The 56470-nt window shown below is 60.6% G+C and carries 56 protein-coding genes and 2 tRNA genes (1 of these 58 running past the window's edge); 29 read left to right on the plus strand and 29 right to left on the minus strand.

Features of this window, described 5'->3' with window-relative positions:
* A protein-coding gene (locus PQG80_RS19000) for a class I SAM-dependent methyltransferase (protein WP_271753013.1) crosses the window boundary here: on the minus strand, window positions 1-307 show its beginning. Its footprint begins 464 nt before the window's first position; the window shows 307 of its 771 coding nt (coding positions 1-307); the start codon lies at window positions 305-307; its stop codon lies off the left edge, out of view.
* A 218-nt stretch (window positions 308-525) separates the two neighbouring features.
* Between PQG80_RS19000 and PQG80_RS19005 the strand changes: the two genes are divergently transcribed.
* Genes PQG80_RS19005 through PQG80_RS19015 form a run of 3 tightly spaced genes read left to right on the plus strand, consistent with a single transcriptional unit; the run spans window position 526 to window position 1904 of the window.
* Window positions 526-972 carry a hypothetical protein gene (locus tag PQG80_RS19005; protein WP_271753014.1) on the plus strand — a complete coding sequence of 149 codons (447 nt, stop codon included), beginning with the start codon at window positions 526-528 and terminating at the stop codon, window positions 970-972.
* Between the two features lies 1 nt (window position 973).
* Window positions 974-1189 carry a helix-turn-helix transcriptional regulator gene (locus tag PQG80_RS19010; protein ID WP_271753017.1) on the plus strand — a complete coding sequence of 72 codons (216 nt, stop codon included), beginning with the start codon at window positions 974-976 and terminating at the stop codon, window positions 1187-1189.
* On the plus strand, window positions 1176-1904 hold the full coding sequence (locus PQG80_RS19015; RefSeq protein WP_271753019.1) for a DUF4386 domain-containing protein: 729 nt from the start codon (window positions 1176-1178) through the stop codon (window positions 1902-1904). The genes PQG80_RS19010 and PQG80_RS19015 overlap by 14 nt, the downstream gene beginning before the upstream one ends.
* Window positions 1905-2018: 114 nt before the next feature.
* Here PQG80_RS19015 and PQG80_RS19020 read toward each other — a convergent pair whose 3' ends face one another.
* Both PQG80_RS19020 and PQG80_RS19025 read right to left on the minus strand, forming a co-directional pair.
* A complete protein-coding gene (locus tag PQG80_RS19020) occupies window positions 2019-2885 on the minus strand; it encodes a sulfurtransferase (protein ID WP_271753020.1) in 867 nt (288 codons plus the stop codon).
* Window positions 2886-2997: 112 nt separating this feature from the next.
* On the minus strand, window positions 2998-4215 hold the full coding sequence (locus PQG80_RS19025; RefSeq protein WP_271753022.1) for an MFS transporter: 1218 nt from the start codon (window positions 4213-4215) through the stop codon (window positions 2998-3000).
* A 234-nt stretch (window positions 4216-4449) separates the two neighbouring features.
* Between PQG80_RS19025 and PQG80_RS19030 the strand changes: the two genes are divergently transcribed.
* Window positions 4450-4929: a GNAT family N-acetyltransferase gene (locus PQG80_RS19030; RefSeq protein ID WP_271753024.1), complete on the plus strand. Its 480-nt coding sequence runs from the start codon at window positions 4450-4452 to the stop codon at window positions 4927-4929.
* Window positions 4930-5009: 80 nt separating this feature from the next.
* Here the strand turns inward: PQG80_RS19030 and PQG80_RS19035 are convergent, their stop codons facing one another.
* A complete protein-coding gene (locus PQG80_RS19035; RefSeq protein WP_271753026.1) occupies window positions 5010-5360 on the minus strand; it encodes a TFIIB-type zinc ribbon-containing protein in 351 nt (116 codons plus the stop codon).
* 215 nt (window positions 5361-5575) lie between these two features.
* Between PQG80_RS19035 and motA the strand changes: the two genes are divergently transcribed.
* Together motA and PQG80_RS19045 are read left to right on the plus strand one after the other, a co-directional pair.
* A complete protein-coding gene (motA, locus tag PQG80_RS19040) occupies window positions 5576-6385 on the plus strand; it encodes a flagellar motor stator protein MotA (RefSeq protein WP_271753027.1) in 810 nt (269 codons plus the stop codon).
* Window positions 6363-7223: a flagellar motor protein MotB gene (locus PQG80_RS19045; protein WP_271753029.1), complete on the plus strand. Its 861-nt coding sequence runs from the start codon at window positions 6363-6365 to the stop codon at window positions 7221-7223. Before motA ends, PQG80_RS19045 begins: the two co-directional genes overlap by 23 nt.
* Window positions 7224-7565: 342 nt before the next feature.
* On the opposite strand, the gene PQG80_RS19050 is transcribed toward PQG80_RS19045, so the two are convergent.
* Window positions 7566-8522 (minus strand): hypothetical protein, encoded by a 957-nt coding sequence (locus PQG80_RS19050; RefSeq protein WP_271753030.1) that lies wholly within the window; start codon window positions 8520-8522, stop codon window positions 7566-7568.
* Window positions 8523-8762: 240 nt separating this feature from the next.
* On the opposite strand from PQG80_RS19050, the gene tadA reads away from it, so the two are divergent.
* Window positions 8763-9221 (plus strand): tRNA adenosine(34) deaminase TadA, encoded by a 459-nt coding sequence (gene tadA / locus PQG80_RS19055; RefSeq protein WP_271753032.1) that lies wholly within the window; start codon window positions 8763-8765, stop codon window positions 9219-9221.
* Here the strand turns inward: tadA and PQG80_RS19060 are convergent.
* Window positions 9210-9434 (minus strand): aspartyl-phosphate phosphatase Spo0E family protein, encoded by a 225-nt coding sequence (locus PQG80_RS19060; RefSeq protein ID WP_271753033.1) that lies wholly within the window; start codon window positions 9432-9434, stop codon window positions 9210-9212. The two genes, tadA and PQG80_RS19060, sit on opposite strands and share 12 nt — an antisense overlap.
* Before the next feature lie 199 nt (window positions 9435-9633).
* Here PQG80_RS19060 and PQG80_RS19065 point away from each other — a divergent pair, with 199 nt between their 5' ends.
* The 4 genes from PQG80_RS19065 to PQG80_RS19080 all read left to right on the plus strand — a co-directional run bounded on the left by PQG80_RS19065 (window position 9634) and on the right by PQG80_RS19080 (window position 15009).
* Window positions 9634-10323: a response regulator transcription factor gene (locus PQG80_RS19065; protein ID WP_271753034.1), complete on the plus strand. Its 690-nt coding sequence runs from the start codon at window positions 9634-9636 to the stop codon at window positions 10321-10323.
* Window positions 10311-11645 carry a sensor histidine kinase gene (locus PQG80_RS19070; protein WP_271753035.1) on the plus strand — a complete coding sequence of 445 codons (1335 nt, stop codon included), beginning with the start codon at window positions 10311-10313 and terminating at the stop codon, window positions 11643-11645. Before PQG80_RS19065 ends, PQG80_RS19070 begins: the two co-directional genes overlap by 13 nt.
* A gap of 122 nt (window positions 11646-11767) precedes the next feature.
* Complete coding sequence (locus PQG80_RS19075) at window positions 11768-12457, plus strand: ABC transporter ATP-binding protein (RefSeq protein WP_271753037.1); 690 nt, start codon at window positions 11768-11770, stop codon at window positions 12455-12457.
* Window positions 12454-15009 carry an FtsX-like permease family protein gene (locus PQG80_RS19080; RefSeq protein WP_271753039.1) on the plus strand — a complete coding sequence of 852 codons (2556 nt, stop codon included), beginning with the start codon at window positions 12454-12456 and terminating at the stop codon, window positions 15007-15009. The genes PQG80_RS19075 and PQG80_RS19080 overlap by 4 nt, the downstream gene beginning before the upstream one ends.
* Window positions 15010-15498: 489 nt before the next feature.
* On the opposite strand, the gene PQG80_RS19085 is transcribed toward PQG80_RS19080, so the two are convergent.
* Window positions 15499-16512: a LacI family DNA-binding transcriptional regulator gene (locus tag PQG80_RS19085; RefSeq protein ID WP_271753041.1), complete on the minus strand. Its 1014-nt coding sequence runs from the start codon at window positions 16510-16512 to the stop codon at window positions 15499-15501.
* 171 nt (window positions 16513-16683) lie between these two features.
* On the opposite strand from PQG80_RS19085, the gene PQG80_RS19090 reads away from it, so the two are divergent.
* The 3 genes from PQG80_RS19090 to PQG80_RS19100 all read left to right on the plus strand — a co-directional run bounded on the left by PQG80_RS19090 (window position 16684) and on the right by PQG80_RS19100 (window position 18380).
* Window positions 16684-16759: transfer RNA gene (locus PQG80_RS19090), tRNA-Arg, on the plus strand.
* 109 nt (window positions 16760-16868) lie between these two features.
* On the plus strand, window positions 16869-17678 hold the full coding sequence (locus PQG80_RS19095; protein WP_271753043.1) for a phosphotransferase family protein: 810 nt from the start codon (window positions 16869-16871) through the stop codon (window positions 17676-17678).
* A gap of 279 nt (window positions 17679-17957) precedes the next feature.
* The gene (locus PQG80_RS19100; RefSeq protein WP_271753045.1) at window positions 17958-18380 is read left to right on the plus strand and encodes a hypothetical protein; all 423 of its coding nucleotides are present in this window, start codon (window positions 17958-17960) and stop codon (window positions 18378-18380) included.
* Between the two features lie 285 nt (window positions 18381-18665).
* Here PQG80_RS19100 and PQG80_RS19105 read toward each other — a convergent pair whose 3' ends face one another.
* The 4 genes from PQG80_RS19105 to PQG80_RS19120 all read right to left on the minus strand — a co-directional run bounded on the left by PQG80_RS19105 (window position 18666) and on the right by PQG80_RS19120 (window position 24457).
* On the minus strand, window positions 18666-19946 hold the full coding sequence (locus PQG80_RS19105) for an ArsB/NhaD family transporter (protein WP_271753046.1): 1281 nt from the start codon (window positions 19944-19946) through the stop codon (window positions 18666-18668).
* Between the two features lie 48 nt (window positions 19947-19994).
* Complete coding sequence (locus PQG80_RS19110; RefSeq protein WP_271753047.1) at window positions 19995-20285, minus strand: hypothetical protein; 291 nt, start codon at window positions 20283-20285, stop codon at window positions 19995-19997.
* Window positions 20286-20304: 19 nt separating this feature from the next.
* Complete coding sequence (locus tag PQG80_RS19115) at window positions 20305-21585, minus strand: ArsB/NhaD family transporter (protein WP_271753048.1); 1281 nt, start codon at window positions 21583-21585, stop codon at window positions 20305-20307.
* Window positions 21586-21778: 193 nt separating this feature from the next.
* Window positions 21779-24457 carry an NPCBM/NEW2 domain-containing protein gene (locus PQG80_RS19120; protein ID WP_271753049.1) on the minus strand — a complete coding sequence of 893 codons (2679 nt, stop codon included), beginning with the start codon at window positions 24455-24457 and terminating at the stop codon, window positions 21779-21781.
* Between the two features lie 265 nt (window positions 24458-24722).
* Here PQG80_RS19120 and PQG80_RS19125 point away from each other — a divergent pair, with 265 nt between their 5' ends.
* The 4 genes from PQG80_RS19125 to PQG80_RS19140 are packed head-to-tail and all read left to right on the plus strand — an operon-like array spanning window position 24723 to window position 26796.
* Window positions 24723-25406, plus strand: a complete 684-nt coding sequence (locus PQG80_RS19125) for a hypothetical protein (RefSeq protein WP_271753050.1) — start codon at window positions 24723-24725, stop codon at window positions 25404-25406.
* Between the two features lie 22 nt (window positions 25407-25428).
* Window positions 25429-25890 carry a signal peptidase I gene (lepB, locus tag PQG80_RS19130; protein WP_271753052.1) on the plus strand — a complete coding sequence of 154 codons (462 nt, stop codon included), beginning with the start codon at window positions 25429-25431 and terminating at the stop codon, window positions 25888-25890.
* Between the two features lie 16 nt (window positions 25891-25906).
* Entirely contained in the window at window positions 25907-26233 is a 327-nt protein-coding gene (locus PQG80_RS19135) for a low molecular weight protein tyrosine phosphatase family protein (protein WP_271753054.1), read from the plus strand.
* Window positions 26234-26262: 29 nt separating this feature from the next.
* Window positions 26263-26796 (plus strand): GNAT family N-acetyltransferase, encoded by a 534-nt coding sequence (locus PQG80_RS19140; protein ID WP_271753056.1) that lies wholly within the window; start codon window positions 26263-26265, stop codon window positions 26794-26796.
* Here the strand turns inward: PQG80_RS19140 and PQG80_RS19145 are convergent.
* Window positions 26793-27281, minus strand: a complete 489-nt coding sequence (locus tag PQG80_RS19145) for a DinB family protein (RefSeq protein WP_271753058.1) — start codon at window positions 27279-27281, stop codon at window positions 26793-26795. The two genes, PQG80_RS19140 and PQG80_RS19145, sit on opposite strands and share 4 nt — an antisense overlap.
* Window positions 27282-27365: 84 nt before the next feature.
* Between PQG80_RS19145 and PQG80_RS19150 the strand changes: the two genes are divergently transcribed.
* Together PQG80_RS19150 and PQG80_RS28865 are read left to right on the plus strand one after the other, a co-directional pair.
* A complete protein-coding gene (locus PQG80_RS19150) occupies window positions 27366-28169 on the plus strand; it encodes an inositol monophosphatase family protein (protein ID WP_271753059.1) in 804 nt (267 codons plus the stop codon).
* A gap of 149 nt (window positions 28170-28318) precedes the next feature.
* Window positions 28319-29167, plus strand: coding sequence for a cupin domain-containing protein (locus PQG80_RS28865; protein WP_334219831.1), 849 nt, complete (start codon window positions 28319-28321; stop codon window positions 29165-29167).
* 96 nt (window positions 29168-29263) lie between these two features.
* Here the strand turns inward: PQG80_RS28865 and PQG80_RS19160 are convergent, their stop codons facing one another.
* From PQG80_RS19160 to PQG80_RS19170, 3 genes are all read right to left on the minus strand, one after another.
* The gene (locus PQG80_RS19160) at window positions 29264-30292 is read right to left on the minus strand and encodes an alpha/beta hydrolase family protein (RefSeq protein ID WP_271753061.1); all 1029 of its coding nucleotides are present in this window, start codon (window positions 30290-30292) and stop codon (window positions 29264-29266) included.
* Window positions 30293-30384: 92 nt separating this feature from the next.
* Window positions 30385-31521, minus strand: coding sequence for a LacI family DNA-binding transcriptional regulator (locus PQG80_RS19165; RefSeq protein WP_432432775.1), 1137 nt, complete (start codon window positions 31519-31521; stop codon window positions 30385-30387).
* Window positions 31440-32207 carry a 6-phosphogluconolactonase gene (locus tag PQG80_RS19170; RefSeq protein ID WP_271753062.1) on the minus strand — a complete coding sequence of 256 codons (768 nt, stop codon included), beginning with the start codon at window positions 32205-32207 and terminating at the stop codon, window positions 31440-31442. The genes PQG80_RS19165 and PQG80_RS19170 overlap by 82 nt, the downstream gene beginning before the upstream one ends.
* 239 nt (window positions 32208-32446) lie before the next feature.
* Here PQG80_RS19170 and PQG80_RS19175 point away from each other — a divergent pair, with 239 nt between their 5' ends.
* On the plus strand, window positions 32447-33178 hold the full coding sequence (locus PQG80_RS19175; RefSeq protein WP_271753064.1) for a L,D-transpeptidase family protein: 732 nt from the start codon (window positions 32447-32449) through the stop codon (window positions 33176-33178).
* Window positions 33179-33194: 16 nt separating this feature from the next.
* Here PQG80_RS19175 and PQG80_RS19180 read toward each other — a convergent pair whose 3' ends face one another.
* On the minus strand, window positions 33195-34310 hold the full coding sequence (locus tag PQG80_RS19180; protein ID WP_271753066.1) for a DUF1648 domain-containing protein: 1116 nt from the start codon (window positions 34308-34310) through the stop codon (window positions 33195-33197).
* Window positions 34307-34705, minus strand: a complete 399-nt coding sequence (locus tag PQG80_RS19185) for a GntR family transcriptional regulator (RefSeq protein WP_271753067.1) — start codon at window positions 34703-34705, stop codon at window positions 34307-34309. The genes PQG80_RS19180 and PQG80_RS19185 overlap by 4 nt, the downstream gene beginning before the upstream one ends.
* A gap of 152 nt (window positions 34706-34857) precedes the next feature.
* Here PQG80_RS19185 and PQG80_RS19190 point away from each other — a divergent pair.
* Together PQG80_RS19190 and PQG80_RS19195 are read left to right on the plus strand one after the other, a co-directional pair.
* A tRNA-Pro gene (locus PQG80_RS19190) sits at window positions 34858-34934 on the plus strand.
* Window positions 34935-35034: 100 nt separating this feature from the next.
* Window positions 35035-35865 carry an imm11 family protein gene (locus PQG80_RS19195; RefSeq protein WP_271753068.1) on the plus strand — a complete coding sequence of 277 codons (831 nt, stop codon included), beginning with the start codon at window positions 35035-35037 and terminating at the stop codon, window positions 35863-35865.
* A 279-nt stretch (window positions 35866-36144) separates the two neighbouring features.
* Here PQG80_RS19195 and PQG80_RS19200 read toward each other — a convergent pair whose 3' ends face one another.
* From PQG80_RS19200 to PQG80_RS19225, 6 genes are all read right to left on the minus strand, one after another.
* On the minus strand, window positions 36145-36969 hold the full coding sequence (locus tag PQG80_RS19200) for a carbohydrate ABC transporter permease (RefSeq protein WP_432432771.1): 825 nt from the start codon (window positions 36967-36969) through the stop codon (window positions 36145-36147).
* The gene (locus PQG80_RS19205) at window positions 36966-37802 is read right to left on the minus strand and encodes a carbohydrate ABC transporter permease (RefSeq protein WP_432432776.1); all 837 of its coding nucleotides are present in this window, start codon (window positions 37800-37802) and stop codon (window positions 36966-36968) included. Before PQG80_RS19205 ends, PQG80_RS19200 begins: the two co-directional genes overlap by 4 nt.
* 136 nt (window positions 37803-37938) lie before the next feature.
* On the minus strand, window positions 37939-39273 hold the full coding sequence (locus PQG80_RS19210; RefSeq protein ID WP_271753071.1) for an ABC transporter substrate-binding protein: 1335 nt from the start codon (window positions 39271-39273) through the stop codon (window positions 37939-37941).
* Between the two features lie 122 nt (window positions 39274-39395).
* A complete protein-coding gene (locus tag PQG80_RS19215; protein ID WP_271753073.1) occupies window positions 39396-40466 on the minus strand; it encodes a response regulator transcription factor in 1071 nt (356 codons plus the stop codon).
* Window positions 40463-42202, minus strand: coding sequence for a cache domain-containing sensor histidine kinase (locus tag PQG80_RS19220; RefSeq protein ID WP_271753074.1), 1740 nt, complete (start codon window positions 42200-42202; stop codon window positions 40463-40465). Before PQG80_RS19220 ends, PQG80_RS19215 begins: the two co-directional genes overlap by 4 nt.
* Window positions 42203-42431: 229 nt before the next feature.
* A complete protein-coding gene (locus PQG80_RS19225) occupies window positions 42432-43280 on the minus strand; it encodes an alpha/beta fold hydrolase (protein WP_271753126.1) in 849 nt (282 codons plus the stop codon).
* A gap of 140 nt (window positions 43281-43420) precedes the next feature.
* Between PQG80_RS19225 and PQG80_RS19230 the strand changes: the two genes are divergently transcribed.
* Window positions 43421-43969 carry a TetR/AcrR family transcriptional regulator gene (locus PQG80_RS19230; protein WP_271753076.1) on the plus strand — a complete coding sequence of 183 codons (549 nt, stop codon included), beginning with the start codon at window positions 43421-43423 and terminating at the stop codon, window positions 43967-43969.
* A gap of 61 nt (window positions 43970-44030) precedes the next feature.
* On the opposite strand, the gene PQG80_RS19235 is transcribed toward PQG80_RS19230, so the two are convergent.
* The 6 genes from PQG80_RS19235 to PQG80_RS19260 form a co-directional block, all read right to left on the minus strand.
* Window positions 44031-44516 carry a quercetin 2,3-dioxygenase gene (locus PQG80_RS19235; protein ID WP_271753078.1) on the minus strand — a complete coding sequence of 162 codons (486 nt, stop codon included), beginning with the start codon at window positions 44514-44516 and terminating at the stop codon, window positions 44031-44033.
* Between the two features lie 169 nt (window positions 44517-44685).
* The gene (locus tag PQG80_RS19240) at window positions 44686-45366 is read right to left on the minus strand and encodes a GntR family transcriptional regulator (protein ID WP_271753080.1); all 681 of its coding nucleotides are present in this window, start codon (window positions 45364-45366) and stop codon (window positions 44686-44688) included.
* 43 nt (window positions 45367-45409) lie between these two features.
* Complete coding sequence (locus PQG80_RS19245; protein ID WP_271753128.1) at window positions 45410-46426, minus strand: sugar kinase; 1017 nt, start codon at window positions 46424-46426, stop codon at window positions 45410-45412.
* The gene (gene dagF / locus PQG80_RS19250; protein WP_271753081.1) at window positions 46419-47180 is read right to left on the minus strand and encodes a 2-dehydro-3-deoxy-phosphogluconate aldolase; all 762 of its coding nucleotides are present in this window, start codon (window positions 47178-47180) and stop codon (window positions 46419-46421) included. Before dagF ends, PQG80_RS19245 begins: the two co-directional genes overlap by 8 nt.
* 1 nt (window position 47181) lies before the next feature.
* A complete protein-coding gene (locus PQG80_RS19255) occupies window positions 47182-48285 on the minus strand; it encodes a DgaE family pyridoxal phosphate-dependent ammonia lyase (protein WP_271753082.1) in 1104 nt (367 codons plus the stop codon).
* Window positions 48251-49411, minus strand: a complete 1161-nt coding sequence (locus tag PQG80_RS19260; protein ID WP_271753083.1) for an amidohydrolase/deacetylase family metallohydrolase — start codon at window positions 49409-49411, stop codon at window positions 48251-48253. Before PQG80_RS19260 ends, PQG80_RS19255 begins: the two co-directional genes overlap by 35 nt.
* Before the next feature lie 126 nt (window positions 49412-49537).
* On the opposite strand from PQG80_RS19260, the gene PQG80_RS19265 reads away from it, so the two are divergent.
* The 5 genes from PQG80_RS19265 to PQG80_RS19285 all read left to right on the plus strand — a co-directional run bounded on the left by PQG80_RS19265 (window position 49538) and on the right by PQG80_RS19285 (window position 56344).
* A complete protein-coding gene (locus tag PQG80_RS19265) occupies window positions 49538-51319 on the plus strand; it encodes a cache domain-containing sensor histidine kinase (RefSeq protein WP_271753085.1) in 1782 nt (593 codons plus the stop codon).
* Window positions 51316-52878, plus strand: coding sequence for a response regulator (locus PQG80_RS19270; RefSeq protein WP_271753087.1), 1563 nt, complete (start codon window positions 51316-51318; stop codon window positions 52876-52878). The genes PQG80_RS19265 and PQG80_RS19270 overlap by 4 nt, the downstream gene beginning before the upstream one ends.
* 199 nt (window positions 52879-53077) lie before the next feature.
* Window positions 53078-54397 (plus strand): extracellular solute-binding protein, encoded by a 1320-nt coding sequence (locus tag PQG80_RS19275; RefSeq protein ID WP_432432777.1) that lies wholly within the window; start codon window positions 53078-53080, stop codon window positions 54395-54397.
* A 146-nt stretch (window positions 54398-54543) separates the two neighbouring features.
* Window positions 54544-55413, plus strand: a complete 870-nt coding sequence (locus PQG80_RS19280; RefSeq protein WP_271753090.1) for a carbohydrate ABC transporter permease — start codon at window positions 54544-54546, stop codon at window positions 55411-55413.
* Window positions 55414-55459: 46 nt separating this feature from the next.
* Complete coding sequence (locus tag PQG80_RS19285) at window positions 55460-56344, plus strand: carbohydrate ABC transporter permease (RefSeq protein WP_271753091.1); 885 nt, start codon at window positions 55460-55462, stop codon at window positions 56342-56344.
* Window positions 56345-56470: the final 126 nt, after the last annotated feature.

Genomic DNA, 56470 nt, shown 5'->3' on the forward strand with positions numbered 1-56470 from the left:
CTGCGTTGGAAAAAACGGCATCATACTTGGAATCTACAGTGAAATATTCGCCGTCGCCGACGAAAAACGGGATTTGGGGATATTTGCGCCGCGCCTCCCCGATCATCTCCTTAGAGAAATCCATCCCTGTCACATGTGCGCCGGCTTGATTGATTTCATACGCCAAGTCTCCGGTCCCGCATCCCAGATCCAAGATATGCTCGTCCTTGACCGGATTCAAGAGCCGAACCACGTCCTTGCCCAATTCCGATACAAATCCGAGCTTGCGGTCATAATGATCCGATTGCCAAACTTGATTGGAGCTCATGGAACCATCCCCCAACTTTGATGTTAAAGACAGTATGGCGCAGATACGCCTATAATTTAAATATATAAATTCTATTATTATTATAGATTACGACTATATATAAATATCAAGCGATTTGTTTATATGTAAAGTTAACTTGACATTATGTATCTAATGACTTACATTGTGTATAACAAACCAATCACAAAGTCAAAAATAACCGACAGGAAGTGACGGCCATGACTTATCAAGAAAAGAAAAGCATCGTATCGATTCTCAGCACGATTCTCATCACTGCAGGCTATTGGGCTTATATGTACCCACAACGTCCCGGAGGCGGCCTGGAGTCGGCGGAGACTTTCCGCTACTGGGGCTCTTTCGTCCTGGTGCTGACGGTGATATCGATCGCCGCGCATATCGTGATCAGCATCGCGTTCAACATCGTCTATCGAATCTCGACCGGCGAGAAGGAACCCGGGTTTGCGGATGAGCTGGATAAGATCATCGAGCTCAAGTCCCACCGCAACTCGTTTCTGGTATTTATCCTAGGTTTTATGGCCGCCATGGCGTCGCTCGTCATCGGGCAGCCGTCGCAGCTGATGTTCGTGATCCTGATCGCCGCAGGGTTTGCCGCCGACGTTACCGGATCCGCATCGAAGCTGTATCACTACAGGAGAGGAGTCTGAAATGGGCCAACATCTTGTCGGTAACCATATCCGAAAATTACGGTTCAACCACGACGAAATGACGCAGCAGCAGTTGGCCGACAAGGCAGGCGTAACCAGGCAAACCATTGTCGCCCTGGAGAAGGGAAACTACTCCCCGTCTCTGGAGCTGGCCTTCCGAATCGCACGCGCCTTCGGCTTGTCGCTGGAGGAGGTATTCTTTTATGGAGAAGAATAAAGGAGTGAGTGAGATCAACGATCATCGTCATGCAGCAAAGCTCGTCGGCGTCCTGTTCATCCTGGCGGCCGTTACATCCATCATCGGACTGGCTCTGTACCAACCCATTCTAGGCCCGGACTTCCTGGTGCAGGGTGCGGCGCACGGCGATCAGGTCATATGGGGAGCCATCATGGAGTTGGTTCTTGTCGTCTCGGCAGTCGGTACGGCAACGGCCATGTTCCCTATCCTGCGAAAATATAACGAAACAGTCGCGCTGTGGCATCTCTGCTTCCGGTTCCTGGAGGCCATCGTCATTACGATTGGCATCGTCGGTATATTGTCGCTGTTGACGTTAAGCCGGGGATTCGTCGACGGGGCTGCTTCGGATCCGGCACTTTTCCAGGCTGCCGGCACTTCGTTGCAAGCCGTCCATGACTGGACCTTCCTGCTCGGCCCGAATTTCTTTCTGGGCATCAACACCATGATGTACAGCTACATTTTTTACAAATCCGGACTTTTGCCGAAATTTATTCCCCTGCTTGGGATGACGGGCGCGGTCCTGATCTTTCTTGCAGCCTGTCTGGAAATGTTCGGCGTCATCGAGCAGCTGTCCGCGTGGGGGGCGATACTAGCACTGCCTGTCTTTGCCAACGAAATGACCCTCGCGGTGTGGCTCCTCGTGAAAGGCTTCAACGCTGCCGCGCTCCGGAACGCCAAAGAGGCGGCTGCCTAAGCTTGGTGACATCTCACGAGCTTGCGCCCGGTATGAAATGCCTGTACGTCATGCAGAACAAGCCGCCATGGAGCCCTCGGGCTGCGTGGCGGCTTGTTTGCTGCACAGTTACTGCTATGCCTTGTCCGGCCTTTCCTCATCGCCCACGGCAATCGGGTTGTTCGGGTCGCTAATCCAGTCGCTCCAGCTACCCGCGTACAGCTTCACGTCCGTATAGCCCGCCTCCTGCAGCGCCAGCACGTTCGGCGTGGCCGTGACGCCCGATCCGCAGTAGACGATGAGCGGCGCGTCCTGCGCCAGTCCCTCGAAGCGCGCGGCCTGCGCGGTCTCGTCGCGCCAGCCGCCCCGCTCGTCCAGCGCGTCCTTCCAGAAGCGGTTGATCGCGCCCGGGATATGCCCCGCGGCCTTGTCGAGCGGCTCGACCTCGCCGCGATAGCGCGCGGGCTCGCGCGAGTCGATCAGCGTCGCGCGGTCCGTGCCGAGCAGCTCGCGCACTTCGTCGACCTCGACGAGCATGCTGTGCTGCACCTCGGCGAGGAACGACGCCGGGATGCGCACCTGCTGCTCCGACGAGACGGGGTAACCCGCTTGCTGCCAGGCCGCGAAGCCTTGATCCAGCACGAAGACTTGATTATGGCCGAGATACTTCAGCAGCCACCACAGCCTGGAGGCCATGGCGCCGCCCTGGTCGTCGTACGCAACGACGCGCGAAGCGTTGCCGATGCCCGCGCGGCTGAACGTGCCCGTGAGCTGCGCGGCATCAGGCAGCGGATGGCGGCCGCCGTGCCCGTCGGCTTCGACCGGCGCGGACAGATCCTTTTCCAAGTCCAGATAAACGGCACCGGGGATATGGGACGCCTCGTAGGCCTCGCGCCCGGCATTCTCCTGTCCCTTGCCCATCTGGAACCGGCAGTCGACGATGACGAGGTCGGATTCGTAGAGACGGGCCAGCAGCCACTTGAGCGATACGATATGATTCAAGGAACAACGCCTTCTTTCCGATAGGGGTATACAGGCATTATAACGGATCGGGCATCGCCGCCGGAAGGGCGGGCCCGCGGAGCCTGTCCGCGGAGCATGCCGGCCATGCCTCCTAGGCCGCGAGCTTCGCCGCCGCGCGGGATGCCGACCGGCTTGCCGCCCATGCGGCGGCCGCGACCGCCAGCAGCAGCAGCGCGAAGCCGGCCAGCAGCCACCGCGTCCGGTCGCCGCCCAGCGCGTCGAGGCTCCAGCCGACGAGCTTCGGCAGCACGGCGCCGCCGAGCAGGCCGCACGCCAGGAGCAGACTCGTCGTACGCTCGGTCATGCCGGGCGCGTATCGGTTCGCGAAGACGAGCGCGATCGCGAACATGCCGCTCATCGCGAGACCCGCGACGGCCGCCAGCGCGAACATCGGGGTCGCGGCGCCGAAGAAGCCCATCAGAATAAAGGCAGCCGCCGCCATCCCGCACATCGACAGCAGGTAGGACATGCTGCCGATCCGGTCGGCCAGCTGCCCCGCATATAGCCGCCCGACCGTCATAGCGCCCCAGTATACGCCGAGGGCCAGCGCCGCCGTCGCTTCCGTGATGCCGCCTTCCTGCACGAGCAGCGTCGGCAGATAGTGGGCGTAGCTCATCTCGAAGCCGACATAGAGGAAGAAAAACGCGGCGGACGCGAGCAGCACCCAGCGGGCGGGTCCCGTGCCGAGCAGCGGCAGGCGGACGGGCGATGGCCCCCTCGCGCCATGCGAACCTGCCTGCGCGGCGCCGACGGCCGGCGCCGCGTTCAGGATCGTGGGCCAGAAGACCGCCCACAGCGCGACGGTCGCCGCGGCCAGCACGCCGACGACGCCGAAGGCGAGCCGCCACCGGTCGATGTCGATGAGCAGCGCGCCGATGAACGGCATCAGCAGCGCTCCCACGCCGAACGACACCTCCACGCGGCTCATCGCCACGTTCCCCCGGTCGCCGGCGGAGCCGATGATGAACGAGCCGACGACCGTCTCCGTAATGCCGAAGCCAAAGCCGGCGACCGGCCCCAGCACGAGCATCGCGCCCCAGGGCGGCGCCAGCGTATATACGATCTCGGCCGCGGCCATCATGCTCATCGCGCCGAGCAGCAGCGCGCGCCTGCCCAGCCGGCGCATGAGCCACGGCGCGCACAGCGTCCCCGCGAGCCCTCCGAGAAATTGATTCATGACGAGCTGACCGCCGTCTCCGTACTGCACGCCGTAGGCGCCGACCATCGGCTCCATCACGGCGCCGACCACGAGCTGCCCGAGACCGACCGTCAGATAAGCCAGACATCCTAACCAGATAAGCCGAATCATTGCCGTTACTGCTCCTTCCGATCCGCCTGCCGCGGATCCTTTCCGTGAATTTCTCCATCATAGCATGCCTTGCGCGCTTCGGTCATAGCGCATTTGGCGGTTTGAGCCGCCATATCTTGCCTAGATGCGTCCCAAGGCGTCTGTTCCCTGCGGGGCGATCGCCCTTATAATAGGAATATCGGTTCACCGCACGCCGGAAAAGGAAAAGAAGCAGACACCAAGGAGGCCCGCCCGATGAGCAAGCCACAATTCCAAATCTGGCCGATGTCCGAGTCGGATGCCGCGGCCGTATGCGAATGGCGCTATCCCGCGCCGTACGAGCAGTTCCGGTGGCCGCCCTGGACGACCATGATCCGCAGCGGCAAGGAGTTCGGAGATCCCGAGATCCGCAGGCGACAGTACGTCTCGGTCTGCGACGAGAGCAGCGCGCTCGTGGGATATGCGCAGTTTTTTCCGATGGAAGGGGTCGTGCGTCTCGGCATGGGCATGCGGCCGGACCGGTGCGGACACGGCAGCGGCGCCGCCTTCGCCCGCGCGATCGCGCTGGAAGCGGGGTCCCGGCATCCCGGGGCGCAGATCGACCTGGAGGTCGAGACCTGGAATACGAGAGCGATACGGGCTTACGAAAAAGCGGGCTTCCGGATCGCGGACGAATACAAGCGCCAGGCCGTGCATGGCGAGGTGGCCGTTTACTGCATGGTATTCGGCGGGTAATCGGTTATCCCGAGGCTTATCCACAGTTTATCCACAAAAAGACCCGCTGCATCCACAATGCAGCGGGTCTTTCTCGGCTTCTAGTCAAACAAATCGCCGAACACGTCGAGTACGCTCTTTTTCTTCTTTTTCTTATAGTAATCGTTGTTGTGCTTGCCGTAGGGCTGCTGATGCGAATCGTAGGACTTATTATGCGAGTCATGGGACTGCTGCGGCGGGTACGGCGGCTGTTGTGCGTATCCGCGGCGGTCGTCGTCGTCCTGGTAGTGCCATTGATTGTACTCCTCGCGCACCTCGCGCACGTCGGTCATCAGCTTGTCCAGCTCTCCGCGATCCAGCCAGACGCCCTTGCAGTTGGGGCACACGTCGATCAGAATGCCGTTCTTTTCCACTTCGCGCATGCGCGATCCTTCGCAAATCGGACAATTCAACTTGATCTGCCTCCTTTGCCATGTTTCCTCTCTACTACGAGCGAATCTGCATGCGGTTGCAAAATCGCGGCGCGACGCCTCTTTTTATTCGAAAAACATGCCTTCCGCCTCTAACAGTTTGACTGGAAAATGTCGATAAACGTATTACCGTGTCGCTGGAAGGGCCCTCTTCCGCTATGACTAGAAATCTATAGAATATTCGGGGTGCGAACCACATGAAAAACTCAACGCTTATCGGACTGCTGCTTGGATTCGCCTCATTGATCATCGGCATGATCCTCAAGGGCGCGCCGCTGGGCTCGCTGATCAGCAACCCGGCCGCATACGTCATCATCATCGCAGGCACGATCGCTTCCGTCTGCATGGCCTTCCCGATGCGCGACCTCGCCAAGGTTCCGAAGCTGTTCAAGCTCATCTTCTCCGAGCCCAAGCTCATCTCCCGTCAAGAAGTCATCGGCATGTTCGTCGAATGGGCTTCGATTACCCGCCGCGAAGGCCTGCTGGCGCTCGAAGCTCGCGTCGAGGAGATCGAAGATCCATTTCTGAAAAGCGGCATGCGCATGATCATCGACGGCAACGACCAGGACTTCGTGCATGACGTGCTGCTCGAGGATATCGCGGCGACCGAAGACCGGCACAAGTCGGGCGCGCTGATCTTCTCGCAGGCCGGCATGTACGCGCCGACGCTCGGCGTACTCGGGGCCGTCGTCGGTCTCATCGCGGCGCTCGGCCACCTCGAGGACATGGGCGAGCTCGCCCACGCCGTCGCGGGCGCATTCGTCGCGACCGTACTCGGTATTTTCACCGGTTACGTCCTCTGGCATCCGATCGCCAACAAGCTGAAGCGCATGTCCAAGCGCGAGGTGCAGCTGAAGCTGATGATGGTCGAAGGGCTGCTCTCCATCCAGTCCGGCGTCTCGACGACGGCCATTCAGCAGAAGCTGTCCGTCTTCCTGACGCCTACCGAGCGCAAGGAGATGGCGGAGAAGGGGGATTCCGACCGTGAGCAAAAAGCATCGGCATGAAGAACACGAGGAGCACGCGGACGAATCCTGGCTCCTCCCCTACTCCGACCTCATGACGCTGCTGCTCGCCCTGTTCATCGTGCTGTATGCGGCGAGCTCGGTCAACGTCTCCAAGCTTGAGGAACTCAGCCAGGCGTTCAAGACCGCGTTCTCTTCGGGCATCAGCATCCTGGATAAGTCTGCGGCCATCGAGTCCGATACGAACGATCTGGGCAAGCGGCAGCGCGAGGAACGCGGGGAAACGAACAAGGATCAAGAGTCCCTCACCCGGCAGGAACAGAGCAGCCGTCAGACGCTCGCCAAGCAGGAGCAGGAGAATCTGGAGAAGCTGAAAAAGCAGCTCGACCAGTATATCAAAAAGGGCGGCTTGTCCAGCCAGCTCGAGACGAATCTCAATCAGTCCCAGCTCATGATCACGATCCGGGACAATGCGCTCTTCCCGTCCGGGACGGCAGACGTGAAGCCCGAAGCCCGTAAGCTGGCGATCGCGATCGGCAACATGCTCAAGCAGTATACAGACTACGAGATCATCGTGTCGGGGCATACGGACAACCAGCCGATCAGCACCTTCGAATTCGCGTCCAACTGGGAGCTCAGCTCCAAGCGAGCGATCAACTTCATGAAGATCCTGCTGGAGAATCAATCCTTCGACCCGAGGAACTTCAGCGCGATCGGCTACGGCGAATATCGCCCGCTCGACTCCAACGCTAGCGACACCGGCCGCTCGAAAAACCGCCGCGTCGAAGTGTCGATCCTTCGCAAATACACCGACAACACGACGGAAAGCATGCAGCTGGACGCCATCGCGCACGAAGCATCTGCGATTAGCGTGAATTAACCGGGAACGCCCCCTTCAGTCTTCGGACTGGAGGGGGTGTTTTATTCATTTGGTGGGGGATGCGCGGTCGCAGATGAGCGTGGGCGAAACTGCCGAGCGTTGGGCGATTGCCTCTCGTGGTGAAGGCGATGGCGGGTACCCGGCGCGTCTCTGGCCCATCGCCTCTCGTAGTGAAGGCGATGGCGGGGGCCCCGACGCGTTTTGGGGCCATCGCCTATCCTAGTGAAAGCGATGGCGGGGGCCCGGCGCGTTTTGGGGCCATCGCCTATCCTAGTGAAAGCGATGGCGGAGGCCCCGACGCGCCTCGAAGCCATTCCCTATCGTAGGTGAAGGCGATCGCGCTCAGTCCCCTGCCGCCTCTGCTTCCCCCGGCGCCGCCGGCTCCGGCTGCCGCCCCGCATTCTCCTCCAGTCTGCGCAGGAGGCCCGCCAGCTCCGCCCACGTGACCGCCCTGCCGGGCGCCGGCGCCGGCGCCTGCAGCAATCCGCGCGCGAGCAGCCATTGCAACTCCGCTTCGCCCCCTTGCGCAAATGCAGCGCCCGCCGCTCGCCGCTGCGCATCCTGTTCATTCCAACCCTCAAGCTCCCGGCCAGCCAACTTGTCCACTCCGCTCCAACCGTTTACGCTGCTCACCCGGCTTTCTCCTCCTTTGCCTGCCCACTCCAGCATCCTCCGCCAGATCGCGACCGTACCGCTGCCGTCCCTCCGCGCAGGGTGAATCACGCCGTCGAGGTCCTCCCAGTACGACCATCTGCGATAGATCGCCGGGCGCGGCTGCCCGTCTTCCCTCGAGTTCCGCACGGCCGCTGTCTCCTGGACAAACCGCTCGGGCGAGGCATACCGCAGCAACCGCTGCATATGCGCCTCGACCGCCAGCTCAACCGAGCTAGCCCGATGCTGCTGCCCGCCTGCTCCCGTCATGTCTGCCCCTTGCGGCCACTCCGCCGCCACACCGGTTCCCTGCCATTCCGCCCCCTGCTGCCACAACGCTCCCAAGCCCGGCACCTGCCACACTTGGCCCGCTCCGCCACCTGCCCAGCCTACATCGCCGCCCGGCCTGCCCCGCCATGCATTCGTCTCATGCACCGCATGGCAAAATGCCAGGTCCCCCCGCACGCCATACCGCTCGCCCGCGGCGAGGTAACGCTCCGCCAGATCCGGCGCATCCGGATTGCGGCGCGCGATATAACCCCGCATCTCCTCTGCCGTGCAGCGTGCGGGGCCGAGTATCGGCGTCTTGCCCGCCGCCGTCAGATCGATCGCCTGCCGGAACCGTCCCGTCCATCCCCTTTTCCTCACTTCAGCCAGCCTCCCCAGCCGCCCGCTTACCGGCAGCTCGTCTACTAGCTACGTATATTCATGTCCCGCGTCCGTTTGAACTTCTTTTGCACTCTGTTACAATAAAAATCAGTTATACCCACACCCTTGCACAACATGTGAATAACTCTGTGGAAAAGCATTGAGTTATCCACAAAACTATACACAGCATGTTAACAACGAATACATGTTCGCGGGATTACCGAGAGGAGAACACGGCACGTGACGGATGACGAACGCTGGATGCGGGAAGCGATCAAGCAAGCCGAGATGGCGGAACAACTGGGCGAGGTGCCCATCGGGGCGGTCATCGTCAAGGAGGGCGAGATCTTAGGAACGGGGTATAACCTGCGGGAGACGAGCCTGGACCCGACCTCCCATGCGGAGATGGTGGCCATACGGCAGGCTAGCGAATCGCTGGACGCATGGCGCCTGCTGGGCTGCACGCTGTACGTGACGCTCGAGCCATGTCCGATGTGCGCCGGCGCGATCCTCCAGTCCCGCGTCGAGCGGGTCGTGTACGGAGCCCCCGATCCCAAGGCTGGCTGCGTAGGCACGCTGATGGATCTGCTGCAGGACGCGCGCTTCAATCACCGGGCCGAATGGACGTCCGGCGTGCTGCAGGAGGAATGCGCGGACCTGCTCAAGCGGTTCTTCCAACGGCTGCGTCTAAGAAAGTGAAGAAGGCGGAGACGGCTCCTCTTCGGCCTTGGCTCCGATCTTCTTCAGGCTCTGTTCTTCCATATGCATGCGCTGCAGCTGTACGATGAGGCGATCCGCCTCCTCGCTGACGGCAACGATCTCGGGATCGGTCAGTTTATCCAACTGGGCGGCCATCTCGCACAGCCGGCGTTGCAATTGCTCGAGGCGACAGATTAACGGGTTGGAGTCCAAGGCGGTTCCGCCCCTTTCTGTGTTGATCGCTAAGATGCACTGCGGCGGTGCGAATGAGTATTCCTATTATATAGGAAGAAGTTTTCGATTAATGTTGAAAAATGTCGACCAAATTCGGTTAATTTCCATCATATTCTGACATTTGCATAGGGCATATTCACTATATATTTGGCCTATCGCAGAGAGAGGAGCGGCGTTCGTGATCCGACACCTTCTGCTGGTCGAAGACGACGCCTCCCTGCACCGCGGCATTGAATTCACGCTGCGCCAGGAGGGCTTCGGCGTGACCGGCGCATATAATCTGGCGGAAGCCCGCTCAGCGGCCGCCGGACAGGCCTTCGATCTGATCGTGCTGGACGTCCAGCTCCCCGACGGGAGCGGCTTCGACTTCTGCGCGGAGCTGCGGGCCGCGCGTAACGCGACGCCGATCGTCTTCCTGACCGCGAGCGACACGGAGCTCGACGTCGTGCGAGGTCTCGACCTCGGCGGGGACGACTACATCACGAAGCCGTTCCGGCTGCGGGAGTTCCTGTCCCGCATCCATGCGGTGTTGAGACGGCGCGGGCCGGTCCCGGATGCGGACGAATCGGCGGTTGCCTCCGGCAACCTCAAGCTGTACGCCGCCGGCATGCGCGTGCTCAAGGACGGCAGCGAGGTGGCGCTCAGCATGACGGAGTTCAGGCTGCTGTCGCTGCTGATGGCCCATCCGCGGGCCGTCTTGTCCAAGGAGCAGATCCTGCAGCACCTGTGGCAGCAGGGCGGGGACTTCATCGACGACAATACGGTCGCGGTCAACGTCCGCAGGCTCCGGGAAAAGATCGAGGACGACCCGCAGCAGCCGCAAAAAATTGTGACCGTGCGGGGCGCGGGGTACAGATGGAACGGATGACGGAGGGACGCGGCAGGCCGGAGACGGGCCGGACTGGCCGCCGCGACAGGATCGGCTGGCGGCGGATGTGGCGGAGCGCGGGCGTCCGGCGGCTGGCCGTCATCTTCCTCGTGGCGTTCGGGGCCGCCGCCGTGCTCGTGTGGGCCTATTCAGCCTACAGCACGGACCGGCTGCGCCGGGAATGGATCGCCCGCGAGACCGCGTCGCTGGGCGCGCTGGCGGCGCGCGATCCGGCGCTCGCCGAGGCGTGGGCGCGGCAGCTCGGCTCCGGGAAGGCGACCCCCGCGGAGGTCCAGCTCGGACGCGAGCTCGCAGCCCGCTACGGCATCGACGACGAGCTCGGCGCCGCGCTGATCCCGCTCGCCGACCGCCGGCGCTCGCGCGAGTGGCCGCTGCTCGCGGCCGGCGTCTTTGGGCTGCTCGCCGCGCTGCTGCTCGCCCTGCTGCGCGAATCGCGGCGCCAGCTGAGCGAGGTCCGCAGCCTGGCCAGCTCCCTGGAGGCGGCCGTCAAGGAGAACCGGCCGATGAAGTTCCGCATCTATGCCGAAGGCGAGCTCGGATTGCTGGCGCACCAAGTGCAGGAGCTGTCGCTGCGGCTCCAGGAGACGATCGCGCAGTTGAACCGGGACAAGGCCTTCCTCCGCGATACGGTCGCGGATATCTCCCACCAGCTCAAGACGCCGCTGGCCTCGCTCACCGTATATGTCGAGCTGCTCCAGGGCGGTCAGGTCGGACCGGCGGAGCAGGAGGAATTCCTGCGGACGTGCGCGCGTGAGCTCGAGCGCATGGAGTGGCTCATCCAGACGCTGCTCAAGCTTGCCAGGCTCGAGTCCGGCAGCCTGCCGATGCAGCTCGAGCGCGCGCCGATCGCCGAGACCGTGCGGGCTGCAGCGCATGCGATCGAGCGTCTGTCCGAGGAGCGCCGGGTGCAGATACGCCTGGCAGGTCCACCGGAGCCGGTAAGCGCGCCTCACGACCCAAGATGGCTGGCGGAGGCGCTCGCCAATCTCGTCAAGAACGCGGTCGAGCACAGCCCCCCTGCGGGCATCGTCACGGTCTCGTGGGAGACGACGCCCGTCTTCGTCCGGCTGCAAGTCGCCGATCAGGGCCCCGGGATCGACGCGCGCGACGAGCCGCATATCTTCAAGAAGTTCTACCGCTCCGCGTCGGGGCAAGGGGCCGGCAGCGGCGTCGGCCTCGGTCTCCCGCTCGCCAAGACGATCGCGGAGCGGCACGGCGGGATGCTGTCGGCCGGCAAGGGCGTCGCGGGCGGCACGGTCTTCACGCTGACGCTGCCCCTCGCTCAGCTGCCCGGATCTTAGCTTCCTTACGCGGCTTCCTTACAGATCTGTAAGCGGGCGCCCCCTTGCCTGTAAGATTGCCCCTTTATACTGAACCTCGTGAATAGGAATACCGCCATCGCGAGGAAAGGATGTATCGCCCCATGAACGTCATTGAAGCTGCCGGCTTAAGTAAGTCCTACGGCAAAGACAGCACGCTCGTCGAAGCGCTGCGCAACGTCTCGTTTTCCATACCGCAAGGCGAGTTCGTCGCCATCGTCGGCGCCAGCGGCTCCGGCAAGAGCACCCTGCTCCACCTGCTGGGGGGTCTCGACCGGCCGACCGGCGGCAGCGTCCGCATCGACGGCGAAGATCTCTATGCCCTGAAGGAGTCGCAGCGCGCGGTGTTTCGCCGGCGCAAGATCGGCTTCATTTTCCAATCGTACAATCTGATCCCCGTCCTGAACGTCGAGGAGAACATCATGCTCCCGCTCCTGCTCGACCACCGCCAGCCGGACAAGGCCTACGTCCGCGAGCTGATCGATACGCTCGGCCTGGGAGACCGGCGCAAGCACCTGCCCTCCGAGCTGTCGGGCGGCCAGCAGCAGCGCGTCGCGATCGGCCGGGCGCTCGCCTACCGTCCCGCCATCGTGCTCGCCGACGAGCCGACCGGCAACCTCGACAGCGCCAACGGGCGCGAGGTGCTGGAGCTGCTGAAGCTGGCCGTGCGCCAATTCCACCAGACCGTCGTCATCATCTCGCACGATATGAACATCGCGGCCGAGGCCGATCGCGTGCTGCGCATGCAGGACGGACGTCTCGTCGGCGACAGCCGCGGGGGCGTGGTCCAATGAACGGGTACGGCGCGCTCGCGGGCAAGTATCTGAAGCAGCAAAAAAGACGCACGGTCCTCACGGTGGTCGGCATCCTGCTCTCCGTCGCGCTCATCAGCGCGCTCGGTACGATGGGGCAGAGCATGAAGGACAATATGGTCGATCAGACGATCTACAACAACGGGGCCTACGAGATCCGTTACACCGTGGCCACACCCGAGCTGTTGCAGACGTTGCAGCATCATGCGCTCATCGAGAAGGCCGGCGCGATCCGCAAGGGCGAAGCCACGCCGCTGGCGAAGGGATATTCGCTCGAGCTCGCCCAAGCGACGACCGCAGGCTTGGAGCTGGCGCCGGTCCATCTGCTGAAGGGCCGTCTGCCCGCGGCGGATGGCGAAGCCGTCATCGAGGAGTGGGCGCTGGCTCAGCTCCCCGGCACGCCGACGATCGGCGGCAAGGCCGAGCTCGCCAGGCCCGACGGCACGAAGCAGACGTACAGCATCGTCGGCATCCTCAACAACCAGCGGAACAACATGACCTACGGCATGGGCAGCGCCTATACCTGGTTGGATGACGAGGCCGCGCTCGCGACCGTGCCGGACACGCGTCTGTCTGCCGCGGCCACTTTCAAGAAGGGCGTAGATATCAGCGCTCACCTGCCGGAGTTCGAGCAGCTTAGTCCCGAATCGTTCGACACCAACACGCAGCTGCTCGCCCTGAAGGGGGAGACCGCGGACAAGAGCTTGAACAAGACGCTGATCGTCATCTTCGGCGTGCTCATCGGTCTCGTCGTCCTGTCGACCATCGCGGTCATCTACAATGCCTTCAACATCGCCGTGCTCGAGCGCATGCGGCACTTCGGGCTGCTCCGCACGATCGGCGCTACCCCCGGCCAGCTGCGGGGCATCGTGTTCCGCGAGGCGGGCCTGCTGGCGCTGTACGGCGTCCCGGCCGGGCTGATCGTCGGCTGCGGCGGCCTGTGGCTCGTGCTCGAAGCGATGTCCGCGGCAGGCTTCAATATCCTGACCTTCGATGGCTTCAAGCTGACGCTGCATGTCTGGATCATCGCCGGCAGCGCGGTCGTCGGCCTGCTGGCGGTGATGCTCGCCGCATGGCTGCCCGCCCGCAAGGCGAGCCGCGTGGCGCCTGTCGACGCCGTCCGGGGTACGGGCAGCATCGTGCGCGAGACTTACAAGCGCGTCCGGCTCCCCTCCTTGCTCCGCCTACTCGGCATCGAGGGCAATATGGCGTCGAAGAATATCAGGCGCAACCGTTCTAAGTTCCGAATCACGGCGTTCTCCATCGTGGTCAGCATCACTTTGTTCATCGTCTTCCACTACTTCGCGCAGGAAGCGTTCAAGGTAGCCGTCGACGACTCCCGCGACGATCAGGTCGCCTTTCAGATGCTGTCCTCGTTCACGCAGGCGGAGCAAGGACAGCGCGACGGCCCGGTGCAGGACCTGTTCGACGCGGCGACGGTCGCCGATATCGCGGCGATCCCCGGTGTCGAGCACATATACGGCCGCTATAACCTGCCGGAGGCAAGCATCTACTTGCCGACGGCCAAGCTGAGTCGCGAATTTCTGGAGAAAATGGGCGAAGACTTCTTTCTCAAGTCGACGCTCGGCGGACAAGAGATCGGGATCGTGCCCGCCTATACGACGCTGTACGACGAGGAGCGCTTGAAGCAGGCGCAGCCGTATCTCGTCGCGGGCACGGCGGACCCGGCCAAGCTCTCCGAGACGGGCGCCGTGCTCATCGTTCAGAAGGTCAAGCCGATCGTCTTCTCGGAAAAGAAAAAGATCAATATGAATCTGTCCGAACTCAAGGTCGGAGATACGATCGCCCTGAACTTCGGCACGCAGGAGAAGCCCGTAATGCGCGAGGCCCGCGTCGGCGGCATCCTGAGCCAGGCCCCGTTCACGCCGACCCTGCTCGACAGCGAGCTCTACGTGATCGGGACGAAGCAGACATACGCAGCCCTGCTGAAGGGTATACCATTCGACGAGGCGTCGTACGGTACGGCCCTGCGGGGACTCGATATCGCGCTGGCCGACGGCGCCGACGCCGCTCCGGTCAGGCAGGCGCTGCAGGCGATGGCGGCCCAGGACCCGTCCATCCGGCTCATCGACTTCGTCGAGGAGCAGCGGGAGCAGCGGCAGTTCAATCTGCAGATGAAAATCTTCATCTACGGCTTCCTAGGCGTCATCGCCCTGATCGGCAGTCTGAACATCATTAACACGGTGCAAACGAACCTGATGCTGCGCCGCCGCGAGTTCGGCGTGCTGCAGGCGGTCGGCATGACGATGAGCCAGCTGCGGCGCATGGCGACGCTCGAGGGCGTCTGGTTCGGCGTCATCGGCGCCTTCTGGGGTCTTCTGCTCGGCATCGGCATTAGCTTCCTGCTGTACCGCCAGCTGAACAACGTAGAAGGCATCCCGTTTTCGTTCCCGATTGCCGGCGCCGTCATCTCCTGCGTATTCGCGCTCGGCGTGGGACTGCTGTCCGTGCAGGGCCCGCTCCGCAAGATCGCCAAGGCGAGCGTCGTGGAGGAGCTGCGGGAAGAGGCATAGGCGTATAAGAAAGCCCCCGGTCGCGAGCGTATTCGCGGGTCGGGGGCTTGTTCGCGCGGCAGGGCTGGTCCGGCGGGAGGCGGAGGTTGCTCGTGAGGCGACGATTCCTAGTCAGTCGCGGTCGGAGATACCTCGTGGTTGCTGGTGATCGCGCTTGTTCGCAATCTGAATTTGCCCGATGATCGGGAGCACGTCCAAATAACTGCTAAAATGCAGTTAATCCGTCTAATACCTCGTAATGGTGGAGAAATAACGGTTTAAATGCAGTTAATTTTGCCGTTGGCTCGCAATTCTGGGCTATTCAGCAAGAATAACTGCATTTTAGCACTTATCGCAACCTCTGAGCCGCCCGTGCGGAGAATAAATGCATTTTAGCACTTATCGAAATCTGTGGGCGACCGGTGCGGCGAATAGCTGCATCTGAACAGCTATATATTTATGCTCAGGGGCGCGGAGGTACGCAACCGCTAGCAGCCACTTACGCCCGCGCTAGCCGCCCATCGGCGCCGCCCCCGTCGTCCCGCGCACGACCAGCGTCGTCGGCACGATGACCGACGGCGCCGGACTGCCCGGCTCGGCGATCAGCCGGTCGAGCAGCTCGACCGCGAGGCGGCCGAGCGCGGGCATGTCCTGCCGCACCGTCGTGAGCGGCGGATGCACGACCCGCGCTTCATCGATGTCGTCGAAGCCGACGACGGACAGCTCGTCCGGCACCGCGACGCCAGCCTCGCGGGCCGCCTGCAGCGCGCCGATCGCCGCCTTGTCGGAGCCGCATACGACGGCGGTCGGCCGCTCGGCCAGCGCCAGCAGCTGCCGCATCGCGCGATAGCCCGTCTCCTGCGTGAAGTCGCCGACCACGATGTCGTCCGGCCGCGGGATCAGGCCTGCGGCGGCCATCCCCTCGCGGTAGCCCGCGAGCCGCCGCTCGCCGACGTACGAGCCGGGCAAGCCTGCGACGTACGCGATCCGGCGATGCCCGAGCTCGTGCAGGTAACGTACCGCGCCCTGCACCGCCTCCTTATTGTCGGAGGAGACGTAGCCCGCCCTTTCCCCCGTCAGGTTCAGGTCGATGAACAGCGTCGGGATGCCCGATGCCACCAGCTTGTCCGCATCCAGTTCGCCCAGTTGGAAGCCGAAGGCGAGCACGCCCTCGACGTTGCGGCTGCGGCAGTGCTGCACGAAGTTGTATTCGGGGTGAGCGGACAGCTGCGCCAGGTAGATCAGGTCGTATCCCCGCTCCTTGAGCGCCTCGTCGATGCCGCCGAGCAGATGCACGAAAAAAGGGTTGGAAAGCCCCGTCGTCAGCAGGATGCCGATCGTCATCGATCGCCGGCCGACGAGCGAGCGGGCCGCCTCGTTGGGACGGAACTGCATTTCGGCCACGAGCGCGAGCACCTTCTCCCGCGTAGCCCGGCTCACCGTCGTATAGTCGTTGAGCACCTTGGACACGGTCGCGACCGACACGCCGGCCGCCTTTGCGATATCGCGTATTGTAGCTGTCATGGTGGAATCCCGCCCGCCTTGCCCCGCATTCCGCGCCGGGCGTTTTGTTTGTCCCTACCATATCGCGAAGCGGGCGTTTTGGCAATCCGAATACCGTTCGATCGCGGGCGCTGCGAGGTAGAATTTCGTTTTGGCTCTCCAGCGGGATTGTGTTATAATGAGTTTTGCTGTGGCCCCGTAGCTCAGTGGATAGAGCACACGTTTCCTAAACGTGGTGTCGGATGTTCGAGTCATCTCGGGGCCGCCATTTGGATACATGACCAAGAACCGCACGCGCGTGCGGTTCTTTTTTTATTCTTGACGACAGCCTGTTTTGAAAATATTATCCAAATATATGCTGATTAAGGAGACTCTTCATGTACGGTGAGCGACTCGGCGCCGGGAGAACGGCCGAGATCTATGAATACGGCGATCTGCGCGTGCTGAAGCTTTATCTTCCGGGCATGCCCGAGGATCAGGTCGAGGCAGAGTATAGGATCGGCCGGGCCGCTTGCGAATCCGGCATTCACGCGCCTGAACCCTTGGAGCGCATCCGGTACGCCGACCGCGAGGGCATTGTGTTCGAAAGGATCCACGGCGTCACGATGCTCGCCTCGCTGGCGCTTCGGAAAAGCAATGCGGCGCGGGAGGCCGAACGAATGGCGCAGCTTCAAGCTCGGTTCCACCGGATAACGGTGCCGGACTTGCCCAGCCAGAAAAGCAGCCTCTTGGAACGGATCGCGCGGGCGCCCCTTTTGACCGATCTGGAAAAGAAACGCTTGGCGTTCAATCTGCAGCGACTCCCTGACGGCGACCGCCTCTGTCATGGAGACTATCACCCGGACAACATCATGATAGGCGATAAGGAATGGATCATCGACTGGATGACGGGAATGCGCGGCCATCCGGCGGGCGATGTCGCTCGCACCGCGCTGCTGCTGCAATACGGCAGCGTCCCGGACGAGGCGCCGAGCGAGGTGGCGGTATGGCTAGGCGGCATGCGCGCCGAGCTGCTCGAAGGCTACCTAAGCGCATATACTCAGCAGACCGGAACGACGCGCGACAGTATCCGACAGTGGATGCCCCCAGTCGCTGCTGCCCGGCTGTGCGATTGGATCCCATCGGCGGAAAAGGAAGCGCTGGCGGCTTTTATACGACAGTCTGCCGAAATGGAGGAAATAGATTGACCGCGCGCGAATGGCTCTTAGGTACGGGAATCGCGATTGCATTTCCTGCGCTCGTTCACCTGCTGCTAGCCGCTGCCTCGCATCTGTCCAATGGCGGCGATTCCGGCGATTTTGCCTACCATGACACTACGTTCATAGTGTACCACCTTGGCTGGACCGGAGATATCGCGCTTGGCCTTGTTGCTTTTACCGTATACCTCCTTGTCCGCGGACTACTTCGAGCCCTGAGATCCAGATGACAATTTAATTCATTCGAACCTATGGAGGGAAGCACTCTCTATGACCAAGTTTCTCAAGGTTATCCTGGCCATGGCGCTCATGCTCGTCATGCTCGCGCAGCCGATGTACGCCGCGGAGAAGTCCGTCAAGATCAAGGTCACGGTCGTGAGCGTGGAACTGGTGGAAAACAATCACGTAGGGAACGAGTGGTATACGGAGGCTTCGGTCAATGGCAAGGCGGTCTCGGATGGGTCTTCCGTGACGCTGACGCTCAAGCCTTCCGCGGCGATCAAGCTGGAAGCCTATGCGCAGGAGCAAGACAAGATTCCGGAGGAGGATACGGCGACCGCGTCCGTCAAGGCCTCGTCGATTACGAAGACGACGAACAAAGCGCTGAGCGTCACCGTCACGGAAAACAGAGGCCGTTACTCCGGCGAGACCGCGACGTGGAAGTTTACGTTTAAAATGCAGAAGATATCCTGACCCGACGCGCACATCCGGAAGGAACACTGGCAGCGGGGTAGGAGTTGGAGATGAAGTTACCTCGAAAGACAGCGTAACTTCCGACCGATGGTAGGAGATACACGGGGAGTTACCTCGATAAACAGCTTAATTGCCGGCGGTGGTAGGTTTAGAGGGAGAGTTACCTCGATAATCAGCGTAATTGCCAGCGGTGTTAAGTGTTAGAGGAGGCGTTACCTCGATAATCAGCGTAACTGCCAGCGGTGACAGATGTTGTCCCCCATGCGTCAAGCGACTCCTCCTCGCTTAGATCAGATACCGGAGATACACATACACGCTCGATATGACCACGGATAGCAGCATCAGCGGGAAGCCGACCTTGAGGTACTGGACGAACCGGATCGGATGTCCTTCTTTGCCGGCCATGCCGGCGACGATCAGATTGGCGCTCGCGCCGATGAGCGTGCCGTTGCCGCCGAGGCACGCGCCCAGCGCCAGGCTCCACCAGAGCGGCTCGAGATCGCTCACGCCCATGCTCCCCATCTCCTGGATCATCGGGATCATGGTGGCGACGAACGGGATGTTGTCGATAAAGGCGGACGCAATGGCGCTCAGCCATAGAATGAGCATCGAAGTCGCGATCGGGTCGCCGCCCGTGAGGTCGATTGCCCGCTTCGCCAGCTGGGCGATGACGCCGGTCTCGACGAGCCCCGATACAAGCACGAACAGGCCGACGAAGAAGAAAATGGTCATCCATTCGACCTTGGTGAGCGCCTGCTCCAGCTTATGCTCACCGGTGAGCAGCAGCAGGAGGAAGGCGCCGGCCAGGGCAACCGTCGCAGATTCGAGATGGAGCATTTGATGGGTGAAAAAGCCCAGCAGCGTCAGCCCCAAAATGATGAGGCATTTACGCAGCAGCTTTGGATCGGAGATAAGCTCTTTTTCGCTCATCGCCATGACGCCTTGTTTCAGCTCTTCGGTCGTTTGGATTTTTTTGCGGAACATCCAGATGAAGAACGGAACGTAAACGACCATGACCAGAATGGCGACCGGGGCCAGATTGGCGATAAATGCCATGAACGTAAGCTCCGGGACCGCGCTGCCGATCATGATATTAGGAGGGTCGCCGATCAAGGTCGCCGTCCCTCCGACATTGGAAGCGATAATCTGCGTCAACAAGAACGGCACCGGATCGACGCGGAGCTGCCGCGTGATGCTGAAGGTCACGGGAACGATGAGCAGCACCGTCGTGACGTTATCGAGAAAAGCGGAGCATGCCGCCGTGATGAGCGACAGCAGAATCAGAATGCGGATAGGCTCTCCCTTCGCTTTTTTGGCCGCCAGAACGGCGATATATTTGAACATGCCCGTCTCGGCGGTCGTACTCACGATGATCATCATGCCGATCAACAGCCCCAGCGTGTTGAAGTCGATATGATGGATCGCCGTCTCCTGATCCACGATGCCGAGGACGACCATCAGCAGTCCGCCGATCATGGCGATGATCGTCCGATGAATCTTCTCCGAGATAATAAGGGCGTAGATAACCAGGAAAATGCCGATTGCCCAAATCGCTTGCTGTTCCATTCAGAATCTCCTTTTCACCGTATCAGTCTTGCGCCTCCGTCGCAGGCATTAACGGTCGGCCGTCCATTCTACGCTCTGCAGTAAACGCTGCTTCATGAGCTCGAGCACAAAGTCCACGTAATAATCCTTGCGGACGATAATCTTGTACTCATGGTCGGGATAGTGGTAGAACAGCACGTCCGTGTAAACGCGGTTCTCGTCGAACTCCTGCCGCACCCGCTTCAAGCCCGCTATTATCGAGGGATCGTCCGCAGCGAGCACGATGCGGAACTCCACGTCATTCTCGTTCGCAGATTCACTGATGCGCAGCGCCGCTTCGTCGTAGCCATAATTCAACATGGCGTTTGCCCCCTTGATTCTAGATTAAATAGCGTAGGTAGATATATACGCTCGATAAGACGATCGACAGCAGCATAAGCGGGAAGCCGATCTTAAGGAATTGGACGAATCGGATCGGATATCCTTCTTTGCCCGCCATGCCCGCGACGATCAGGTTCGCGCTCGCGCCGATGAGCGAACCGTTGCCGCCGAGGCAGGCGCCCAGCGCCAGGCTCCACCAGAGCGGCTCGAGGTTGTCGACGCCCATGCTGCCCATCTCCTGGATCATCGGGATCATGGTGGCGACGAACGGGATATTGTCGAGGAATGCGGAAGCGATCGCGCTGAGCCACAGGATCAGCAGCGAGGTCGCGACCAGGTCTCCTCCCGTCAGATCGATCGCCTTCTTCGCGAGCTCGGCGATAACGCCCGTCTCGATGAGACCGGACACGAGCACGAACAGGCCGACGAAGAAGAAGATGGTCATCCACTCCACCTTGGCGAACGCCTGCTCCATCCGATGCTCGCCTGTGAGCAGCAGCAGGACGAATGCGCCGGCCAGGGCAACCGAAGCGGATTCGAGATGGAACAGCTGATGGGTGAAAAAGCCGACCAACGTCAACCCCAGCACGGTCAGGCACTTGCGAAGCAGCTTCGGATCGGAGATGAGATTCTTCTCGTTCATCTCCATGACGCCGCGCTTCAACTCGTCCGTCGTTTGAATCTTTTTACGGAACAGCCAGATAAAAAGCGGCACGTAGGCGGCCATCACGACGACGGCGACCGGCGCCAGATTGTTGATGAAAGCCATGAACGTCAGTTCCTTGACGGCGCTGCCGATCATAATATTGGGCGGATCGCCGATCAAGGTCGCCGTCCCCCCGACGTTCGAAGCGATGATCTGCGTTACCAGGAAGGGCACCGGATTGACGCGCAGCTGCCGCGTGATGCTGAAGGTCACGGGAACCATGAGCAGCACCGTCGTCACGTTGTCAAGGAACGCGGATCCGACCGCGGTAATGAGCGACAGCAGGACCAGGATGCGAACGGGCTCCCCCTTCGCCTTTTTCGCCGCCAGAACCGCGATATACTTGAATACCCCCGTCTCGGCCGTCGTGCTCACGATGATCATCATGCCGATCAACAACCCCAGCGTGTTGAAGTCGATATGATGGATCGCCGTCTCCTGATTGACTATGCCGAGGACGACCATGATCAATCCCCCGATCATGGCCACGATCGTCCGATGGATCTTCTCCGAGATAATAATGGCGTAGATGACTAGAAAGATGCCGATCGCCCAAAGCGCTTGCTGCTCCATATGACCCCTCCCTCATGCAATTCATGGAAATAGAATGTCCGCAACCGTCCGGCGTATGCCTGACACTCCATATGGAGAGGCCGAAAAAAGCAAAGAGAAGCCCCCCAGATGGCAGGCTCCTCCGATGAATCCGATATGCGGTTACTGCCTATTTTAAACCACGGCCCAGCGATTGTAAACTCGATTGCCGTCTCTAGGCCTCCGGATAAACGATCCGCGCGTCTCCCCAGTCGGCATGATCCCAATCGCCGCCGGCGATGCCGTTCGTTACGACGAGCTTCAGCTCGCTGGCGCCGCTGATGTCGAGGTCGATGAGCTGCGTGTCGGAGGTCGCGGTCATGACGCCGCTGTCGAACGCCTTGACCCCGTCCAGCCACACCTCGAAGCTCACTTCGCCGTTGCCGTAGGTCTCGTCGTCGACGCCGACCGCGGATTGGAACCGGGCGTAGGCGCCGCCGACCGTGTAGACGATCGTAGACGCGGCGTGCGTGCCGAGCCCCTTCGCATAGACGACGTCGTTCAGCGTGATCGGCTTGCCGTCGGACGACTTGTCGCGCTGGACGTTGCCCCAGCCCGCCGTGCCCGAATCCCAAGCGTAGTCGCTCAGATACACGGTGGCGGACGCAGGCGGCGTGAGCGTCGCGACGGCGGGATCGCTGGCAGCCGAACGGTTGCCGGCCGCGTCCTTCGCCTTCACGGTAAACGACTGCGAAGTGCCGGGAAGCAGACCTTCCGCGGTGTAAGAGGTCGCTGCGGCGCTCGTCGTGCCGACCAGCGCGCTGCCGCGGTAGATCTCATAGCCGACGACCGCCTTGTTATCGGTCGACGCGGTCCAGGAGAGGCTCGCGCTCGTGCCGGTGACCGCGGTCACGGCGAGACCCGCCGGCGCCGTCGGCGCTTCGGCGTCCGGCAGCTCCGTCGTTACGGCGAGCGGCGCGCTGGCGTCGGAGACGTTGCCCGCGGCGTCGCGCGCGCGGAGCGTGAAGCTGTAGGCCGTGGCCGGCGCAAGTCCCGTCACGGTGAAGGCGGTCTCGCCGGGCGCAGTCGAGCCGGCCAGCGTGCCGTCGCGGTAGACGTCATAGGCGACGACGCCGACGTTGTCCGAGGCCGGGCTCCAGGTCAGGCTGACGGCCTCGTCGGTCTTGGCCGAGACTGCCAGGTTCGCGGGCGCGTTCGGCTTCTTGGTATCGGGAGCGCCAGGCCGAACCAGGATGATGCGCTCCTTCAGGTCGGCGCGTCCCTCATTGTCCCAGACGACGAGCGTCACCCGGTACGCGCCGGGCTGATCGTAGACGAAGGTCGGACGGGACGAAGCGCTCGGCAGCCCCGTGCCGAAGTCCCACAAATAAGTTGCGATGGCGCCGTTGTCCTTGGACTTGCTGACGAAGGTCGCGGGCTCTCCCACGCGCACCAGCAGCGGGCTGTCGAAGTCGGCGGTCGGCTTGGCGTTCGCGAAGCCGCGCGAGGACGGCTGCGCGTTGCTCTTGTTGCCGTACACGACGTTATTCGCCCACTCCAGATGCTGGGCCGCCGCCGGGTACGGATCGATCGCGACGTCTTTGTTGCCATAGATGACGTTCTTCGTAAAGCTCAGCCGGTCGACGCCCGGCGCGTCCGTGATCTCGATCCCCTTGCGGCCGTTGTTCGCGATCAGGTTGCTGTCGAACGTCAGATTCTGCGCGTTGCCGTGGATCCGCACCCCGTTGCCCTCGTAGCCTGGGTAGGCGGCCTTCGGATTGCCAAGCTGCGTGTCGATGAAGCTGTTGCGGTAAAAATATTGGAACTGCTCGGTCTCCGATCCCGCCCCCTGCAGCTGCATGCCCCACATGACCATGTTTTTGACGACATTATAGCCCCACAGCTGATGCCCGGTGCCCGGCGATTGCTGGATGCCGACCTGCTGGCCGCCGTCGACCACATTGTCCGTCGTCACGGCATTGTCGGCCATGATCTCCAGACCGATGGAGCCGACGCGGCCGTCGGTCGGGTGCACGACGTTGCGCCGGACGGCGATCGTCTTGGATCGGACGGCGCTGATCCAGAAGTCCACCTGGTTGTCTTCGATGATGGAATTGTCCACGCCCGTATGCAGCTCGATGGACAGCCCATGCTCCTTGAGCCCCGATCCCGAGATCTTGTTGCCGCGGACGACGGCCCCCGGGCTGTCGTCGTTGACGAAGATGCCGCCGCGGCCGGTATTGGAGATGACGTTGCGCTCGATGAGGGCGCCGGACGAACCCCAGCCCGCGCGCACGCCGGCGCCCCAGATGGAGCCGACGCCGATATTGGAGATCTTGTTGTCCGCGATGCGGACCTTGGTCGAGCCGACCGCGTAGAGGGCATGCGGCCCGAAGCCGTCGGTCGCCGCGAAGTCCTTGACCGCGAGACCGCTCAGCTCGTTGCCGCTGCCGCCCTCGGACACGGCCGCCGACATCACGACCGTGCTGCTATTGCCGTCGAGCGTCATATTTTTGACGGATGCGCCCGTCACGTTGTACAGGTAGAACATGTACGTATCCGCGCTGTCCACGTACTTGACGACCGTGCCGCTCTGGGACTGCCCGCGGATCGTCACGCCCGACTTGCCGCGCACCGTGCCGCCCAGATAATACGTTCCGTTCGGGATGAGTACCGTGTCGCCCGCCGAGGCGGCGTCGATCGCCGCCTGAATGCCCGCGCGGTCGTCGAGCGCGTCCGAGCCGCTCGCGCCGTAACTGGCGACCGACAGCGTAGCCGGTCCCGCCGCGCCCGCCGACAGCGGGACCGCCGTCCATGCCAGCACCAGCGACATGCCGAGTCCGAGCGCCATTTTTTTGGATACTTTTCCAGTGGAGATTCTAGTGGAGGTTCTAGTGGAAGGATGAAGCTTCATTTCTCAATTCCTCTCCTTCACGCGGTATGTACGGCTCCTGGGAGCCGTCGTCTCCATCATGCAGGAAGGGCGGCCGCGCTGTTTACTGCACAATGTTCGAATTGCTCGCCCGAGCGGCTGTTTCTTTTGGGAATCGATGTGATTTATTTGAATTCTGATCGTATCCGCGCCTTCTTATATGCGTTATGCTAGATTCGTCATTGTATAAAACAGGTAAAAATGTGCGAACTTCTTGTACACTTTACACACGAGAGGAAGCGAGCCCATGAACAAAAAAATCATCGTACCGATCATCGGAGCCGTCTTTTTGCTGGGCAACGCGGCCGGCATCTTCGCCGCTTCGCAGTATCAGGCGGTCAAGGCCTATCTGTTTCCCGCGCTCAAGGTGGAGCTGAACGGTCAGGAGGCGGCGCCGGTCAAGGCATTGAACTACGAGGGAACCTTATACCTACCGGCCAAGTCGCTCTTGTCCTATTACGGACTGAACGACGCCTTCGAGTATGACAAGAAAAACAATACGCTCAAGATGGGCGGCCCGATGTACCTGCACCTCCACCAGCGATTCTCGCCGCATATGTACCAGGTCGTCATCAACGGGAACTGGCGCCCTTCCATCCTCACAGAGACACGGAAACTGTACAGCAACTACTATATGGGGGTCGACTTCTCGCTCGTGAGCGCCGTGAATACCGATCTGGACGCGTACGCCAAGCAGGCGCTGAACGATCAGTTCAAATATCTCGACTTGGGCAAGGCGCGCGCCGTTCGGATAGGCGGGGCCGATGCGCTGCTATACGACACCGCTTCGAACGACTCGATCGGCCGGCTGGCCATTATCCAGAGCGGCGAAGACTTCGTCACCATCGAGTTTTTCGTGGACAAGACGAGACACACAGCAGCGGACTTGAAGGAATTCGATAAGATCCTGGACAGCTTCAATATCCAGTAGGTTACGGGGAGGCGGGGATGATATGAGGAAATGGCTGCTGTTGCCTCTGTTGTCGGTCGCGATCGCGGTTGCCGGGTGTACCTCGCCGCTGTCGCTTAAATCCTACGTGAACGACGGCGACTCGATGTCTCCTACCCTGAACGACGGGGACAAGATGATCGTCAGCACGGATCTGTCCAAGGGGATTAAGGCGGGCGATCTCCTGATCATCGATGTCAACGGAAAGGAATACTGCAAACGCGTCGTCGGCGCCGCGGGCGACCGGATCGAAGTAAAAGAAGAAGGCGTATATGTCAACGATCGGCTGCTCTATAAAGCCGACTACATGCCTGATGACGCCATCAAGCCGGCGATCGTACTCGCTGAAGACGAATTCTACATGCTCGGCGACAATATCGACAACAGCCTGGACAGCCGCGTATACGGACCGGTCCGTCGCGATCAGGTCATCGGGCGCGTCACGAAGATTAAGCCGAAGAAATAAGAGCGAGGAGCGCGTCATGAAGCTACTGTTCGTATGCAGCCGCAACAAGTGGAGGAGCCTGACGGCCGAGAAAATATTCGAAGGGCTCGAGGGCTATCAAGTGAGGTCAGCCGGAACGGAGGATGCCGCGAGAATTAAGGTGAACGAGGGTCATGTCGGGTGGGCCGATATGATCTTCGCCATGGAGAAGAAGCATGTACATCGGCTGCAGGACAAGTTCCCGCACCTGCTTCCAGGCAAGAGGATCGTCTGCCTCGGCATCCCCGACGAATACGGATATATGGATGAGGAGTTAATCGAGACGCTGAAGACAGGCGTATCGGCGTACATTGAACTGCCGTGAAGAATGAAGGACAGGAGGCAATCCAGCTCATGGCTCAGGAAGCGGTCATCCGGCAGTTGGCTGAAGAAGGCGAAGCTCATGATTTAAATGCGGCATTCTCCAAGACGTATCCGTGGTATCGTCCAGGCGATTACTATGCCCGATGCTTGGAGGAGAACCGCCAAGGCTTGAGGATTACGTTGATACCCCGCGTGGACGGCAATCTGGCTGGATGCTGCCATCTGCTGTACCGGTCCGATTATCCTGGATTCGCCGAGGCGGGCATACCCGAGATTAACGCCCTGGACGTGTTCCCGCCCTACCGAAGATTAGGAATCGCGAGCCGCATGCTGCAGGAACTGGAGGACATCGCTTCTCTCAGCTCACCATACGTAGGATTAGGCGTAGGGCTGTACCGAGACTATGGACCGGCGCAGATCTTGTATGCCAAGCGCGGCTACGTATCGGACGGTCTAGGGATCATGTACAAAAACCGGACGGTCGCGCCCGGCCAGACCGTCACCGTCGATGATGAACTGTTGCTTTATTTGATCAAAAATCTCGCGCGACCGGGTCTAGGCTAACTTCTTAACGACGGTACGATCAGTCCATTGCCGATCAGATTGGCGGATACCGGCGCGCGGCCGATCTCCCTGGCCCATACGGACAGCTGGCCGATATGATGGATCTCGTGCGCGACGGCGTGCCGCATGACTTCGCCCCAGGCAAGAACCTCAGGCGTACCGTCCGAGCGAACGCCATGCAGCGGCCGCGTCTCCATGGCCGGTTCCCAGGCAGCCACGAACGCCTCGACGTCTGGCCGCAGCCTGCGGTCCAGCGCTCGCACCTGCTCGAGCGTGCCGTACATCTCGAACGGATCCTGAAAGTCCGCTTTGTCCTGCAGCAATTGAATCCAGCTGTACTCCACGTCCGCGATATGGAACAAGGTCTTCAGGATGCCGCCGACGCCGCCCGTGCGCGCCTTCAGCAGTTCCTCGTGGGGCACGCCTTCGCACCATTCGTACCATTGCTCCCGGACGATCCAGTTGTACCGGAAAAAGGTTTGCATCGCGTACCTCCCGCATTGAATCAGTCTAAGCCTGACTAGAAACGACTCTATTCTATCACAACCACTCTTCTAATGAGGTGTCCCATGGATCAAGGCGTCATTCAACGAGCTAGAACGTTGGCGGAGCAGCTTATCCGCCAGGCGGGCGCCGTCGCGCTGGAGCGATTCGACGATATCGCCGAACTGACGGACAAAGACGAATACGGAGACGTCGTCACGGAGGTCGATCATCTCGCGGAAGCAATTATCCTGCCGGGCATTCAGTCGATTTTCCCGGAACATGCCATACATAGCGAGGAAGCGGGAAGTCTCGGCGGGGAGAGCGACTGGCTGTGGCTTATCGATCCGCTGGACGGAACCAACAACTTCGCGATCGGCCTGCCCGTCTTCACGGCGTCGATCACGCTCATGTATAAGCGCGAACCCGTGCTCGGCGTCGTCTACGAGCCGCTCACCGACAGGCTGTTCGTCTCCGCCGCAGGCGCAGGCGCGTCCGTCAACGGCAAGCGGATGCAGGTCAAGCCGGCCGCACGGCTCTCCAAGGCCAATATCGGCTGGATTCAAGGCCATGCCGTGCGCAACGAGCCCCGCGCGGTCCGTCTGCGCCATCACCTCGACGTCAGCTTCAAGCGCATGATGCGGCTATGGGCGCCGACGCTGCAGTGGTGCATGCTCGCCAAGGGGGATATCGGCGGGATCGTGCTGTACCAGTCCGAGGGCGACGATCTGTACTCTGGCATTCTGATGGTCAAGGAAGCCGGTGGCGTCGTCGTAGACTATGAAGGCCGGCCGTTCGCCGGCATGCGCGAGGAACCCTGCCTGATCGCCTGCCACCCGGATCATATGGACGAGCTGTTGCGGACGGTGCGGGCCGGATTGTCCGATTAAAGGAGGAGACGTCGCGGAGCCGCCGGGACAAGCGCGAATTTTATCGGTCGCTGGACGAGTTTTTTGACGAATCTGTCGGACTGCCAAGAGGGGTGGCCTCATATACTTCTGCGATGCGATACGATTCGCCTATGCGGGAGGAATGAATGATGGCTATGCCGGAAGCGTCGGTGCTGCAGACGTCGGTGCATCAGATGCCGGTGCTCCAATCGCCGTCTCTGAATTTATCGGCGGACTCGAACCAGAAGGTCAACTACGCCAAAAACGAGCAAAACTTCGTGACGCAGCTTTTCGCCGAGCAGTTGCCCGCCGTCAAGACCGGTTTCTTTAACGTCCACATGAGTCAAGGCGTCGTGGTCTCGCCGCACTGGCACACCAACGCCACCGAGCTCGTCATCCTAATTAGCGGAGAAGTTCAGACATCAGTCTTCAACCCGTTCACGCAGCAGCTCATGACGTACCGGCTGAAGCCCGGCCAGGTATCCCAGTTTCCGATGGGGTGGTTCCACTGGATCGTAGCGCTGACGGACCATACGTATCTGCTGACGATCTTCGACGTGCCGACGCCGGATATCGTGCTCGGCGGGGACTTCCTGCGGGTGCTGCCGCCCGAGGTCGCTGCCCGCGCGTACTGCGTGAATCCCGCTGCTTATGCCCAGGCCGTCGCCCCGATCCAGAAGCCGGTCGTCATCCTCGGCCCGCCGCCGGGATGCTCGCCGGCGCCGGGCGCGGTCCAAGGCGCATCCGCGCAGCAGGGAGCCGGGTACCCGCATGCATCGGCGCAAGGCGCGGCATCGCCGGGGCCTATGTATCCTGGCGCCATGCAGGGCGTGATGCAAGGCATGATGCAGGGCGCGATGCCCCAAGCTCAAGGCATGATGCCCCAGGCCGCCATGCCTCAGGCCATGATTCCTCAAGCCATGATCCCTCAGAGCGTCATGCCGCAGCAGCAGGGATCGGCGCCGCTCCCCTATCCCCCCGGCTCAGGCTGGAGATAGGCGCGCGAGAGCGAGCCCTTAGCCCTTTCGCTTCCCGCAGGGAAGTCGGAAGGGCGTTTTGCGTGCGACGGCGCTTCTCCCGCGACCCTCGTCTCTCTATAGGTGCTTCTTGAAAAACGCAAAGGCCTTGTTGCCCGAGAAAGCGTGCGGACCTGGGAATATATCCGCCTCCAGGACGCCGCTCGATCCGGCCGCCTCGTAGATGCTGCGTACTCCCTCGTAGCCTTTATATTGATCATGGAAGTAAAAGCAATCGTCGTACAGCCCCAGTTCAAGGAGCAAGGGCCTGGGCGCGATCAAGCCGGCGATATCGTGCGTATCGAAGTATCTATAGATCTCCGGGATGACCTGGGACCCGCAAAAATTGCCCCGCTCCAGACCGAAGCCCCTGAACGGATTGACGTACCCCGAGACGTCGGCCGCCTTGATCCGGGGCTCGACCGCCGTCGTAAACGCCGTCATCGTTCCCCCGAAGCTTAGCCCCATCATGCCGATCCGCTCGGGATCGACCTCCGGTCTGGTTTCTAAATAATCGATGCAGCACTTGATGTCCCAGATGTTCAGCGTCAACGGATAGGCGCCGAGGATGGAGCCCTTGACGTAATTGAGGTTGCATACGTCCCCGCGGCCGGCGGTATCGTTTCTCTCCCCGAAGCCCCTGAGCTCCGGCATGATCGTGAGGAACCCGGCCTTGGCCATCTGCACGCCGTAGTCGTAATTCATGCTCGAGATCGTGGCTTCCGCCTCGGGGCCGGAGCGGATGCCCGCGACCGGGTTCTTGCCGAGCTCCGTCGGATGTCCGTTGCAGCATATGATCGCTGCATGGCTCCGGTCCGGCTTCATGACAGCTGGCCGCAGCACGATGCAGGGGACGGAGGCATAAGCCTCCGTATCGAAGATGACGCGCTCGCGGATCAGATCGCCGCCCTGCACCGAATATTCGACCTCGGCGGCAAGCTCCACCCGTTCGGGGAAATCGCCCAGCAGCCCAAGCAGGCGGGCGACCGCTTCCTGCCTCCATGCCGCCCATTCGATCGGGTCGGTACCCTTGAAGGATAGGAGCGGCTGCCAGTTCTTCGAGCGTTCAAGCCAGTATTGCGTGCTTCCGAAATGCCGGTTTGCCAATTGCAACGCCTCCGCCCGCATAATAATCGATTGCAGTGTACGAAAGACAGCCCACGCCGCATCGCCCTAAAACGGCAGCCTTGTCGCTTAATTCAGCGTAAGACCGAACTTGCGCCGCCCACGGAACTTCGCTCCACGAGCCGGGGCTGAAGCATGATCTCGCCCGTCTGTCCGGCGGCATCGTTCATCCAATCCATGAGCATGCCGCAGGCGAGGCGCCCCATCTCGTACTTGGGCTGCTCGATGCTCGTCAACCTGGGAGAGACGATCTCGGTAAACTCCAGGTTATCGAAGCCGATGACGGAGATCTGATCCGGCACTTGGATGCCGTGGCTCGCGAGCTCGTTCAATACGCCGAACGCGGTCATGTCGTTGCAGGCGAAGATGGCGGTCGGCATGTCGCCCGACTCGATCAGCTGCCGGGTCATTCGCTTGCCGTTTTCGAATTCCTCGGAGCCGTCCTCCCGCTTCTTGCCGCGTCTTTTCTCCGCGATGACGATACGCGCCTGCGGAACTTGCAGGCCGGCCGAGGCCATCTCGTCCAGGTAGCCCTGCAGAATCTGCTGCCTGCTCGTCAATGTCAGCGGAGCGGTTAGATAGGCGATGTCACGGTGGCCCTGGTCGAGCAAGTGCCGGGTGCCGATCCTGCCGCCCTTGCGGTAATCGAAGTTGATCTGAAACGCTTCGAAATCGGCAAGGTGCTGATCGATGGATATGACCTTCAAGCCGTTCGCCATCACTTTGCGGAGCGTCTCCCGCTTGTTCGAGACCGACGACAGGACGACGCCCCTGACCTGCTTTTCGAACAGCATGTTGAGGTGCTGATCTTCGAGCTCGGGATCGTGCTGCGAGTTGCAGAGCAGGATCTGATAGCCCCGCTCGCTAGCCACTTCCTCGATCCCGGATACCACGCTGGCGTAAAAGGGATTGGTGATCGACGGTATGATGACGCCCATCGTGGAGGTTTTGTTCGTCTTTAACTGCCTGCCGATGCTGTTCGGCACGTAATTCAACGCGTCTGCGGCTTCTCGGATGCGCTTCGCCAGCTCGGCGCGGACCGGATATTTGCTGTTGCTCAATACGCGGGATACCGTAGCGGCCGATACGTCGAGTTTCTTGGCGATGTCGTAGATCGTGGCGGGCTTGTTCAGAGGCTGGTCCTCCCCGATCTTCCGACATCCTCGGCAGGCAAGCCGGCAGCGGACCCCGAATCCAGGTGCAGCGACCAGTCAGGATGAAGCTTCAATATCGATGCGGGAACGTCGGGCGTCGGCGCGTCCGCGGCGAGCGTGCGACCCACGGCGTCCGCCTTGACCGGATGAGGGACGCAGGAGATGATCTTCCGGCAGCTCAAGATGCGCTGCACCGTCATCGTGATGGCCGATTCCGGTACGTCGCCGAGCCCGGCAAACCAGCCTTCTCTCACTTGCTGTTCCTTGCATTCGTTCGTCAGCGCCACGACTTTATAGGCAGCATCGGCCGCAAAGTCGGCCGGCGGGTCGTTGAACGCAATATGCGCGTTTTCCCCGATGCCGATGAGACCGAGGTCAAAGGGCGCCGCCTCGGCCAAGCGTTCCAATCGCTCCAATTCGAGGAAGGGTTCTTCTTCCCCGTCGACGTAATAAGCTGCTTTTAATGCAACCTTGGAGACAAACCGTTCGCGCAGATATTTGCGGAAGCTTGCAGGATGCGACGCCGGCAATCCGATATACTCGTCCAGATGGAACATCTCGACGCTCGGCCAATCCACCTTTTGCTCCAGGAAATGCTTGAAAAACTCGAATTGCGATGCGCCTGTGGACAGCACGATGCGAGCGCTTCCCTTTTCGCGAACGCATTGACCGATCCAGTCCGCCGCTTCTTCCGCCGCACGCTTGCCTAATGACTCCGGATCTTCATGTACCAATAATCGCATCGTCACTCACTCCAATCATGGCATACAGCAATCGATTGCTATAAATTCATGAGGATCTGCTGTTCCCATCATGATAGCATCGAATATTATTGGCAGCAATCGATTTCTATCTGCCCGTACGCAACGGCATCACCGCGCTCCTGTCTTCCTGGCGAGGCCATTCGGCATACTAACGAGACGCCCGGGCGATTCGCCTGCGGCATCCCGAGGTACGCATATAGAAAAGGGGGCGCTATAGAATGAATCGCCATCGATTGAACCTCAAGAACATGCACGCACGCATCCGGATTCTGCTCGGCGCCTGGATCGTCCTCGCGCTGTTGTCGCCGCTGTTCTTCGCGCCTGACCAGGCTGCCGCGGCGGGCTTCAGGGCGTCTTGGCCTTACAAAGCCGTCGTGCTCGGCGCGGAGCAGGTCGTCGTCGTCGAGGCCAAGTCCCTTCGCGCGCAGACCGGCGTGCTGTCGCTGCGCGAGAAGCGGGGCGACGGCGGGTGGGCCATCGTCCTATCGGGCATTCCCGTGACGCTGGGCAAGAACGGCATCGCCAAGACCAAGGAAGGCGACGGACGCACGCCATCCGGCGTGTACCCGCTTGGCGGCGCATTCGGAACGGCGGACAAGCCGGAGGGGCTCAAGCTGGATTACCGGCGGACGACCAAGCAGGACTACTGGATCGATGACCCGGCGTCGCCGGATTACAACCGCCGGGTGACGTACGCGGGCAATCCCGATCGCAAATGGCGGTCGTACGAGCGGCTCGATCAGCCCCTTTACAAATATGCGATGGTCGTCCGCTACAATGAGGATCCGGTCATCCCGGGCCGGGGGAGCGCGATCTTCCTGCACCTGTGGCGCGCGGCCGGCAAGCCCACAGCCGGTTGCATCGCCATGTCCGAGCCCAGCCTGCTGCGGCTCATGGCCGCGCTGGATCCCGCGAAGTCCCCCGCCATCGCGATCGGGCTCGCGAGTTAACTCCCGCGGCGCTGTCCTAAGTCAAAGTGACCGTGACGATGACGATCGCGATCGGTACGAGGAGCATGCCCGCGAAAATCGCGATGCCGAGCGGATGGGCGAAGTTGATCGTCCAGCCGATGCCGTATCTCTTTTCGACCATGAGCGATGGATCCGCCTTGTTGTAGTAGAACCATCCCCCGCCGCGCCATACCTCGTCCTCCTGAATGCGCGCCCCGCTGCCCGCCGTATCGTCCAGGCCTTGGCGCGCGACGTACCAGACGAAGCCGAATACCGCCACGATCAGAAGGGCGGGCAGCCCTAGCATCGCCGGACTCAGTCGCGTCGCCGGCCAGCCGTAGAGGGTGACCGATTGGCCCAAGCCCAGCATGACGACGACGAACAGCGAGATCGCGTAGACAAAGACGGAGTTGGCCTTCCTGAAGCGAAGCTGATTCTCCCTGGACGCCTCCGGCCTCGCGGGATCGAGCTGCTGGCGAGCCTGGCGGATGCTCAAGTTCACCAGGAGGAATACGGCTACCATCGCGAGCTGCACGAAGTTAAGCGCGAACACGGAGCCGAATCCCTTGGAGGAGTAGTCGTCGGCCTCGCCGCTGATGCCGAAGTGCGTCGGCACGGGGTCCGGAATCGCGTCCCAATGCAGCACGGCCGACAGGACGCCGGCTGCGACGATGGCGAGGTGCACCAGGAACCAGCCGTTGCCGACGAGCCGCTGGCGCTGGCGGAAGAGCAGGTCGATCACGATCTTGGACGGCTTCTCCGCGTTCCAGTTCCCGGCCTGCTTCAAGCGCAGCGCCCGCACGCGGCCCGAGCGCCAGATCGGGATGAGGCCGCCGATCTGAATGACGAGCGCGATCCAGAGCGCCGTCTCCGGGCTGCCGGACTTATACCCGTCGCCGCTCCAAGCTCCGGTCAGGGCGCCGACGCCCAGGCCCAGCGTCCATACGGCGACCATCGCGCCGTTGTGCCTGGCGCGGATTCGCCTTACCTCCGGGCGATCCCGATCCGCCTCCGGCACGTATAAGCCGAACAACAGGTACCGCGGCGCGATGAAGAACGCTGCGGCCAAAGTCAGCGACATCACGACATCCACGATGCCCAGGACCAGCCATTCCGTCTGAATCGTACTCATTTCGTTTCCTCTCCCTTCGTCGTCAACTGCCGGTACACGGCAGCGCTCTGCGCGGCGAACTCCGCCTCCGACATCCCGCGTACCGCGGCCTCCGCCGCCAGCGTGCGGAGCCCCCTAGCCAGCTTCGCGCGGAAGGCGGCATCGACGCCGGGCATCCCGCCCGGCTGCACGACCACGCCTTGCTTGCGGTGAACCTGCAGGAAGCCGTCCTGCTTCAGGATCTGGTAGGCCTTGTTTACCGTATGCAGGTTAATGCCCAGATCCGCGGCGAGGCTTCGGACCGAGGGCAGCGGATCGCCCGGCTTCAGCTGCTCCGATGCGATCCCTTCGATCAATTGATCGACCAATTGGGTGTATATGGGCACTTCCGATTGAAGATCGATCTCCATCCACATGGCGCGTCACCCCTTGCACGTCTGTTATACTTATAATATAACAGATATACGAACAATAACAACCTTGCACGGTAAAATTAGGCTAAAATATCATCTTTGCTTTTGATCGGGGCTGTGATATAATTTCCCTTGCCGCTTAAATCCGGCATTTTCGAGACGTGGCTCAGCTTGGTAGAGCGCTTGCTTCGGGAGCAAGAGGTCGCAGGTTCAAATCCTGTCGTCTCGACCACTATATAATCAACGCTGCGGGGATTTTGACCGCAGCTTTTTTTGTGTTTTAAACAGGTGTCTAAAAGTTAGGACATGTATAAGGGAAGCGAGGAGTATATGTGAGAGTTTATGAATTAAGTTCTGATAAACAAGATCAATTATTTTACGATAATATGGGGCATAATTACCCCGTTTACTTTGAAAACCAGTTTAATGGGGGGCCCGTTGAACGTTGGGGAGAAATTAAGTTCCACTCTACCAAAGGTCTAGATCTAGATATGATCGCTTTATCAGCTGGAATCCCGGCGCTCAGTAAAAAAGCCATAGCTGCAACTCAGGATTTACTCGGTGATAAAGTCGAAACTCTTCCGCTTGATCATGACTACTTTGAACTATTCGCTATTAACGTTTTACATGTGATTCCGGCGCTTGACACAAGTCGGTCCGAACTAAAGTTGTGGTCTGATGGAAGGATAAGAAAGATAATCCAATACGCCTTTTCACAAGATATTATCAAAGATGTTGCTATTTTTAAGATCCCTGAATTTATATCAACATATATCTTTGTTACCGACGTTTTTCGCGATCGCGTCCTCCAGCACAACCTGACTGGTTTCCGATTCATCGAACTGTGGGACTCGGAAGCTAATCCAGCAACCAAAGAGATGCAGCGCCAGCGTTATTTGGAGCGACTCGCCGAGATCGAACGTTCCAAAGGACAGGAGTACAGCTTCGCCGAGGTCACCGAACGAATGCGCAAGGAAAACAAGGCTGCCGTCAGCGGCAAGCAGAAACTCCAGTTGGACGAGAACGACTCCTTGCTAATCGGCGACCTGTTGGAGGATACGCTGACTTATGCATGGATGGATCCCATTTATGTTCCGCCGATATTTCTGGGTATGAAGTGGCATCTCGTAGAGAAGGAACCAATATTAAAGCTCGGCAGATAAAGATCCCGACGCCGATTTGAAAACGAAGATGTTCAACGAGTCGCAGCCCTTGGGCTGCTGTTTTTTTTGTTCACTTAGGCATAAGATAGAACCGTGAAGTTATGTGATCTTCATCTCCACCTGACACAACCTCATTTTGCATCAAAACACCTGTCAGACCTTTTGGTCGACAGGTGTTTTAATGAATATCTTATTCTGCCAAGTTCGCCATTAAGCCTTGCAAATGGCGGGGCGGCATATGGATACCGGAATCGCGATCCACAGAACGATACACTTGCTTCACCCCTTGACCGCTCCGTCCGTAATCCCCTGGATGATCCAACGCTGGAAGAACGCGAAGATCACGACGATCGGCAGCGACGACAGGATGAGCGAGGCCAGAATGAGCGGCCATTCGCGGCTGTATTTGCCGAAGAACATATTGATCGTCAGCACGAGCGTATAGGCGCGGTAGTCGTTAAGCAGGAGCACGGGCAGCAGAAAGTCGTTCCACAACCAGAGAAGATTGAGCACGACAATCGTAAACGTAATGGGTCCCAGCAGCGGAAAGATAATGAGGAAAAACGCCCTCCACTCGCCGCAGCCGTCCATCATAGCGGATTCGTCGAGCTCACGCGGAACGCCTTTGACGAACCCGTGGTAGAGGAAGATCGCCATGTTGACGCCTAGCCCTGCGCACACGACGCCGAGGCCGAACGGGGAGCCCTGCAGCCCCAGATCGCGGGCCATCTTCGTTAATGTGACCATGATCGTCTGGAACGGGATGAGCATCGAGGCGACGAACAGCATGAAAAGCCCTTGGCTCAGTCGGCCCCGCGTGCGGGACAGCTTGTAGCCGGCCAGCGAGCTGAACAGCACGATGCCGACAATGCCGGTCACCGTTACGATAATCGTGTTCAGACCGCTCTTGAGCATGTTCGCCTTATGGAAGGCGTCCGAATAGTTTTCGAAGCGCACAGTCGAGGGCCAGCTCAGCACGGAGCGGTAAATCTCGCTTTGGTCTTTAAATGAATTGATGATCGCCATGTAGATCGGAAATAGGAAGTAGACGGCCAGCAGCGCGAGAAGAAGCCAGGCTGCGATTGGATAGATTCGTCTGCTCACGCTTCCACCTCGCGTTTCTTCATGACCGTCACTTGAATCATGGTGATGACAAAGATGATCAGAAACAGGATGATCGCCTTCGAGCTGGCGTAGCCATATCGGTTGTTGCCCTGGTAAGCCTCTTCCAGAATGTTCATCGTGATGACCTGCGTCCCCCGGCCGGGTCCTCCGCCCGTGAGAGCGTAGACGAGATCGTACACCTTGAACGAACTGTTCAGCGTCAGGAAAATGCAGATGGTCGACGCATGGGCGATCAGCGGCATCGTAATATAGCGGAACATGTGAAACGGTTGGGCCCCGTCGATGATTGCTGCTTCCTTCAGATGCTGGGGGATGCCCTGGATGGCCGACATGTAGATGAGCATCAGCGTCCCGACGCCGCCCCAGACGGAGACGATCAGAAGGGTCCAGAACGAGACGCTCGGATCGCCCAGCCAAGATAGCCCCAGGAACGACAGCCCCTTATGCTCGGACAGGGTGGGGACGACCTTCGAGAAGACAAATACCCACATGAACGTGCTGATAATGACGCTCAGCATATTCGGCATGAAGAAGATGGTGCGGAACAGGCCTTTCGCCTTTCGCCTGGATTCAATCAGCAGCGCCAGCAGCAGCGCCAGCACATTCTGGAAGACGACGGCGCAGACGACGTACTTGGCCGTGAACCAGATGGCGGAGCGGAAGTAATGGTCGTCCCGGATCGCTTCGACGAAATTCCGGAAGCCGATGAAATCGTAGGTCTTGTTCAGCCCGTTCCAGTCGGTGAAGCTATAATATGAACCCTGTAACATCGGGATCACCAAGAAAAGAAGGTACAGCACGAACGCGGGCATCACGAACGACAGCAGCGAGAGGGCAGAACGATAGCGGCGGCTTCTCACGCGGTTAATCACTCCTCTTTAAGAACATACCCCGCCTCCGCCAAGCGACGGCGGAGACAGGGTACGACCGGTTGTCTTAAGTTCGCCTCTACTTGTTCGCCGCGATGGCGTCCTTCCATGTCTTGTCCAGATCCTTGATGACGTCTTCTTTGGACATCTTCTTGTCATAGTAGGATTGTAGCGCCTTGCCGACTTCGTCCTTGACGGCGGTCGGAATGACGGGATCCTGATACGACAGGCCTTTGTCGATATAAACGTTGGCGTCCTCGACCCACGGGTACGGCTTGAACGTATGATTCTTGGACACCGGGTTGAACTTCAAGCTCTGGTACAGATCGTTCGACGCCTGATCGTCCAGAATGAAGTTGAGCAGGTCCGTGGCGACTTCTTTATTCTTGCTGTTCGGCGGAACGGCCAGCGCGGTCGATACCGATACGTCGATCATCGAGGCCTTGGGATCGTCGTTGATCGGCAGCGCAGCGGTGCCGAAGCTGGCATCCGGGTTCGCCTTCAGAATGGCGTCGGCGTCCCAAGTCCCCATGACCCACATCGCCGCCTTGCCGTTGGCAAAATCGGCCGCTCCGTCGTCGTTGCCGACTTCGAACGCGCGGCTCGTGCCGTTGGCGTTGACCAGATCGATGATATCGAACATCTCCTGCAGCTCCGAAAAGCTGCCCTGGCCGCTGTTCATCTTCTCGATGAAGTCCGGATGCGACGAGTTGACCAAACCGCCGACCGTCAGCGGCAGAAACAGCTGCGGAATCCAGTCTTCCTTGTAGCTAAGCAGGAACGGCGTCACTTTATTTTCCTTCAGCTTCTGAACGACGTCCTTCATCTCCGACAGCGTGGAGGGCGGCGTCAGCCCCAGATCGCTGAAAATCTTCTTGTTGTATAAAAATCCCCAAGACAGGCTCTCCATCGGCACCGCGACCACCTTGCCGTCGATCGAGACGAGCGGCTTGATGCCTTCGAGCAATTTGCCGGCGAACGGCTGATCCGTCATGTCCGTAAGATAGCCTGCTTTATAGAACGACGGTATATCGTTGACGGCATGCAGGCCGAACACATCCGGCACGTCGCCCGTCGCAAGGCGCGTCTTCAGAATTTGCGACGCGCTGTCTTCGCCGGGATATTCGGAGTTGAACGTCACCTCGATATTCTTGTCTGCCTTCTCCTTCTCCGCGAACTTCTCGAAATAACTGTCGAACTGCTCGCGGAACCGGTCGAGCCCGCCCAGAAAAATCTTGAGCTCGACTTTCTTGGGAGGCGACGAGGCGCTCTCTTGAGCGGCCCCGCTGCCGCTTGGGCTGCCGCCGGCGCTTGCCGCCGCGCCGCTCGCCTGGTTGCCGTTGTTCCCGCTGCCGCAGGCGGCCGTCAGGCTGAGCGCTGCAATCGTCGCCAGAACGGATAGGGTTTTCTTCATCTTTCGGACCTCCCTTTAATTATGATACCGCTTACTTCCGAGTATAACGGGAGGTCGCGCGCCGTACATTGGACTGCATTTGCATGTTATTATGGACAATATTGATATAGGCGCGCTTCCGTTCACGCCTCGCTCGCTCCGCTCTCTCTCGCTTGCGCGGGCGTCATGCCCGTCACTTTTTTGAAGATGCGGTGAAAATAGGTGAGGTCCGTATAGCCCACCGCCTCCGCCGCCACCTTGATCGACGCCCCGGGCTGGCGAAGAAGCCGCAGCGCTTCCTCGATCCGCCTGGCGATGATGTAATCCATGACCGTCGTCCCCGTCTCCTGCTTGAACGTCCGCGCCAGATGCTCCCTGCTGACGAAATGGCGGCTCGCGAGCGACTCGAGCGTAATCGGCTGTGCATACGCACGGTCGATATACAAGCGGATCTGCTCGATGTCGATGCGGTTCTTGCTTCTACGCCACTGCGTTGCCCGCTCCAGAGCGGTTGCGTACGAGACGGACAGCATGCCGACCCATTCGTCCGTCGGCGTGGCATCGGTTACGAAGAAGGTCGCCGCGACCTCCGGCAGCGCAGGCTCAATATCCGCCTTGGCGGAGAGCTCGCCCAGCAGCAGCATGAAGTGGCGGTAGAGCGAATGGGAGAAGCCCGGGCCCCAGGAGTCCTGCGCGCGCAGCGCCGCCGCCAGCGCCTCGAACCGCTCACGCACGACCTCGATCCGCAGCTCCTGGAAGGCTCGCGCGATCTGCTCCTTCAAGCCGGTCACGACACTCATCACGTCCCGAGCCAGCGGCAGCGCGGCGTGCAGTCCTCTGGCGGCCCTAAGCTCCGCTACCGCCTTCTGCAATGCCCGGTTCAGCTCGTCCTTCTGCACCGGCTTCATGATGTACTCATCCACCTTAGACAGAATCGCCTGCTTCGTGTAGGCAAAGTCGTCGAACCCGCTGATGACGATCTTACGGATGAACGGATGATCTTCGGACAGTCTCCGCAGCAATTCGGCCCCGTCCATGCCGCGCATCTTCATATCCGTAATCACGATATCCGGCCGAAGCTCGCCGATCAGCCGCAGACCGCTTAGTCCCTCCTCCGCTTCCTCGATGCGCTCGATTCCGAATCGCTCCCAATCTGCGAGCCGCTTGATGCTGTCGCGCGTCCAATACTCGTCGTCTATAATGACCGCCTTCATGCCGTGACCGTCCCCTCCTCCCGCTGTGCCGGCAGCAGCAGCCGAACCTTCGTCCCCTCATGCTCCGCGCTGGTGACGAATAAACCATACTCCTCGCCGAGCAGCATCTTGATTCTGGCATTGACGTTGCTCATTCCGATGCCCTCCCCTTCGTTCTCTTCGTCCGCTTCCCGTCCGAGCTGCCTGCGAATCTCGCTAAGCCGCGCTTCCCCGATGCCGAACCCGTTGTCCTCGATATCGATCTGCACTTCGTCCATGACCATCTCCGCCCGGATGACGAGCGACCACGCGTCCATCTTCCCCTCCAATCCGTGAATGAAGCAATTCTCCACCAGCGGCTGCAGGGAGAACTTTGGAATTCGGCAAGGAAGACACGCTTCGTCGGCCTCGATGCGCACTGAAATCATATGCCGAAATCTCATCTTCTGGATTTGCAGGTAGCTACGAACATGCTCAAGCTCGTCCTCCACGGTGACAAGGTCGGATTTCATGCGGATGGCGTAGCGGAACATATCGCTGATCGCCCGGACGTGATCGTTGATCTCCGGCACGTCTCGAGACAGGGCGATGCCTCCGATCGCCTGCAGGGCGTTATGGAGGAAGTGAGGATTGATCTGCGCTTGCATCGCCTTGACCTGCGCCGTCCGCTTCTCGATCTTGGCCCGGTATTCCGTCTGAATGAGACCCTTGATCCGCCCGATCATCGAGTTGAATCGGCGCTCCAGCGTGCCGATCTCGTCGCTGCGCGGCTCCCACAGGCCGACTTCGAAGTTCTGGATCTCGACCGCCTTCATCGACCGAGCCAAGCGGATGATCGGCTTCGTCAGGAAGTACGCCGTCAGGATGGAGACGGCGATCGCCACAATCGTAAACGCGGCCGCGGTCAACAGGCTGAAGTTCAGCGTCGAGGAAGCGCCCTGCGTCACATACCGGATCGGAATGAACTTCACGATCCAGACCCGATCCGCCTCCGTCGGCTGGAAGAACAGGAATCCCTTCTTCGAGGCCGCGTAGCCGGAGCCGGCCCTATCGCCGAACGCGGTCTTGAGCGCTTCGGCCTCAATGGTCATGCTGGCGTCATAAGGACTGTACAGAATGTTCCCGTCCCCGTCCGCCAGAAACACCTCGCTGTTCGATTCCGAATGAATCATTTCGAGCACGCTGTCCATCATCTTCCACCGCACCGTCAGCATGACGCCGCCGAGTACTTCCTGATCCGAGAACCGGTTCATGCTCCGCACGATCGTGAACGTGTTCTGCTCGTCGTTAACCAACCGGTTAATGGTCTGATGTCCGGCCCCGAGCGCTCCCCAGTCAGCGTAAGGCGTCGAGAGCTGCTCCGTCGCGGCGCTCGCATCCTTGTCCACGTAGTACAGACGGTCTTGAGACTTGAGATACAACATCACTCGCGAGATGTTCTTGTTGTTGGCGCTGTATAGCGACTTCAGCTTGTCGATCGTGTACTGACTCACGAATTCGGGCGACTTCGGGGACTGGAGGACGCCTCCATTCGCGTTGGGGAACAGATTGCTGTCCAGGAGAAGCGAATACGCGAACGCCTGCAGTTGATCGATCTTCTCGTCGAAGTATTCGGCCGCCCAATCCATTCGGGATTCGTTCGAACGGACGACCTCGGAGGTCAGAGAACGCTTCGTCGTGTGGGTCGCGAATAGCGTGACAAGCGACAGCGGCAGCACCGCGATCAGCACCATGAGCAGCATTAGCTTGTACCTCAAGCTCTTCTGGAATGGGCGCAATAGACCCCGCAACGCTCTCTTTGCTAGCTGCAATGCCATCGCCTTCCCCGCTTCCCGCGTAGAATATCTCTCTGCCGACAGTTTGACGTGTCACCCTGCCGATGTCAACGCTTTCACAAATATGGAACCGTGTCATACCCCGTAATCGGCCATGAAATGCGCGCCAAAAAGCCCGCGGATCGCCGCGGGCTTAAGCATAACTCAGCTCTTACTTAGAGATTTGCGACACAAACTCTGTCACTGCCGCCGCAAACGCCTCGGGCGTCTCCACATGGTTCATATGCCCGCCCTGTTCGAACGACACGAGACGCGAAGCCGGTATTTTCTCATTCATCTCCAGGGCCCAGCGCATGCCGCAGTTAAAGTCGTATTCGCCGGCGAGGATCAGCGTCGGGACATGTATGGCGCCTAAGACATCGCGGACATCCCACGCATAGGGCCTCCGATTCGGATCGACGGAGAAGTCCAGCCCGGCCTGCCACGCGTCGAATCCTGCCGGAAGGTTCCAATAGTTGCCGAAGAACGCAGGCATCAAGCGCTCCAAAACTTGAAGGACCGCATCTCTGTCCCGTGCTTTGCCCATATTGAGATCCATCCATGCCTGCTTCGCATCCTCCGCTTCTGGACGGTCCGGCCACCGCTGCGTGAAGATCTCGAGCTGCCGAACCTGCTCCATGCCCAGATCCTGATTCATGCACGGCGCCGAGCTGTAGAGGACCAGACCTCCGAGTTCGCCCGGATAATCGAGCGCATATTGAAGGCCTACGAAGCCGCCGTGCGAGTGCCCCAGGAAAAACGGCTGCCGCGCGCCGATGTGCTCGGCCACTTCATGCGCGAAGTAGGCGTACTTCGACATATTATATTCTCCGTCCGGCAAGGGATCGGAGTTCCCTGTGCCTACCGGCTCCAGGTAGACAACGGTCATAGATTGCTCTAGTAAAGGCATCCGCATATAACCCCAGTGGAAGCCGGGCCCTCCCGCATGCACCAGACAGACCGGGCCTTCTCCCGCAACATGATACACTTGCCGGACGCCGTCTATTAAGACCTCGTGCATAACCGGCGAAGCGGCTGCAACCGAAGGTTGAACATGAGCTTCAGTCAAGCGAATCCCTCTTTTCGTTCGTCGATTAGATTTGTTAAATCCATGTTAAGAGAGTCCTTGACTCTTGTTTGCCTATGCGTAATAATTACTGCATGGAAAACAGGAGAACGCAAATTATCAACTTGGCGGCCGCGCTTATTCGCAAAAAAGGGTATTCGAGCTTCACTTATGACGAGATCTCCAAGCATTTTGGCGTCACCAAAGCGAGCATTCACTACCATTTCGAGAAAAAGGAAGATCTCGGTCTTGCCGTATTGAATCAGCTATACCATGAGCTGCTCAGCCTCAAGTCCGAGCTGCGGCAGTCGTCGAAGTCGGTCGAGGAAAAACTGCATCAATACCGCGTCGACCGATCCAGCCATTTTGCGGAATATGATCTTTGTCCGATCTCTTCCCTGCAATCCGACTATGAAGTGCTGCCGGAGTCGATGAGACAGAAGCTGAAGGAGATCAACGAGCTCGAGCTGTCGATCGTCGCCGACATCGTATCCGAGGGAATAACCGATCCTTCCGTTAACGTGCGCGCATTGGCGATCACGATCTTGGCCGCCATGAAGGGCACCCGCCTTTACAATCGCGGCATGCAAGCGGACTTTTTTCCCGATATTTTGTATGGACTGACTCGTCTCTTAAAGAATTAGCAGGGGTGTAAGCATCGTGTTTGCGATATGCTCTCGCGAACTTACTAATCAGATGGTAAAATTACAACCCGGGAAACGAAATATGATATTTTTGGGCAACCTCCAGCAGTCTCTGCAAGCCCTCGGGAGTGGGCGGCCCTACACGATCCTCCATGCCTTCCTCGTAGGGAACCCCCAGTTCCTTCACAAATGAATCGAATCCGGCAGGGTAGGCCGTCACCAGAAACTTGGCTTTGTCCGATTTGACCTTGAAGGTATGCGGAATACCGCGTGGCGCGAATACGTATTCGGCGGCCTTCGCCACGATGACCTTCTCGCCGATCGTCATCTCGACTTCCCCCTCCAGAATATAGAAGGATTCGTCTTCTTGCTCGTGCAAATGAAGCGGAGGTCCATCGTCTTTCTTGACGGCGCAATGCACGACGCAAAATTCTCCGTTCGTATCTTCCCCGCTCACCAATATGGAGTTGACGTCGGTAAGAAATTGGTACGTATTTTCTTTGTTGATAGACCGATGCATCATGCCTGCTTTGCTTTGAATACTCATCTTCTGTAGGCTCCTTCTTGGTGTGAAAGTGGGACGTACGTTACGCACGCGAGAAAACTTACTTACCAGATAGTAAGTTATTCAGCAACGCCTCTGATTATAGCTACATCCCCCTAACGTGTCAACTCTCCTAACACAGGAAAAACAGTAACTGCATGGGCTTGATTTCTCATGCTTCGTAATTCACCACATAATGCTGCAGCGCCGTATTGTAATAGCCTTCGCTGTACTCGACAACGGCCCCCGCCTCGTCATAGGCGTAACGCAGCCGCTTGAGCACCGGCGCGCCGGGCGTCAGGCGCAGATGCGAGGCGACGTCCGAAGGCGCGGCCGACACCGCGAACGCATCGCGGAAGCTGGCCAGCACGATGCCGCTCTCCTCCAGGAAGCCATAGAGCGACTGCTCGGCGAGCGCGGACAGGTCTGCCTTCTCCAGCCTCGCCGGCAGGTAATGCGCGTAGTGAATATAGGGCGCCTCGTCCAGCAGATAGAGCCGCTCGACCTTGATGCCCGCTTCTCCGTGCAGCCGGCGCTGCTCAGTCTCCGGCTCGTGCCGTGCGATCGCGGCGCTAAGCAGCTTTTTTCGCATCGCATGGCCTTCCTCCACGAGCAGCTCCGTGAAGCTCTTGCGCGTAGAACGCTTGACCGCCTTGGTGTTGCGGACGACCCGCGTTCCCCTGCCGCTGCTCGGCTCCAGGTAGCCCTCCTGGACCAGCTCCTTGATGGCGCCTCGGATCGTGATCTTGCTGACGCCGAACTCCTCCTCGAGCCGCGGCTCGGGAGGAATGTTCGTGTCGAGGGGATACTGCCCGTGCAGAATCCGATCCTTCAGTATGTTCTTGATCTGCATATATAACGGCCGCTTGTTGCGGGATAGATTCACGGGTCGATCTCTACCTTTCTATGTCGCCTGCCGCCTCCGTCAGGGCACGGACGATGTCCGCCTCCGACGACATCGGCGTGTCGCCCTGCACCGTATGCGCCAGCATCGCCGCGGCTGCCGCGAATTCGACGGTTCGCCCGGGCTGCATGCCCGTGAGCTCCCCGTGCACGATGCCGCTCGCATACGCGTCGCCTGCTCCAATTCTATCATAGACGGGGAACGTCAGGGTTTGGGAAAAAGAAAATTGCCGGTCTTTGTATAGAAAGCCTTGCAGCGCGTGGGTCCCGTCTCCGAGGATCGCGCGGTGGGTGCCGGCGATCGCGGCCAGCTCGTAGCTGTCGGCGACGGCCGGGATCAGCTCGACCAGCTGCTCGCGGCGGATGGACCTGTCCGTCATCATCCCGAGGATGTGCATGGCGTCCTTCTCGTTCATCAGCGCCACGTCCGCGAGATTCAGCATCGCGATATAGTGCGGCTTCGCCTTCGCGTACCCATCTTCTCCCCAGAGCGACGGACGGTAATTGCAGTCGAAGACGACGAGACCGCCCTTGCGCTTGACCGCGCGCGCGAGCTCGGCCATATGGCCGCGTACCGCGTCGTTCATGGCGAGCGTAATGCCGCAGAAGTGAACCGCGTCCAGCCCTTCCGCGACCGCCTCCCAGTCGTAAGCGCCGGCCGGCGCGGTGTTGAAGCTGCTCTCCAGCCGGTTCGCATAGGTGACGCGGCTTGCCCTGGGGCCGAAGCCGTTCTCGAGGAAGTAGAGGCCGACGTACTTCCCGTCCCGCCGGATGAAGTCCGTAGATACGCCAAGCCTCCGCAGGTGGGCGACCGCGGCGTCGCCGAGCGGGTTGGCGGGCAGCGTGGTGACGAGGTACCCGGCGTGCCCGAACCGCGCCAGCGCGGAGACCACGTTGACCCCGGTGCCGGAAAAGGAATACTTCAACGTGTCCGCCTGCGTCAGCAGCTCGTGGCCCGGCACCTGAAGGCGCATCATCACTTCGCCAAAGGCGGCGATTTTCTTAGGCATCATACCGATCGACCAGCTCCTTCATCGTCGCCAGCAGACGGCGCACGTCGTCGGTCTTCGTCTTGCCCGTCGCCTTGTCAACGATCGACGAGTAGACGTGCGGGATGACCTGCGGCACGCCGGCTTCGAGCGCCATGCGCAGGATCGGCTCGAAGTTGTCCAGATCGATGCCGCCCGTCGGTTCGAGCGCGAAGCCCTCCGCGGCGCAAGCCTCCACGACGGCCATGTACTCGTCCTGGCGGCTCAGCCCGTTCATCGGAAAATACTTCAGCGCGTTGCCTCCCATATCCCGCACGAGCGAGATCGCCGCGCGGACCGGCACGATCGCGTGCTCGGAGGAGGCGGCGCTGACCGGCCCCGTCGACACGTCGACATAGCCGGGACGGCCCGTCGGGGAGACGAGGCTGTTGATCCAGCTGTCCTGTCCGTCCAGGTTCGCGCGCGTCGCGCCGACGGCCGGAAATACCTGATTGATATGGTTGCCTGGATAATGCCTGGCGATCCGCGCGACGATCGCGGCCTGCCGATTGTCGCCGGCGCCCAGGCCGATCGATACCGCGTCGTCGATCGCGCGGCCATATTCCTTCATGGCCTCGACCGCGGCCGGGACGGTGGGATAATCCTTCGACAGCACGCCTACCAGCACATGTCCCTCCGCCGCCTCGAAGACTTCCCTCGCGTTTTCTACGCTATTTGCCAGTACGTTCAGCGCCGCCCTGCCTTTGTACAGTCTCTTCGTCACGCCGTTCGTCATCTCATTGTCCTCCTGCCAGCTCGCGTATACGGGACGCGATGATCTGAATGTCGTCGCCCTGAAGCGGGCGCGGATCGATATCGAAGTAACCTTGTCTGACGCCGTAATCTCGGGTGTAGATCGCGATGTCGCCTTCCTGCAGCGCCTTCGCGAGACCCGCGGCCGTCGTGCCGGCCGCCGCAGGGTCGATCCGGACGCGCGCCCGATAGATCTCGCGGCCCGCTTCGTCCTGGACGACCGACACCTGCACGCCCGCCAGATCGTTCAGCGGCGCGAGCGCCTGCAGCGTTTCTTTTTCCCGCCCGCTCGTATCTTCCTTCACCATATATTCGTCCAGCGCCTGGAGCAAGCCGAACGTCGTCTCCTTACCGACCTTCATGCTCCGTCCGATGCCGTGCAGCTGGACCTTCAGCCATTCGATATAGATCCGCTTGCCGCCGACGATGCCGGAGGTCGGGCCTTCGATCGCCTTGGAGCCGCTGTAGATCGCCAGGTCCGAGCACTTCACGTACTTGCGGATGTCCTCTTCGGCGGCGGCGTCTACGATAAGCGGCACCCCGCGACGCTGCGCGACCTCCCAGGCTTCATGAACGGAGATCATGTTTTTCTGGACGGCATGGTGGGACTTCACGTATAGAATGGCCGCCGTCCGCTCGCCGATCGCGTCCTCGATATGCTCGGCCTTGCCTTCGTTGGCGTAGCCCGCTTCGACGACCTTACCGCCGCCTAGGTACACCATCGTCTCTACGGGCGCGCCGTATTGGACGTTGTGTCCCTTCAGCATGACGATCTCGTTCCTCGCGATCGGCTCCTGGTGCAGCCGCTCGCTCAGGCGCCGGTTGCCCTGCGTGACGATCGCCGCCACGGACAGCGCGATGCCGCTCGACGCGGAGTTGACCACGACGGCCGCCTCCGAGCCGAGAATGCCGGCGATACGGTCTCCCGCCTTGTCGACGAGGTCCGCGATCTCCACGTACCGCTGCCCGCCTTGCTTCATCGCTTCCATGACGGTGTCCGTCGGGGCGGATACGCCGAGGATGCTCATCCTCCCGCTCGCGTTGATGACGCGTTTAAGCCCGTACTTCGCATTCCATGAATTGGCCATTCGCCACGACTCCTCTCGGTACGATTCGTTGGTGTGCCTCCCGTACGACCCCTTCGGAATCGACGAGGGGCGCCGGTTCTTCGCGAACTTCGAACAGCGTCAGATGCGCCAGGTCTCCCGCCTGGATCCGTCCCAGCTCGGGCCGCTTCAGCCACTGCGCCGCGCCGGTCGTGACGGCTCCGACGACTTCGTGGAGGGGATAGCCCAGATGCAGGAACTTGCTCATGACGTTCGCCAGGCTAAATACCGGTCCCTGCAGCCGGTTGCCGCGGTAAATGTCCGAGCTGATCGTATGCAGCCCGATGCCGTGCCGCTTCGCCGCCTCGGCCACGCGGAACGAGAAGCTCGCGCTGCCGTGACCGACGTCCAGCCGCACGCCGCGCGCCAGCGCATCCAGCAGAGCGGAGATCGGCCGGCCCTCGGCGTCGAACAGGTTGTTGGGCTTGCCGTTCAGGTAGTGCGTGACGATATCCCCTTCGCGCAGGAGCGCCAGGACCTCCTCGATGGCCGGCGGCGCGGAGCCGATATGGACCATCAGGGGCCTGCCGGTCTCGCCGGACAGCCCGCGGGCGATGCGCAGCGGCTCGATGCCGCTGTCGCCCACGACGCTGCGGCTGATGCGCGCCTTCAGCCCGACGATCAGGTCGGGGTATTCGGCCACGGCCCGGACCGCCCGTTCGCGGTCGATCCAAGCGAGCTCCGACAGCTCGTCGATCCGGCTCAGCCCGATCCGGGAGATATTCAGAAAGGCCAGCAGGTTCGTCCGCGCGCGCGCGCCGTTCTCCGCCAATTCCCCGATCCGGTCCGCTCCGCAGCTCCCCGCGTCTACGATCGTCGCGACGCCTTGTTTGACGCCAATCTCGTCGATCTCGTCCCCGTACGGGTCGAACGCGGGAAATGCGTGAACGTGCAGATCGATCCAGCCGCTAGAGACATAGGCGCCGCCGCAATCGTACGTGACGATGTCTGCGTCGGCTGCCGTCTTGCCTGGCCCCGCCGCGTGCACGGGCTCTCCGTCCGCCTCGCCGTCCACGGCAATCCGGACGATCCGCCCCTCCGCGACCTCGATGTCCGCCGGGCGCCCGTCCAGCAGCTTCAAGCTGCGGAGCAAGTAGCGATTGCTCAATTTCCCATCACCTGCTTATTGTAGAATCACGATGATTGCCTTAACCTATAACATTAAGATAGCATATAATAGCGGAAAAACAATATATCGTTATAATGTTTGTTGTCATCGAGAGGGGACCCGCGCATGACCCTATGGTTCAAGCAATCGCTCAAGAGCAAGCTGTCCCTGCTGATTCTCGTAGCCGTGATCGCCCCGCTCCTCGCTACCGGCGTCGTATCCTACCGGATCGCCTCCAACCTGACGGAAAAGATCGAGAAAGAGTCCGGTATGAACACGCTCCGCCAAGTGTCGGACAAGCTGGACTTTCTGATCCGGGACGCCGAGACGATGTCCGTGTTCATCATCGGCCAGAAGGACATCCAGACGTACCTCGATCGCGGAGACGCCGATTACGCGCTCTATTCGCAGAACGTCGCGTTTCTCATGAACCTGGCCTCCTCCAAGACGTACATTTCCAATATTACGATCACTTCGACGCGCGGGCATCCCGCCTTGTCCAATACGACGGTGGTGCATTCCGGACTGCCCGAACTGCAGACCGCCGCCCCCCGGTCCCATGACCCCGACGTGAAATGGTGGACGCCGCCCTACGAGAACCGGACGACGGACGACGGCGTCGCCGAGGTGTTCTCCCTCGTGCGTCCGATCCGCGACATGAGCAAGTTCAAGCGCATCGGCGAGCTCGCGATCAGCATCGACATCTCCGAGGTGCGACGCATGCTGCAGGATGCCGGCTGGAATGCCGGCGGACAGATCTGGCTGATCAACCGGGACAATCGGATCGTCGCGTCGCCGGCCGCGGATGACGAGGCAACCGAGAGCCGCCCGCCTCTGCCCGACGTCGCCCGGCTTACCGGCCCCGAAGGCGTCATGAACGTCTCCGATGGACGCGAGAGCAATACGCTGCTGTACTATACGCTGCCCGGTCTCGAATGGAAGCTGGTCGGCGTCATCCCGACGAAGATCTACACCGCCCAGAACAAATACGTGCTCACGCTGACCGCCTACGCCATCGGTCTGGCCGCGCTGCTCGCGGTCGTGCTCGTGCTTTACTTCATCACGTGGGTGACGCGCCCGCTGGCCAAGATCTCCAAGAAGCTCAAGGACATCAATCCCGACGAGCCGGTCACGCGCATCGAGGTCAAGAGCTCGGACGAGATCGGCATGCTGCTGCACAGCTACAACAAGCTGGGCGACCGCATCCAGCGGCTCAAGAGCCAGCTTCAGGAGCATGAGGCCAAAAAGAAAGAAGTCGATATCCAGGCGCTTCAGGCGCAGATTCACCCGCACTTTTTGTACAATACGCTGTCCTCCATCCAGTGGAACGCGCTCATGAACAAGGATCGTCAGACGGCCGAGATGGTCGGGGCGCTCAGCGACTTCCTTCGGTTCAGCCTGAACGACGGCAAGGAGTTCTGCACCGTGCAGCAGGAAGTCTCTCATGCCCAGAACTACATTCGCATCATGTCGAGGCGGTTCCAGGACAAGTTCGATTCGGCGTTCTTCATCGATCCCGCGCTTCACAGCCGTCCGATGCTCAAGCTGCTCCTGCAGCCGCTCATCGAGAACAGCATCATGCACGGCCTCCAGAAGCAGAAGAAAAAGGGGAGCCTGTTCGTCTTCGGCGAATGCCGGGACGGCGCGATGACGTTCGTCGTGGAGGATACGGGTCTCGGCATGGACGCGGACAAGCTGCTGAAGCTGCGGCGCGATCTCGCCGCTCCGGACGATCCCGAGGAGGACCGCGCCGCGGCCGGCAAGTCCGGCTACGGCCTGCGCAGCGTGCATCGCCGGCTCCAACTGCACTACGGCGGCGTGGCGGGACTGCGCATTGACAGCGATCCCGGCATCCGTACGCGTATTTCCTTTCAGATTCCGATTCCGATCGAGGAGGTTGGCTCATGAAAATTCTGATCGTAGACGACGAAGTGATCATCCGGAACGGACTGTGCACGGTCATCGACTGGGAGGCGCTCGGCATGACGCTCCTGCCCCCGGCGGAATCCGCGGAGGAGGCGCTGGAGCGACTCGCGGACGAGCAGCCCGACATCGTGCTGACCGACATCCGCATGCCCGGCATGGACGGCATCGAGCTGGCCAAGGAGATCAAGTCCCTGCGGCCCGACACGGAGATCGTGATCCTGACCGGCTACGACGACTTCGGCTACGCCCGTCAGGCGCTCCGCGAGGGCGTCACCGATTATCTGCTCAAGACGAGCGGGCCGGAGGAGATCATGATGGCTGCCATGAAGGCGAAGCAGAACCTGCTCGCCAAGTGGGAGACGATGAAGCAGGAGGCGGTCCAGGGCGCCGCGCTGCGCAATCAGGGGCTCGAGGAGCTGCTGGCGGCGGGGGGCAAAAAGCACCCGGCGGGCGGCGGGGCCGATGCCGCGCGCAAATGGCTGGAGGAAGCCGGCGTAGCCAAGGCCGGGCCGGACGGCGGTCTGCTGCCGATGCGCGTCCTGCTCGTCGGCGCCTCGGGCTGGGACGACGACCGCTTCGCGGGTCTTATGCTGGGCGCGGCCGAGAGCCGGCTGCTCGAGCTGCTGCCCTGCGTCACGCTGCGCAAGCACGACCGGATCGTCGCGGTCCTGCGGGCCGGCGAAGGCTGGTCCGATACGAGCCGGCTGGCGACCGCCGTCTCCCGCGTCCGCGAAGCGCTCAAGTGCGATATCTTCGCCGCGGCCGGGGAGCCGGCCCCGTCCTTCACGGCGCTCGGCCGTTCGTACGAGGAAGCGGAGCAAGCCTTCGCCTACCGTCCGATGCTCGGGGACCGGGGGCTGATCGAAGCGAAGGAAGTCCTCTCGCGCAAGGGGGGACGCACGGTCTGCTCCGCCAAGGAGGAGAACGAGCTCTCCTCGCTGCTCATGAACAGCGACGCTACGCAGCTGCGGAACTGGACGAGCGGCATCGTGGGAGAGCAGCTGGCCGATCCGCAGGCGACGCCGGCGACGCTCCAGGCGTACCTGCAGTCGATCGTCATCGCCGCCCACCGTTGGCTGGACCGGGCGCGCGACAAAGGCGCGGAGGCTTCCGCCTCGGCGCCGGTCATCGCGCTACAGCCCGGCGTCCGGCTCGAGGACGAGCTGTTCAAGCTGCTCCTGTCCGTCCTGAACGCCTTCCACGACCGGGTCAGCGCAGGACGCTATGCCTACATTCATCGGGCGATCGCCTACATCCGGCTTCATCTGGACCGGCATCTAACCTTGCAGCAGGTCGCTGGATTCGTCCACGTCAATCCGAACCACTTCAGCGAGATGTTCAAGAAGGAGACGGGACAGAGCTACACGGAGTTCGTCACGCGGGAGCGCATGCAGCGGGCCGCCAACATCCTGCTGACGACGCGCATGAAGATCAGCGAGGTGGCCGGCGAGGCCGGATACGAGGACATCAAGTATTTCAGCCAGCAGTTTAAAAAGGTGATGGGCTGCACACCGTCCGAATATCGTCAAATGTCAGTTTAGCTAACACAAACATCCCTTAAAACCGAACAATAAAATGAAAACGGATTTATCGCCTGAATATCGTCTACCCTAACCCCGGAAGTTCTCCCCTACGGCCGGTCGTTCCTGGCACCTATACTAAATTTACATTCACATAGGAGGGGTTCATTTGAAAAAGAAGCCTGTAGCCTTGACCGCCCTGACGCTCGCCGCAGCCACGATGCTCGCGGCATGCGGAGACAACGCATCCAACAACAATGGCGGTGCGTCTTCCGGCGCCGCGAGCGCGCCGGCAGCATCCGGTTCGGCCAGCGCCCCCGCATCCGGCGAGAAGATCAAGCTGTCCATCTGGCATAACTTCTCGGGCGACGACCTGAGAGCCCAAGCCGTACGCGCTCAGATCGACAAGTTCAAGGCGGCGCATCCGGAGATCGAGCTGGACGCGCAGGCGATCCCCCCGGACGGCTACCGCCAGCGCCTCAAGACGGTGGCGGCCGCAGGCGAGATGCCTGACGTGTTTTTCACCCAATCCGGCACGTCGATCCAGGAGTTCTACGACGGCGGGCTGATCCAGCCGATCACGCCGCTGCTCGACAAGTACCCCGAGTGGAAAAACAACTTCATGGAGGGCGCGCTCGACCGCCTCTCGTTCGACGGCCAAGTATACGCGACGCCGCTCAGCGGATCCGCGACCTCCCTGTTCTTCTACAACAAGTCGCTGTTCGACAAGTACCAGGTGAAGGTGCCGACGACTTGGGACGAGCTGATGACGGCGGTCAAGATGTTTAACGACAACAAGATCACGCCGATCTCGCTCGGCAACAAGGCGGCCTGGCTGGCGCAGTCCAGCATCCTCTCGTCCCTGGCGGACCGCGTGACGGGCACCGACTGGTTCCTGAAGGCCGCGAGTCAGGACGGCGCCTCGTTCACCGATCCCGAGTTCGTACAGGCGCTGCAGCTGTTCAAGGACCTGTCCGAAGCAAAGGCGTTCCAGACGGGCGCGAACAGCCTGGACAACACGCAGATGGAGCAGTACTTCGTCGAAGGCAAGGCGGCGATGATGATCGACGGCTCCTGGGCGCTGACGAACATGGCCGCCACGGGCACGCCGGAGCAGCTCGATCAGGTGGAAGTCACCGTCCTCCCGTCCGTCCCGGGCGGCAAGGGCGATCCGAACTCCATCTCCGGCGGCTCGGGCGGCGGCATGGCGCTGAGCAAGACCGTCACGGGCGCCAAGCTGGACGCCGCGCTGGAGCTGATCTACACGGTCGGCGGACCCGAAGGCATGCAGGCGATCGTCAACAGCAACTCCGTCGTCAACTACAAGGTCGAGCCGGATCAGGCCGTCGTGACGCCGCTGTTCTACAAGGCGTTCACCCTGTTCAAGTCGGTTAAGTTGACGCCGGTATACGACGCCTACCTGACGTCGGCTGCAGCCGACGCGATCAACAACGGCCTCCAGGACCTGCTGCTGAGCGGCAAGCCGGAGACCGTCGCCAAGAAGCTGCAGGATACGCAAGCCCAAGCCCTGGGCAAATAATCGGCATCGCTTTATACTCGCGCGGACTGCGGACGCGTCTCCCGGCATTCACGCCGTGGCGGCGCGTCCGCCTAACCCGGGTATCGGGCATCCCTCTGCCCAACCTTACGTCTATGCATTAGCGTTTTAACGAAAGGAGGCCGGTCATGACGAACGCTGGCCGTCTCAGAGCCTTTATTGCAGTAGGCTTGCTGCCTACCCTGATTATTTATGCGGTATTCGTGCTGGTGCCGATCGTCTGGTCGGCCTACTACGGCTTTTTCGATTGGAAAGGCATCGGGGCTTCTAAATTCATCGGATTCGACAATTACGCGGAGGCGCTCGGGGACCCGATCTTCTGGAAGGCGTTCAAGAACAATCTCATCATCGTCGCCGCCTCCATTTTCGGCCAGCTGCCGATCGCGCTCGTCTTGTCTTTGATCCTGCGCAAGAGCACCTTTTTCCAGCGCTTCGTCCGTTCCGCCGTGTTCATGCCCATGGTCGTCGCCAGCGTCGTGATCGGCATGATCTGGGGCTACATCTACCACCCGCAGATTGGCATCCTGAACTTTATCCTGGACGGGGTCGGCCTGGGTTCCTGGATCCGCGACTGGCTCGGCGATCCGGGCATCAACATGTATGCCGTCAGCGTCCCGGTGATCTGGGCGAACGTCGGACCGTATCTCGTGCTCTTCATCGCCGCCATTCAGAACATCTCCTCCGAGATCGAGGACGCAGCCAAGCTCGACGGCGCCGTCAAGTCCAAGTGGCTCTACAAGATCGTCGTGCCGATGATCTGGGATACGATCAAGGTCGCCATCGTACTGTGCATCTCCGGCAGCCTGAAGGCCTTCGATCTGATCTACATCATGACGGGCGGGGGTCCGGCCCAATCGACGGAGCTGCTCGCGACTTACATGTACAACAACACCTTCGAAGTTTTCCGCTACGGCTACGGCTCCGCGGTTTCCACATTGATCATCCTGATCAGCATGATCCTGGTGCTCGGCAGCCAGCTGCTGATGAGGCGCAAGTAAAACTCCCGGGCTGCCGAATCTATGCCTTCAGAAAGAGAGGACTGCAATGAATACGACAACGGACGGCGGCTTGGCCACAGACGCGGGCCGCTCCTCTCTCTCCCGATCGTTCAAGCCGAGATGGGCATGGCTCTCCAATGTCCTGCTGCTGGTCTACGCGCTGCTCACGCTGTACCCGCTCCTGTGGCTGTTCATCAGCTCGTTCAAGACGAACCAGGAGTTCTTCGGCAAGCCGTTCGCGCTGCCGTCGGCGTGGCACTTCGACAACTACAAGCGGGCATGGGAGATCGCCGGCATCGGCCCCGCCTTCGTCAATTCGATCATCGTCACCTTGAGCGCCATCGTGCTCACGCTGTTTCTCGGCACGCTGACGGCTTACGTCGTTTCCCGGTTAAACTTCCGCTTTAAGGGGCTCGTCATGTCGCTGTTCGTCGTCGGCATGCTCATCCCGATCCACAGCACGCTCGTGCCGCTGTTCATCATGATGAACAAGATCGGCATCCTCGACACGTACGCGTCGCTGATCCTGCCGTACGCGGCGTTCGAGCTGCCCGTCGCCATCTTCGTGGTCGGGGCGTATCTGACTTCCGTGCCCAAGGATCTCGAGGAGGCCTCGATGATCGACGGCAACGGGTACTGGGGTACGTTCTTCCGGGTGGTCGCGCCGCTGGCCGTTCCCGCCATGGCCACGATCTTCATTCTGGGGTTCCTCCGGTTCTGGAACGACTTTGCCTTCGCGCTCGTCTTCATCAACAATCAGGCGCTCAAGACGCTGCCGCTCAGCCTGTCGGTGTTCTCCGACGGCTATGGCACCGACTACAGCCTCACCACAGCCGCCATGTCGATCGCGGTCATCCCGACGATCGTCATCTATCTGATCTTCCAGGAGCAGATCATGAAGGGCATGGTAGCGGGATCCGTGAAAGGGTAAGGAGGGCGAAAGCCCTCTTTTTATTGTGAACGGGAACTCGGAGTACGGAGGATTGGGCTCGGTGTCTGGAGGATTGGGCTCCGCTCCCGTATGGCGCCGATGCACAAAAGTTGCCTGGAGCGCACA

Source organism: Cohnella rhizoplanae (assembly GCF_948329515.1).
Taxonomy (GTDB): domain Bacteria; phylum Bacillota; class Bacilli; order Paenibacillales; family Paenibacillaceae; genus Cohnella; species Cohnella rhizoplanae.

Coding starts and splice junctions, on each gene's coding strand:
- motA (WP_271753027.1), top strand. CDS start 5,576: ATGAAAAACTCAACGCTTATCGGACTGCTGCTTGGATTCGCCTCATTG.
- PQG80_RS19285 (WP_271753091.1), top strand. CDS start 55,460: ATGAATACGACAACGGACGGCGGCTTGGCCACAGACGCGGGCCGCTCC.
- PQG80_RS19225 (WP_271753126.1), bottom strand. CDS start 43,280: ATGCACGAGGTCTTAATAGACGGCGTCCGGCAAGTGTATCATGTTGCG.
- PQG80_RS19150 (WP_271753059.1), top strand. CDS start 27,366: ATGGATCAAGGCGTCATTCAACGAGCTAGAACGTTGGCGGAGCAGCTT.
- PQG80_RS19245 (WP_271753128.1), bottom strand. CDS start 46,426: ATGCCTAAGAAAATCGCCGCCTTTGGCGAAGTGATGATGCGCCTTCAG.
- PQG80_RS19105 (WP_271753046.1), bottom strand. CDS start 19,946: ATGGAACAGCAAGCGATTTGGGCAATCGGCATTTTCCTGGTTATCTAC.
- PQG80_RS19280 (WP_271753090.1), top strand. CDS start 54,544: ATGACGAACGCTGGCCGTCTCAGAGCCTTTATTGCAGTAGGCTTGCTG.
- PQG80_RS19070 (WP_271753035.1), top strand. CDS start 10,311: ATGGAACGGATGACGGAGGGACGCGGCAGGCCGGAGACGGGCCGGACT.
- PQG80_RS28865 (WP_334219831.1), top strand. CDS start 28,319: ATGGCTATGCCGGAAGCGTCGGTGCTGCAGACGTCGGTGCATCAGATG.
- PQG80_RS19095 (WP_271753043.1), top strand. CDS start 16,869: ATGTACGGTGAGCGACTCGGCGCCGGGAGAACGGCCGAGATCTATGAA.
- PQG80_RS19175 (WP_271753064.1), top strand. CDS start 32,447: ATGAATCGCCATCGATTGAACCTCAAGAACATGCACGCACGCATCCGG.
- PQG80_RS19015 (WP_271753019.1), top strand. CDS start 1,176: ATGGAGAAGAATAAAGGAGTGAGTGAGATCAACGATCATCGTCATGCA.
- lepB (WP_271753052.1), top strand. CDS start 25,429: ATGAGGAAATGGCTGCTGTTGCCTCTGTTGTCGGTCGCGATCGCGGTT.
- PQG80_RS19265 (WP_271753085.1), top strand. CDS start 49,538: ATGACCCTATGGTTCAAGCAATCGCTCAAGAGCAAGCTGTCCCTGCTG.
- PQG80_RS19145 (WP_271753058.1), bottom strand. CDS start 27,281: ATGCAAACCTTTTTCCGGTACAACTGGATCGTCCGGGAGCAATGGTAC.
- PQG80_RS19080 (WP_271753039.1), top strand. CDS start 12,454: ATGAACGGGTACGGCGCGCTCGCGGGCAAGTATCTGAAGCAGCAAAAA.
- PQG80_RS19110 (WP_271753047.1), bottom strand. CDS start 20,285: ATGTTGAATTATGGCTACGACGAAGCGGCGCTGCGCATCAGTGAATCT.
- PQG80_RS19180 (WP_271753066.1), bottom strand. CDS start 34,310: ATGAGTACGATTCAGACGGAATGGCTGGTCCTGGGCATCGTGGATGTC.
- PQG80_RS19170 (WP_271753062.1), bottom strand. CDS start 32,207: ATGCGATTATTGGTACATGAAGATCCGGAGTCATTAGGCAAGCGTGCG.
- PQG80_RS19210 (WP_271753071.1), bottom strand. CDS start 39,273: ATGAAGAAAACCCTATCCGTTCTGGCGACGATTGCAGCGCTCAGCCTG.
- PQG80_RS19120 (WP_271753049.1), bottom strand. CDS start 24,457: ATGAAGCTTCATCCTTCCACTAGAACCTCCACTAGAATCTCCACTGGA.
- PQG80_RS19100 (WP_271753045.1), top strand. CDS start 17,958: ATGACCAAGTTTCTCAAGGTTATCCTGGCCATGGCGCTCATGCTCGTC.
- PQG80_RS19185 (WP_271753067.1), bottom strand. CDS start 34,705: ATGTGGATGGAGATCGATCTTCAATCGGAAGTGCCCATATACACCCAA.
- PQG80_RS19255 (WP_271753082.1), bottom strand. CDS start 48,285: ATGGCCAATTCATGGAATGCGAAGTACGGGCTTAAACGCGTCATCAAC.
- PQG80_RS19135 (WP_271753054.1), top strand. CDS start 25,907: ATGAAGCTACTGTTCGTATGCAGCCGCAACAAGTGGAGGAGCCTGACG.
- PQG80_RS19140 (WP_271753056.1), top strand. CDS start 26,263: ATGGCTCAGGAAGCGGTCATCCGGCAGTTGGCTGAAGAAGGCGAAGCT.
- PQG80_RS19215 (WP_271753073.1), bottom strand. CDS start 40,466: ATGAAGGCGGTCATTATAGACGACGAGTATTGGACGCGCGACAGCATC.
- PQG80_RS19115 (WP_271753048.1), bottom strand. CDS start 21,585: ATGGAGCAGCAAGCGCTTTGGGCGATCGGCATCTTTCTAGTCATCTAC.
- PQG80_RS19005 (WP_271753014.1), top strand. CDS start 526: ATGACTTATCAAGAAAAGAAAAGCATCGTATCGATTCTCAGCACGATT.
- PQG80_RS19235 (WP_271753078.1), bottom strand. CDS start 44,516: ATGAGTATTCAAAGCAAAGCAGGCATGATGCATCGGTCTATCAACAAA.
- PQG80_RS19230 (WP_271753076.1), top strand. CDS start 43,421: ATGGAAAACAGGAGAACGCAAATTATCAACTTGGCGGCCGCGCTTATT.
- PQG80_RS19205 (WP_432432776.1), bottom strand. CDS start 37,802: ATGCCCGCGTTCGTGCTGTACCTTCTTTTCTTGGTGATCCCGATGTTA.
- PQG80_RS19275 (WP_432432777.1), top strand. CDS start 53,078: ATGCTCGCGGCATGCGGAGACAACGCATCCAACAACAATGGCGGTGCG.
- PQG80_RS19125 (WP_271753050.1), top strand. CDS start 24,723: ATGAACAAAAAAATCATCGTACCGATCATCGGAGCCGTCTTTTTGCTG.
- dagF (WP_271753081.1), bottom strand. CDS start 47,180: ATGACGAACGGCGTGACGAAGAGACTGTACAAAGGCAGGGCGGCGCTG.
- PQG80_RS19025 (WP_271753022.1), bottom strand. CDS start 4,215: ATGATTCGGCTTATCTGGTTAGGATGTCTGGCTTATCTGACGGTCGGT.
- PQG80_RS19030 (WP_271753024.1), top strand. CDS start 4,450: ATGAGCAAGCCACAATTCCAAATCTGGCCGATGTCCGAGTCGGATGCC.
- PQG80_RS19010 (WP_271753017.1), top strand. CDS start 974: ATGGGCCAACATCTTGTCGGTAACCATATCCGAAAATTACGGTTCAAC.
- PQG80_RS19085 (WP_271753041.1), bottom strand. CDS start 16,512: ATGACAGCTACAATACGCGATATCGCAAAGGCGGCCGGCGTGTCGGTC.
- PQG80_RS19075 (WP_271753037.1), top strand. CDS start 11,768: ATGAACGTCATTGAAGCTGCCGGCTTAAGTAAGTCCTACGGCAAAGAC.
- PQG80_RS19270 (WP_271753087.1), top strand. CDS start 51,316: ATGAAAATTCTGATCGTAGACGACGAAGTGATCATCCGGAACGGACTG.
- PQG80_RS19240 (WP_271753080.1), bottom strand. CDS start 45,366: ATGCAGATCAAGAACATACTGAAGGATCGGATTCTGCACGGGCAGTAT.